Raw genomic sequence first — 57,671 nt, forward strand, 5'->3', positions numbered from 1 at the left:
ACCAGCTACATGCATCAAACGACGCAAATAATCATCTTTTTTACGTGCGGGAACACGTAAAAAGTAATGTTGCAGTCCCTTTCTTGACTCGTCTTCTTTGGAAACATCTACCACTTGAAGCTGTTTCCCACTAATCTCTTCAAACATTTCCAACAAACGATCTGCCGTAGCAGAAAAGAAAGCTAATTGATAATCAACTGGTGCTTGATGCAAGATTTGTTTCACTAATTGAACACTACTTTCATCAAATAACTGATCTGCTTCATCAAATACCATTGTTTGGATTTGGTGTGCTTTCAGTTTCTTCCCCTTCATCAATTCTAAAACGCGCCCGGGTGTTCCTACCAAGATTTCTGGTTTTTTCTTCAGCCCTTCGACTTGTCGTTTCACATTGGCACCGCCAAGTAACGATTGAACTTTTAAATCAACTAAAGCTGCCCATGTACGAGCAACTTCCGTTACTTGGATTGCCAGTTCCTGCGATGAAGTCAAAATCAGTAAACTGCTACCAGCTTGTGGTTGAACATTGAGTAGTAACGGCCAAAGATAGGCTAACGTTTTGCCAGAACCCGTTGGGGAGATTGCTACTAAGCTTTCTTTCTCACGTAATTTTTGAAAAACAGCTTGCTGAATCAAAGAAGGTTCTTCAAATCCTTGACTCGTCCATTTTTCTTGCCATTTTTCAGGAAATGTTTGTATAAATTCATTCATTAAATTTCTTCCTCATTATCTGCATCAAAAGTGATGCCTCCATTTTTTCTTAAATCGTAAACGACTTGGTTCACATTTCGTGCTAATTCGACCCATTCTTCATACAATAAGCCCCATGCACGATCTTCGCGATGATTGAGTACATTCGCAAAGTCTGCCGCTTCTTCCACCATTGGATTTTCTGCGACTTGGATTGCTAAATCCACGATTTCCTGTTGATTTCGATCATGGAACTCCGCCTTTTCAATCGCATTCACCCCATTTAAAACTAAGGTTCCTGAATCAAAATAAATTTCAGAAGGCATAAAGGAATCGCCAATTTTTCCGGGTTGAATTGCAACATCAAAGGAATCATAGCGTAAAATCCCCCAGCCAAGACCATCGACTCCAGTCGAAATTTTTCTTGAAAAATAGTGGACTTCTTTTGGCATACCAAACCAAGCAACTGCCGCATAAACTAAATAAACACCTAAATCCATCATTGCCCCACCAGAAAAATGAGGAGAGAAAATATTTGGTTCTTCACCATCTAGGACTTGGTCATATCGAGAAGAATACTTCATATAACTAAAGTTCGCACCAATGATTTCGTCTTTTGAAGGTAAGTGATCTGTAACTTTTTTAAAGCCTTTTTCATGAATATTACGAGCGGCTTCAAAGAAGTACACTTTTTGTTCATTCGCTAGATGAATGATTTCATCCATTTCTTTTGGTGTTGAGAATGCAGGTTTTTCAACGATTACATTCTTACCAGCTAAAATAGCTTGTTTTGCCTGTTCAAAATGAAGACTGTTTGGCGAAGCAATATAAACGGTATCCATATGGGCAATTCCAAAGAATGTTACTAAGTCTGTCGCAAACTCAATATCACCCGAGTATTTTTCGCCAAATGCTTGCGCTTTTTCCAATTTTCTTGAATAAACTGCTGTTAGTTCATATTTTTTTGTACTTAAAGCTGCTTCAACAAATTGATGTGTGATCCAATTTGTTCCAATAATACCTAAATGAATCATTTTCTCGTCCTCTTTTCTTTAATTATTTTCATTCACTGGATTTTTAAACGGTGCATCCAGATCAAAAGGAATTCTTTGCTTTAATCGTACACTATCCGCGTTCACCAAACAATTATACGTAAGAACTTGAACGCCTTCTGTTTGAGCTGCTCGAATAGCCAGTGCAAATTCTGGTTGCATCTCTTGATGAATCGTAGAGACTGTTAATTGTTCAAATTGAGCAATAAACAAAACATATGTCAAGTACCCTTCTTTGTGTGCGTCTACTAATTCCAAAATATGTTTTAGCCCTCGCGTCGTTGGCGCATCCGGAAATGCTCCGACAGCTAAATTTTCTAACGTCATTCCTTTGACTTCCACAAAAATTTTTTGATTCGTTGAAGTTTCCAAATAGATATCAAATTTTGAATGATGATACACAACTTCACGTTTCAAAAAAGTAATTTCCCCCATCAGCTCAGGCAACTGGATTTCCCCATTTAAAATTCCTTCAGCAGCTAACTGATTAGGCAATTGGCTATCAATGTTGAACCAAGCGTCTTTTTTCTTAACTGCAATTAAATCATAATCTGTTTTTCTTTTAGGACTTGGCGTGTAAGTCACTGCAACTTGCGCACCTGGAAGAAACACTTCTCTTCCGCGTCCTGTATTCTTGACATGAGCAGTGATGACCTCGCCATCTGTTTTTTGACAATAGGCAATAAAACGATTGGGTCGTTCAAGAAAAGAGACGACCTCGACTTGCTGATAATCCACTTGTTGTCACCTATCTTTCTATTTAGTATCCTATCATAATTTTACTAAAAACACTTGAAAAACCAGTCGAAAGTCTTAGAGAATTTTTATCCTTTTTTCGGTAGAATGAATGTAAGCATAAAAATGACTACGAACTTTCCCCGTTTAATTTAGTTAAGAAGGAGCGATTCGATGAAAAAAAGAATTTCGTATCTGATTGGCATGTCGTTATTGACCTTGCTCGGTGGGGTCGCTGTTCAAAAAAGGCAACAAAAAAAGCAAGAAAAAGCAAGTGATGTTAAAATTTATGTTCGCACTTGGTATTTTCAAGATCACCTTCAGCAAAAGCATCAACTAACTGTTCTTCCTGAATACACGTTAGTTTTAGATCAGCAACCAATCCAAGCAACCTTAATCGAATTAAATGCTCAAAAATTTGTTGTTCGTGATCAATATGGTTACCATCTCGTATTGACGAACCAATCGCCGATGACATTTTATGATGAAGCTGAAGATATCTCATATGTTTTGAGCAAAAAAGAGCAATAATTTATTTCAATTTTCTTGTCACAAAAATAACCTAGAAAATCACTTCAAACAATTCAATTGATTCAGGTAAATAATCCAGCTGACCAATTTGTGTCAGCTGTTTTTGTTTGTGAAGAGCGAACAAAAATTCCTCATTTTTTCATTTAGAAAAATAGTCATTTTCATTTTTTTTTGTTACACTTACTATTGATGGTTTTTACCATGAAAGGATGATCGAACATGACACCAAATCGAGAGGATTACTTAAAAATCATTTTAGAGTTGGGTGGCGATACAACCAAAGTTAACAATAAACAAATCGTATCCAGCCTGGATGTCTCGCCGGCGTCCGTTAGTGAAATGATTTCAAAACTTGTGAAAGAGCAATTAGTTGAACATTCACCCTACCAAGGCGTACAATTAACGACCGCGGGACTTTATAAAGCTAGTAGCTTGATTCGCAAACATCGTTTATGGGAAGTTTTTTTAGTTGAACATTTAGATTATCGTTGGAATGAAGTACATGATGACGCTGAAGTCTTAGAACATGTTACGTCAGAACAACTTGCAGATCGTTTAGAAAACTATTTGAATCATCCTAAGCATTGCCCTCACGGCGGCATTATCCCACAAAAAGAACAAGTTGTTCATGAAGAGCGCCGCCAAACATTAGAATCTTATCCACTTGGCACACACATTCGGATTGCTCGCGTACTAGATGAAAAAGAACTACTCGACTACCTTGTAACCATTGATCTAAATATTGATGAAGAATATGAAATCATTGATATCGCAGCTTACGAAGGCCCGATTACGATAAAGAACGAAACCAAACAAATTTCCGTCAGCTTCAAGGCGGCTAGTACCATTTTTGTTGATAAACTATAAAGGAGGACATCTGCATGTCAAATGAAAAAAATGTTTTATTTACGATTTTTGGCGGTACAGGCGATTTAGCACAACGCAAGCTGTACCCTTCCTTATTCCGCCTTTATAAAAAGGGGAATTTAAACGAACACTTTGCAGTGATTGGTACCGCGCGCCGTCCTTGGTCAGATGAACACTACCGTGAAGTAGTCAAAGAGACGATTCAATCATTGAACCCAACTGCTGAAGAAGCTGAACGCTTTGCTGACCATTTCTACTATCAGTCACATGACGTAAATGATTCTACGCATTACCAAACCCTTAAAGAATTAGCGGACGAATTGGATGAGAAATATCAAATCAGCGGGAATCGCGTGTACTATTTAGCAATGGCACCACAATTTTTTGGAACGATCGTTACACATTTGAAATCAGAAAAAATCGTTACCGAGACTGGTTTCAATCGTTTGATTATCGAAAAACCATTTGGCGCAGATTATCAATCTGCTTTTGACTTGAACCAACAAATTCGACAGGTTTTTCCTGAACAGGATATTTTTCGAATCGACCACTATCTAGGAAAAGAAATGATTCAAAATATTTCAGCTATTCGCTTTGCTAACAATATCTTTGAATCACAATGGAACAACCGTTACATTGACAATATCCAAATCACATTTGGTGAAAGCCTTGGTGTCGAAGATCGTGGTGGATATTACGATCACAGTGGTGCACTAAAAGATATGGTGCAAAACCACATTCTACAAGTTGTCGCTTTATTAGCGATGGAACCTCCTGTTGCCTTTTCTGAAAAAGAAATTCGTACAGAAAAAATCAAAGCCTTAAAAGCTGTTCGGATTTATAACGAAGATGAAGTCAAAGAAAACTTTGTTCGTGGACAATATGCAGCTGGAGAATTGGATGGACAACGTTTCAAGGCTTATCGTGATGAAGATAAAGTAGATGAACATTCTGAAACAGAAACATTTGTCGCTGGAAAATTCACTATCGATAATTTTCGATGGTCCGGTGTTCCCTTTTATATCCGAACTGGTAAGCGTTTGACGGAAAAAGGAACCCGAATCAACGTGGTCTTCAAACAAGTACCCGTCAATGTTTTTAAAACTTCTGTTGATGAAGCTTGCGAAGAAACAAACCTTCCACCAAATGTTTTGACCATCTACATTCAACCAACAGAAGGTTTTTCTCTTTCACTTAATGGGAAAGAAGTTGGACAAGGGTTTGATACTGAACCAATCAAGTTAGCCTTTCGAAATAGTGCTGAAATGGTTGAAAATAGTCCTGAAGCTTACGAAAAATTACTTTTAGATTCCTTAAATGGTGATGGAACAAACTTTTCACATTGGGAAGAAGTTGCTCAATCTTGGCATATCGTTGACGTAATTCGTAAAACGTGGGATCAAATCCAGCCAGATTTTCCCAATTATAAAGCTGGTTCAATGGGGCCTGATGAAGCATTCGAACTTCTAGAAAAAGATGGTTTTGAATGGATCTGGCAACCCGACCATTGGTACCGTGAACGTGGAAAATTAAATTAACAACTCTTTTGACTCAAAGAAGCACGTTTCTTATCCTCAACAGTTGATAAGAAACGTGCTTCTTTTTTGTCTAGTTAGTTTACATAAAAAAGAACTATCCAACTAAATGGATAGTTCTTTCTTTTGTTCTTTTCTTCTCTTGTTCTTTTCTTATTCGAATCCTTCTGCAACAGCTTCTGGATAGTTTTCTTCAACAATTTTGGCACAACGTCCGCATAAGTGTGGTAATTTTTCATCCACACCAACATCTTTACGGATTTGGCGACAACGATCACAAACTTCTCCGTCTGCTTTTTCAACTAAAATTGCTACATCTTCAAAATCAACTGCGTCAGCTGGAGCAACTTCTCCTGCAGAGGCAATTTCAAAATAGTCAGGAGAAATAATCAACAATTGTGGAATATCAGCATCCACTGCTGTCAATAATTCACGAACTTGCTCATTTGGATAAACCGTTACTTTTGCTTCTAAAGATTTACCAATCAATTTTGCGTTTCTTGCTTCTTCCAAAGCTTTCAACACTTTGTCACGGAAATCCATAAATGCTTCCCAAGTATCCATCAATTCAGCTTGATTTGAAAATTCTTCATAACCAGGCAATTCACTCAATTGTACATAGTCTTCTTCTTCTTTTAAGAATGACCAGATTTCCTCTGTTGTATGAGGAATGATTGGTGTTAATAATTTTGTTAATGCAACAGCAGTTTGGTAGAAGACAGTCTGCATACAACGACGTTGATAGTCATTTTCTGACTCGATATAAACAACGTCTTTGGCAAAATCTAAATAGAATGCAGATAAATCAACGGTTAAGAAATTCATCACTGTACGATAAATGTGCATAAAATTATATTTTTCATAGCCTTCATCACGGATTTCTTTAATCACTTGGTTCAAACGAACGGTCATATACTTATCAACTGAACGTAATTCATTGTAAGAAACCGCATCTTGTTTTGGATCAAAGTCTTCTGTATTAGCAATCAAGAAACGCATTGTATTTCTGATTTTGCGGTATACTTCTGCTACTTGACCTAAGATATCCATTGAAACACGAACGTCTGCTTCATAATCAACACTTGACACCCATAAACGAAGAATATCTGCACCGAATTGTTTGATTACTTTATCAGGAACAATCGTATTCCCTAAAGATTTACTCATCTTGCGTCCTTCACCATCAAGTGTGAAACCTTGAGAAAGAACTGAGCGATAAGGCGCTACACCATTGATTGCTACACTCGTTGTAATACTTGAGTTGAACCAGCCACGATATTGGTCAGAACCTTCCAAATACATATCTGCTGGGAATGATAATTCTGGTCGTTGACGTAAAACAGCTTCATGTGAAGAACCAGAGTCGAACCAAACATCCATGATATCAGTTTCTTTAGTAAATTCGCCATTTGGTGAGCCAGGATGTGTAAAGCCTTCTGGTAAAAGATCTTTCGCCTCTTTTTCAAACCAAATGATTGAGCCATGTTCTGCAAATAGTTTTGCCACGTGCTCGATTGTTTCTGGTGTAATGATTGCCTCACCGTTTTCCGCATAGAAAATTGGTAATGGTACACCCCATGCACGTTGGCGAGAGATAACCCAGTCCCCACGATCACGAATCATGTTGTACAAACGAGTTTTGCCCCATGGGATAATCCAATCTACATTTTCAACTTCATCTAAAATGTTTTGGCGGAAGTCATCAATTGATGCAAACCATTGTGGTGTTGCACGATAGATAACTGGTTTTTTTGTACGCCAGTCATGTGGATAGCTATGTGTAAAGAATTCAATTTTCAATAACGCGCCTTTTTCTTCAAGCAACTCTGTAATCATTGGATTTGCTTTATCATAAAAAATGCCTTCAAAGCCTGGTGCTTCATCAGTAAACACACCTTTAGAATCTACTGGTGAAACAACTGGTAATTTATATTTATTCCCAGCAATGTAGTCATCTTCCCCGTGTCCAGGAGCAGTGTGAACTAAACCAGTTCCTGCTTCTAATGTTACATGGTCACCTAAAATAACTACAGATTCACGATCATAAAAAGGATGTTGTGCTGTCATGAGTTCCATCTCTTTACCAGAGATTTCCTTCAGTACAGTAACATTTTCCCAACCAATTTCAGCTTGAACTTTTTCTAATAAATCTTTTGCTACAACAAACTTGCGTCCGTCTGCTTCAACTAGAACATAAACAAAGTTTTCGTTTACAGCGATTCCTTGGTTTGCTGGCAAAGTCCATGGCGTTGTTGTCCAAATAACAAATGACGTATCTTCATCTAAGATTCCTTTGCCATCTTTCACTTTAAAAGCAACAAAGATTGATGGTGATTTTACATCTTTATATTCAATTTCAGCTTCGGCAAGAGAAGATTCACTTGATGGAGACCAGTAAATTGGTTTTAATCCTTTATAGATATAACCTTTTTCTGCCATTTTTCCAAACACACGAATTTGTGCCGCTTCGTACGATGGATCTAATGTTACATAAGGATGTGCCCAATCTCCAGCAACACCTAAGCGTTTAAAATCTTCACGTTGCTTATCAACTTGAGAAAGCGCATATTCACGACATTTTTCTAAATACTCAGTGATTGGCATTTCTTTACGTTTGATACCTTTGTTTGCTAATACTTGTTCGATTGGCAATCCATGTGTATCCCAGCCTGGAACGTAAGGTGCACGGAATCCAGACATTGATTTTGAGCGAATGATAATATCTTTACTAATTTTATTCAAAGAGTGACCTAAATGAATATTACCGTTCGCATAGGGAGGTCCATCATGTAGAATAAAACTTGGTTTGCCTTCATTTAATTCTTGTCTTTTTTGGTAGATCCCTACTTCTTCCCATTCTTTTTGCCATTCACCTTCACGGTTGGGCAAATTTCCACGCATAGGAAATTTTGTTTTTCCTAATTGTAATGTCTCTTTCATTTTCATAAAAGAACTTCACTCCTTTGATTTTTTCTAAACGCAAAAAAGGCACGTGCATCCCAAAGGGACGAACATGCCGTGGTACCACCCAAATTTAAGTTACAAAAAACGTAACTTCTTCGAGACCAATAACGAGGTCAGCCGTTACTTCTTACTTTTATTTCAGAAATAATTGAGGTAGAGGATCTTTCACTTTGTAGGGTCTTGCCAAACTCACACTATCATTGGCTCGCTAAAAGAATTCAAAGTGCTTTTCTGTTCTACTCGTTTTCGTCAGCAATAACAGAGAGATCAATTTCTCTCGTATCAAATGTTTGAACTGCTGGAGACTCTAACGCTTCTGATTCTGAGTTTACAACAGGATTATTTTCATTGTCAAGCTGTTTTGCCAAAACTTCTTTAATCACTTCGTGGCTATCATTCACATAACTTGAGAATGGTTGTAAAATTTCATCCCACTCAGGACTCTTCACTTGTTCTAGTTGTGATTCTAACATCAAGCTGATACGTTGGTGGAAGACACGTGTCCGTTTTTTCAAGTCTTCCGTTTCTGTTGCAAGTTGTTTTGCTTTTTCAGTCGCATCTGTTAAGATTTGACGTGCTTTTTCTTCCGCATCAGTTGTTAGTTGGTGTGCGCGTTTTTCAGCATTAGCAACTAATTCATCCGCTTTATTTTGAGCAGATGTCACAATAACTTCTGATTCTTTGCTTGCACTTGTTTTCACTTTATCTGCTGTATCTTGTGCAACAATAATTGATTGGTTCAATGCATCTTTTAATTCATTGAAGTACTCTAATTTTTCTTCAGAATGTTTAATTGCTTTTTCTAATTCACGATTTTTAGTTGTTGCTTCCTCATAGTCACGAACAACTAAATCTAAAAAATCATCTACTTCATCTTGATTATACCCACGCATTTTTGTTGGGAATGTTTTATTTTGAATATCTAATGGAGTTAAAGCCATGAATAAACCACCTCTTTGTTTTATTTGCGTAATACACCAAATAATACCCTATATTTTTCTTTTTTCGTTTTTCCCTCAAGTTCTTGAATCTGGATTCGCCCATATCCACGAATCGAAACAATATCTAATAATTCAAGAATAAAATCTGGTCGTGTGTTTTCCGTCCAGTTCACTTTCACTTTACCAGATTCAATCAATTGTTTCGACCTTTGCCTAGAAATATTATAGATTTCTGAAATGACGCTATCAAGGCGCATCGAAGTCACTGTTCCTCTTTCTTGTGTCCAACTATCTTTTGGCAATAACATTTCTGTATAAGCAATTGGTTCTAATCGAGCCGTTACTTTACCAATTTTCGTTATTTGAGCAACAACAAAGTGTTCAATCTCTCTTGCAACAAAGATTTGCCATCGTTCACCATCTGAGATAATATCTCCAAAATAAGCACGCTTAATGCCAGTACCTACCAATGTACCTAATATTTTTCCATGACTTAAGCTAGCAAATTTACTAGGATAGTGTACCTCATACAAGCTCACTTCAAAATCGTCTTCAGTAGGTTCGTAATACTCCGGATAAATCAAGCATCGTTTTCTCTCCGCTTGTTCATATCCACCATAAAACGTAAAACGCAACTCACTGTCTTGGCGAATCAAAGTTTCCAAAATATAAGCTTGTCTTGGATCTAAGAAATCAGTTAAGTACGGTGCATATTGGCTTTGTACTTGGTCAATCCAATCGCCAACCGAATCAATAAACGTCCGTTCTTCCGTTCGGAAATGTTGGTAGATATTTTCATCCATACTACTCACCTCCTAAAACTATAAAAGTGAAACAATAATCATTGTTAATCCTTGGCTAGCTAGATTCAAAATAATAACTGCCACCATGATTGTAAGGTCGATTGGTCCAAAGCGTAAATTTAATCGATCAAACAAGCTAAGGTAAGGTTCACAGATTCTGGATAAAAATTTTCCAAAAGCTGATTGATACCCTCCAGGAAACCAGGACAACAATGCATAAATAACTAATAAAATAGTATATAGATAAACTGCATCATTAAGTAGATTAAGCAAACGATAAATTAAAATGGTCCTTCCTCCTCTTACAGATCAAAAATATTTGCATCTGCGAATGTTTGAGCAGTTGAACTATCAATTTCCATACCAGTTGGTGTACAAAGAAACATTTCATCGCCAACCCTTTTGATGTCTCCATCCAATGCGTAAACTGTTCCAGTTAAGAAATCAACAATGCGACGTGCTTGTTTTTCTTCCACTAAATGGAAGTTCACTAATGTCGCTTCACCAGCAATGATTTTTTTAGCAATCATCATTGCTTCTGAGTAGGCACGTGGTTCCATCACTGTGATTTTATTTGCCAAATTAGTTTTCGGTTCATAAGATTGACGAGCAGTCTTTTCTTCTTGTTTCACTGGTCGTGTTGGAGCTTGACGAAGCTCAATTACTTTCTTTTGCTCAACAGTCGGTTTTTCCTCACGTATCGCATAATGCGAAGTATTGGTAACTGTTTGAGTTGCCTCACGCGTTGGTTTATTAACTGTTGGTTTTACTGTTTTTTGTGTTTGTGACTGAGTCACCGTTTGTTTTTTTGTTTCAGGAAAATCTGGATATTCGTACTCTTCTTCATCGGCTAATCCGAAAAAATTAGCAATTGCTCCTCTATTTAAAAGTGGCATGACTCTTCCTCCCTTATTTGTCCTTGAATAGCGCTGTACCTACACGGATAAATGTTGCTCCTTCTTGTATCGCAATCGGAAAATCTTGACTCATTCCCATACTTAATTCTTCACACGGTGCATGAGCAAATCCTTGCTGATGGACAAGGTTACGTAAGTCTTCAAGTGTTCCAAATACTTTGTGGATTTGTTCAACAGAAGCATCTTTGGGGGCCATAGTCATCAAGCCAATTACCTTGATTTTTGAATAATCACCTAAAGATTCAACAAATGAAAGCAACTCATCTGGAGAAATTCCATGCTTGGATTCCTCACCTGATACATTTACTTCAATAAAGCAAGCCAATTCTTTCTCAGCCCTCTTTTGGATTTCTTCTGCTAATTTCAAACTATCCAGCGCATGAAAATAATCAATTTCATTTACAATCAATTTTACCTTCCTACGCTGTAAATTACCAATCAAATGCCATTTTATTTCAGGAAAATCAACTAAATCTTGCTTCTTCTGTAATAATTTGTCTACACGATTTTCTGCACAATGCAGAACACCCGCCTCAACAAGTTGTTTGGTCGTATCTGAATCAACTGATTTTGTTACAGCAACTAATTGAACTTCTTTCGGATTTCGATGAACAAGAGCACACGAATCCTGAATTTCTTGCTCAATTTCTTGCAAGTTGTCAGCAATCATGTGCTCTTTCCTCTCCTTATCGCTTGCGACGGAAAAACGGTGGCGTATTTAATTCGTCATCGTCATTCGCTTTTGTTTCTTCGCGGCTGAATGTATCAAAATCTTTTTTTTCAACATTATCAAAGTTTGATTCTTCAACTTTAGGACGTACATTTTGTTCACGTCTGATATCCCAGTCACCAAAGCTGTTTTCATCTTCAGTTGAAGTTGGTTTTGCTTGGTCCATATCTAAGATTGGTTTTTGAGCTTGTGATTGCATTTGTTGTCTAGCTGGACGGCTAGACTTACGCTCCTTTTTTGACTCATCAATACCTGTTGCAATAACCGTTACGCGGATTTCATCGCCCAATTCTTCGTTAATTGATGTACCTAAGATAATGTTTACATCACCTGTAGCAGCATTGGCAACAATATCAGACGCATCTTGTGCTTCAAATAATGTCATGTCTAGCCCACCAGTAATGTTCAACAATACTTGTTCTGCTCCATCGATTGATGTTTCAAGAAGTGGAGAAGAAATAGCTTTCTTCGTTGCTTCAATGACACGTTCTTCACCGCTGGCAACACCAATTCCCATTAATGCAGTTCCTTGATTTTCCATCACAGTTTTAACGTCAGCAAAGTCAAGATTCACATAACCTGGTGCAGTGATTAGATCAGAAATTCCTTGAACACCTTGTCGTAAAACATTATCTGCTTCACGGAATGCTTCAAGCATTGGTGTCTTCTTATCAACAACTTCAAGTAAACGATTGTTTGAAATAATCAATAATGTATCGACATTTTCTTTCAATCGAGCAATACCTTCAGCAGCGAAACGTCCACGTTTAGGACCTTCAAAAGTAAATGGTCGTGTAACAACTCCCACTGTCAAAGCACCTAATTCTTTTGCAATTCCTGCAACGATTGGTGCAGCACCGGTACCAGTACCTCCACCCATTCCAGCAGTGATAAAAATCATATCTGCGCCATCTAAAGCTTCACGCAATGATTGTTCACTTTCTTCAGCAGCTTTTTGGCCAACTTCTGGTTGAGAACCAGCACCAAGACCACGTGTATATTTAGGGCCTAATTGAATAACAGTTTCAGCCTTTGAATTTTTTAATGCTTGAACGTCTGTGTTGGCTGTGATGAATTCAACACCTTTAACGTTTTCTTCAATCATACGGTTTACAGCATTTCCACCGCCGCCACCGACACCGATGACTTTGATAACTGCGCCGTCATTGATATTATTATCAATTGAGAATTCCATGTTTTATTCCTCCCAGGATGAATTAATCAAAAATATTTGTAAAGAAACCTTTGATTTTACTTGTTACGTTTTCACCAGATTTTTTTTCTTCTGGTTCTTCATAAGTTACCTCTTCAGCTGATTCATAAGAGTCATAAGAAGGTGCTTCATGTTCAGTAACTGATACATGCTGAATAGCTGTTTCGCCAGTAACTGCTGATTTAGCAAGTTGATATACTTCACTTAAGTTTGCTGAATAATCAACAATACTAATGACGTTTGTAAAGACTGGATTTCTTAGTCCCATATGGTTAGGAACATACAGTTTTACATTAACACCAAAAATTTCTTGTGCTAGTTCAACTACGCCTGGCAAGCTAGCCGCACCACCTGTTAATATGACACCACCAGGTAATTCCAACGCTTCGATTTGATCCAAAGCATCTTTTGCTTTATTAAAGATTTGTTCCATACGAGCTGAAATTACTTCTGATAGATAACGTTCATCAACCTTGACAGGTTCTGATTGTCCAATTACATCCACAGGAAATTCTTCGTTTTCTGATGTTCTTTCTGGATACGCATCACCATAATTAATTTTTAATGCCTCTGCGTTGTTGAATGAAGTATTCAAAACGATTGAGATATCTTTAGTGACAAATTCGCCACCTTCTTGATCTGTGTTTGTAAATTTCAATTGTTTGTCATGCATAACAGCCGTTGTAGTTTGGCCACCACCCATGTCAATAACAATCGTTCCAAAATCTTTTTCTCCGTCAGAAAGAATCGTTTCCGTTAAAGCTAACGGTGTAATTACTAATTCATTGACAATTAAGCCAGCTTTTTCGACGCACTTTCTGATATTGTGAACAATCGTTTTTGGTCCAGTAAATAATAGACCAAACATTTCTAAGCGCACACCGATCATTCCTCGAGGATCTCTAATCCCTTCAAAACCATCTACAGTAAAGTCTTGTGGCAAAATTGACACGATCTGACGTTCAGGAGGAATTGAACGAACAAGGGCAGCTGAAGCCACATTTCTGACATCTTCATCGGTGATTTCTTTTGAATCCCCATTTACTGCAATCATTCCTTGGCAATTTTCGACTTCAAGCATATTTGCAGGTAATCCCACACTGACACCCTTAATTTGAATGCCGGCTTTTTCTTCTGCTTGTCGTACTGCACGTTGAATTGCTTGAACTGTTTTATCAATATCAACGATAATGCCGCGGTTAATCCCTTCTGATTTTGCGTTTCCTACTCCAATAATATTCATTTGGCTGTCGATATATTCAGCCACGACAACTTTGACAGATGTCGTTCCAATATCAAGGCCTACATACATTCCTGTTTTTGCCATGAATGGGATTCCCTCCTACTTACTATTCCATATACAAGCGAACAACTAACGTTCGTTTTTAAATATACTATATTATAGATATTCACTGCTTTCAATTCTACCATAAATTAATAGTTTTTAGAAAGTAGATTATCACTTTTTAAGGTTGTTTTATTGATTTTCGATTGAACTGCTTGAAGATGGCGTTGACTCATCAGCTTGTTGGTCTGCTTCAGTTGACTCACCAGACTCTATTTCTGTTGATGTGACAGCATTTTGATTTGTTTCTTCGTCAGCGGAAGTTTCGGTTTGCTCTTCTGTACTATTTGAGTAAGGATAAGAAAAAATTCCAACTTCCATGTCAATCACACCATTTTCTTGCATCTCTTTAGCAACTTGTGGGTAATATTTCATTTGACTAGCCAAATTCGTGATATTCACTAATACCTGATTACCATCGTTCATGTTCATCTGAAGTAAATTTTCATTACTTTCTGTGGGTGCATATTTAATTTCTGAAATGGCTTTTTGTAGCTCAGCAGAAAGTTGATTGTATTGTTTTACCAAGGCCTTAATTTTTGCATCACTTTTGAAGTCTTCAAGAATCGGTAAATTTTTCGTAGGGTTATCTACTTTTTGATCTAAAACAATGCCATTTTCAAGTACAGGATAATACTTGTTTTCAGTAGCAATTAACGCAATATCTTTATATTCCGTGATTGCTAGCTCAAATTGATTGATTGAATGAAAACTAATTTCTGCTGTCTTCACTCGAGGTTGTTCAGTTTTCAATTCTTTTACATGTTGATTTCTGTCCCAATATTGTGTCCACAAATTGTCACCAATTCTTAACTTTGATTCAGCGATCACTGTCTGATTAGAAATGAGCTCATTTCCAGTTACAGTAACTGCTTCTAGCTTACTATATGGTGAAATATAATAAATCAAAAATAACAACGGAATCCCTAAGATTGTTATAATTAATGACAGTCTACGCATCAAGACTTTGTTACGCTGATTTTTCAAATTAGGCAATCGATTTAAGAAAGAACCATTATATGGACCGGTCTGTTTGGTTGACTCTTCTGGTTCAGTCAGAAACGCTGGAAGTTCATCCCTTTCGTCTTCGTTGGACGAATCTTTTGACTGTTCTTCTTGGTTTGTAACAGTTTCGTCTGAATCTTCGTGAAGTTTCTCGTCTTTTTTATGATGCTCAGCTAAATACTTTTGGTTGGCCTTTTGCCACGGAGTTAATTCATCTTGGTTATCAGATGATTTGGGTAAATCATTTGGTTCTTTCTTTTTACTCACTAAGACCACCACCTTTTACTTTTTAATAACACTTTGAACCAATTCATATAAACGTTTAGATGCGTCTGGCATCCCTTGTTTTTTTGAAGCCTGTGACATTTGCTTTTGCACTTTTTCGTCTGTCATGATTTCATTGATTGCTCTTCCTAAAGTTTCACCTGTTAACTCGCCATCTGTGATCATTTTTGCAGCACCCGCATTCACTAAGCTTTGCGCATTTTTAGTTTGATGATCATTAGTAACATAAGGACTTGGGATCAAAATCGCTGGTAATCCTAATGCTGTAAATTCTGCAATGGACGTTGCACCTGCTCTTCCTACAAGCAAATCACTACTTGCCATCACTTCAGCCATCTGTCGAATATATGGTTGAATACTGACATTGCTTAGCTTGATAGCACCAACTTGACTTTTAATTTGTTCATAGTAGCGATCTCCTGAAGCGTATAATACTTGGTAACTATCATCATTAAAGCTTTCTAGGAAATTCATTACCGCTTCATTCAACTTCAACGCACCTTGGCTTCCACCAAAAATCAGAACTGTTTTTTTATCTGTTGCTAATCCGAAATTAGCTAAAATAGTCGATTTCGGTGTGTCAGCGACTTCCTGTGCGCGAGGATTACCAATCAGACTTGATTTTTCTTCTGGAAAAAATTGTGCTGCATCTTGGAAAGAAAGCGCAATATGGTCAACATAACGACTAAGAAACTTATTGGTAATTCCTGGAACACTATTTTGTTCATGAATGATTGTTGGAATATTCAACTTTGCCGCAGCGTATACAACAGCACCTGATACATATCCACCTGTTCCAATCACCACATCTGGCTGAAAATCTTTCAAGATTTTTTTTGCTTGGCGAATACTTTTCAAAAATAGTTGGACTGTTTTGACATTGTCAAATGACAATTTCCGTTTAAATCCTTGAATTTCTAAAGTATGAAAAGGAATACCAGTCTCTGGAACAATCTTATTTTCTAATCCTCGTTTTGCCCCGACATACATAAACTCAGCATCTTGATCTTGAGATTTCACATAATTAACAAAGGCTAATGCTGGATAGATATGACCACCTGTTCCGCCGCCTGTAACCAAAATTTTCATTTTTATCGCTCGTTTCTTTTCTATTTTAATTTATTGACAGCTTCCATGAAGCGCGTACCACGAATCTCGAAGTTAGGATATTGATCCCAGCTTGCATTAGCTGGAGATAACAAAATAACATCTTCTTCATCACTCAATGCTAATGCTAGTGGTACAGCTGTTTCAACATTGTCTGTTATTTCAATTACTTGAATACCGGCCTTTTGACCAGCTTCAACTAGTTTATGTTTCGTTTCGCCGAACGCAATCAACGCTTTCACATTTTGAAGAGATGGAACTAGTTCTTCAAAACTATTACCTCTGTCTAATCCACCAGCTAATAAAATCATTTTTTCTGGAGCAAAACCACTTAGTGCCATTTCCGTTGCTAAGATATTGGTTGCTTTAGAATCGTTATAAAATTTTCTTCCCTGAATTTCTCCTACATATTGAGTGCGGTGAGGAACGCCATGGAATAAATGCAGTGTTTGTTTAATTGCTTCCGTCGAGATATCGTATAATTTAGCAACCGTAATTGCCGCCAAAGCATTTTCAATATTGTGCGCACCAGGAACGCCTAAATCTGAAGCATCCATGATTTTTTCTTGATTATAGTAAATGATTCCCTCTACGCAATACGCACCTTTTTCCAATACTTCTGTTGTCGAGAAAGGTAAGACCTGTGCTTGCGTCGTTTGAGATAACATTCGTAGTTCTTCTTGGTTCCAATTCAAAATCAAATAATCTTCAGTTGTCATATTTTTTTGAATTTCCCATTTTGCTTTTACATACTCTTCACGTGTTCCATGATAGTCAATATGTGCTTCATAGATATTTGTGATAACTGCTACATTTGGATGAAAGTCTGTAATACCCATTAGTTGAAAACTTGACAACTCCATAACAATTTTATCGTCTGCTTGTGCTTCCTGAGCTACGCTACTTGCTGGATAACCAATATTTCCGGCTAAACGAGCCATTCCCTTGCTTTCTCCTGCATTTAACAGTAATCCCGTCATTGTTGTCGTTGTCGTTTTTCCATTCGTTCCAGTGATACCAATAATTGGACATTCCGCTACCTCGTAAGCTAACTCTACTTCCGTAATTACCGGAATACCCATTTCTTGTGCCTTCGCCACCAATGGATGGTTATAAGGAATACCAGGATTCTTTACCATTACAGAAAAATCTTCATCCAAAAGTTCAATTGGATGACTACCTGTAACTACTTTGATTCCTAAAGCTAATAAATCTTGGGCCTCAGGGTTCTCATCAAATGGTTTTCCGTCGTTAACGGTGACAAGTGCGCCCAATTCATGTAACAATTTGGCCGCACTAAATCCGCTTTTTGCAAGTCCTAAGACTAGGACTTTTTTATTTTCATATGTTGTTATTTTTTTCATTTCCTGTCATCTCCTACCAAACAAGCCATAATGTAATAAGTGAAGTTCCTAAGCTAACTAACCAAAAAACAATATCGATTTTCCATTCAGACCAGCCACTCATTTCAAAGTGATGATGAATTGGTGACATTTTGAAAATTCGTTTCCCAGTTAACTTAAATGAAGCTACTTGTAACATTACACTTGCCGTTTCCATAACATAAATCAAACCAACTAATAACAACGTCCATTCTTGATTTAGCATCATTGAGATTGCTGCTAACAAACCACCTAAAGCCAAAGAACCCACATCACCCATAAAAATTTTCGCAGGTTTGTGATTGTAAGAAAAGAAACCAATTAATCCACCAACGACACTTAAACAAATAATCAAAACATCTAGTTGATTTTGATGCCAAGCAATAAGGGCATAAGTTGCAAAAGAAATCGTTCCTAGTCCTGCAACTAAGCCATCGATTCCATCCGTCAAATTCACTGCATTTGAGAACCCAACCAACCAGAAAATGGCGAATAGCCCATAGAGAATTCCTAAGCTAATTTCTAATCCAAAAAAGTTAAGTACACCTGGGTAACCTTCTGAACGATAAACGAGATAAAAAGCTACTCCTCCAACAATTTGACCAATCAATTTTTGAATGGAATTTAATCCCATATTTCTTTTTTTAAAAACTTTAATGAAGTCATCTAAAAAACCAATGGCACCATATAACGCTAAAACAAATAACAAAATAAAGAGTATGGGTGTTAGCTGGTTTTGCCATGCTCCCACCCAGATGCCAGTTAAGATTGCTGCAATTAGGAACACTAAGCCACCCATCGTCGGAGTCCCGGCTTTGATGTTATGCCATTTAGGTCCTTCTTCACGAATCGCCTGTCCTTGTTTTTTCATTTGAAAGTAGCCAATAAACAATGGCATTACTGCAACTGTCATCGCAAAGCTACTCACAATGGGAATTAATGCTTGTGTCCATTCCATGCTTTTTTCTCTCCTATTTCTTTTCTTACTCTTTTAAAGTAAAGTGTAATTTTTTATCGGTAATTTTTTCATACGGCGCGAGACTTTGCTCGGTACAATAACCATCACCATCAAAAGTGACTTCAATGCCAAGAATTTTGCCTAACTTCATAATATCGGCTTTTGACCAGCCAGTAACATCAGGCATCAGTTCATCGCCACCCGTTTGTAGAATCAATTTTTCTCCCAGAATGAGTTTGTCGCCGTTGGAAGTTGATTGCTTGATAACTTTCTTTCCGTTACCAATCACTACTGGCTGTAAGCCGCTCTTTTGCGCATCAGCCGCAGCAATATCTGATTCTAAATTGCGGTAATCAGCAACCACTACTTTTTCTGTTTGATCCGTCGTTTCTTTGGTGTCGCCTTCTGTTTCTTTGAAGTCCATCGCACGTTTCATTAATGGATTTGCAATTTTTGCTAAAGCCATTCGATCATATGTTTTTGGATGTTTCATCGTTAGATAAAGAACATATTCAGGATCTTCTGAAGGAACCATTTCAACGATTGAATAAAGATAGGAAGTATCTCCAACTTGATAACCACCAGAGTCAGAAGCAATCTGTGCTGTACCAGTTTTTGCTGATACGTTATACCCTGGTACAGAATAAACACCATAAGCACTTCCGTAATTTTCACTTTCAACAACATCACGCATATATTCACGTACTTTTTCTGTCGTTTCTTTTGAATATGGTTGTCCTAATACTTCTGTCTGAGTTGTTCGTTCTTCTCCAGTTTGTGGATCAACGATTTTACTGATGAATCTAGGTTGAAGCATCGTTCCATTGTTAGCGATTGAAGAAAATGCCTTCATCATTTGAAAATTAGTTACACCAACTGCTTGACCATATGCACTCATTGCTCGGTCAACAATATTTTCTGTTGGCAATGTGCCTGCATTTTCGTCGTCTAGTCCAGAGTGAGTACTTTGACCAAAGCCAAGTTTTTGAAGGTAGTTGTACCAACGTCCACCTAGTCTTTGTTCTAAAATAACCATTCCCACGTTACTTGACCAAGATAGTGCTTGACGCATTGTCAATACACCTTTTTCACCAAAGTCATGGTCATTGATAGTTGCATCAGCCACAGCGATTTTACCAGAAACAAATGTTTCGTTTTCGTTGTACTCGCCTTCTTCGATAGCCGCAGCAGTCGTAAAGACTTTCATTGTCGAACCTGGTTCATACCGATCCTGTACTAAGAAATTACGCCAAACAGCATTTTCGTCATTTAGCCCCTCCATTGTTTCGGGGTTAAAGGTAGGGCGTTGACCCATTGCTACGATTTCACCAGTTTTAGCTTCCATTAAAACAGCAGTCAGCTCTTCAGGTTGATATTCTTGATTGACTTGATCCATCAAAGTTTCTAAATAACTTTGTAATCTACTATCTAGAGTGGTGTAGATATCCTGACCATCTTTAGAAGCAACTTCATCAGCAACCGTTCCTGGTAAAGGATTTTGATATTTATCTTTTTGATAAACAATCTTGCCATCTTTCCCAGTTAAAATATCATTATAAGCGGATTCTAATCCCAAACTACCGACTAGCCCATTGCCTTCCTTATTAGGAATTGCAAATCCAATAAAGTGGGAAGAAAATACACCATTTGGATACATGCGAGACTTGTGAGAATCAAAATAAAGACCAGCTAAACCAGCCTTTTTCATTTGTGACTCAATCGTCTGCTTTGTTTCCTGCGTGATATTCTGTCCGTAATTACCAAATTCAACTTGATATAACTCATTATCCGCTCCATTTTGCAAGATTTTTAGTGCGGCATTTTTCTTAATTGATAAATTATCACTTAAAATTGTTGCGATTTTACTAAAATCTTTCTCTTGAGCATAAAGTTTTTTATTTTCAGATGTATATGTTTTTGAAAGAATTGCTTTGATGGAATAAGAGGTCGCATCTTCAGCAATTGCAATACCATTTCGGTCATAGATTGTGCCTCGTTTCGCCTGCACAACTTCACTTCCTCGGTAAAGCTGCTCTGTTTTTTCAGATAACGAAGTACCAGCCACGTGACCACCTATTATAATGTACGAGAAACGGACGGCAAATAAAAAGAACAACCCAATACTCGTAGCAAATAAAATGATACCTACTTTTTTGCGATTGTTCATCGGATTTTGATTTTTCTTTTCCATAAACCGCCGAAATTTATTTTTAAGACTCATTTACTTCACTTTCCTTAAATTGTCGTCATTAATTGACAATCCTTTTTCTTCTGCGATTTGTTTTACGCGTTCTGTACGCGAAAGTTCATTCTTTTCTTGTTCCAAAGTTGTTTTTTCTGTTTTCTTTTCAGTAATATCCGTTTGGATCGAAGTAATTGCTTGTTCAGCACCACTAATGTTGGTTCTTAACATAATTGTCAAAACGGACAAAGAAATTAGCATAACAATTAAACCACTGATAACTAATTTTTCTAAATTAGAGATTCGTTTCAACCGTCTAGCAGGTGATTGAGGTAGAACAACTTCTTGACTAGAATCTGGCAGTTGTTCAGCTTGATCCACCATGTCGGGGAAATCATATGGATATTCATGTGCTCTTTTTAGTTCTGCCATTATTCTACTCCTCTGTCACTCGTATTTTTTCCGCAATTCGCAGTTTTGCACTACGTGAACGATTGTTTTCTGCTAATTCTTCTTCTGATGGAAGGATTGGCTTTCTAGTGATTACTTTTAATTCCGGTTGAAACTCCTCAGGAACAACTGGTAATCCTGGTGGTAGATCTCTAACTGTACTGTATTCTTTGAATAAACTTTTAACGATTCGATCTTCTAATGAATGGAACGTAATCGCACTGATTCGACCATTTAATTTCAATAATTTGATTGCTTGTTCTAAAGAAGTTTCTTCTGCTCCAAGTTCATCATTTACCGCAATTCGAACTGCTTGGAAAATTCTTTTTGCAGGATGACCACCTTTTCTCCTAGCTGGGGCTGGAATCACACGTTTGATGATTTCAACTAATTCGCCAGTTGTTTCGATTGGCTTTTCTTTTCGTACACGCTCAATTTCACGAGCGATTTGTTTCGAAAATTTTTCTTCGCCATAACGAAAGAAAATTTTTACCAGTTCTTGATAAGAATATTCATTGATAACATGAAAAGCAGAAATTGGTGCTGACTGATCCATCCGCATATCTAATGGTGCATCCTGGTGGTAACTAAACCCACGTTCGGCCTCATCTAATTGAGGTGAAGAAACACCTAAGTCATACAAAATCCCATCGACTTCTGTCACTTCTCGTTCAGCTAACTGAAGTTCTAACTCCCTAAAATTAGCCTTGATAAAAGTAACCATTCCTTTTTCAACATATGGCGCTAACCGTTGTTTTGCATGGTCAATTGCCTTTTGATCCTGATCAAAAGCATAAAGATGCCCATCGGTGTTCAATTGGCTTAGTAAATATTCACTATGTCCGGCACCGCCTAAAGTACAGTCTACATAAGTCCCGTTTGGTTTAATGTTTAAGCCATTTACGGTTTCCTTCAACATGACTGTATAGTGTTGAAATGTTTCAGTCATTGGTCAGCCTCTTCCTATTCTATAGTCCAAAATCAATCATATTTTCAGCAATTTCATCGAAGTTACTCTCAGCTTCATCAGAAAATGTTTGCCAACGTGATTCGTCCCAAATTTCGATTCGATTTGAAACACCAATCACTACGCATTCTTTTTCTAGACTTGCATGACTTCTCAAAGTGCTGGGAATGTTGATACGACCTTGTTTATCAAGTTCGCATTCAGTGGCAGCCGAATAAAAAAACCGCACAAAAGTACGTGCATCTTTTTTGGTTAACGGCATTTCGCTAAGCTTATCTTCTAAGTTTTCCCACTCGCTCATTGGATAGCCAAAAAGACAGCCATCTAAGCCACGAGTTAGTACGAACTTTTCACCAAGCTCATCACGAAGTTTTGAAGGCACGATCAAACGACCTTTTGTGTCAATATTATGCCGATATTCGCCCATAAACATTGAAACTACCCCCATTCCTCCACTAACTAAAATTAGTCTACCACAATCCCCCACTTTCTACCACCTTTTCTGGAAAATCTGAGACGAACTTTTTTTACATTAACTATTTTTTAAAAAATCAAGCTGCGAAAAATCTTTTAAAAGACTTTCCACAGCTTTTTTGACGTTATAAATAACTCACAATGTTGAACACAATGAGTACTAAATACAAAATGATTGTTAGCAAAAAAGTTAACCGCCACGTCATTTTCAGATAACGTGAATAAACAATTTCTTCATAATAGTATGCCTGAAAAACTGCAATACAAATTCCTAAAAGTAGTACAGAAATAATAAAAAAGGGTAAAACTGAAATTGTGCCCATATTTCTTGAGAGTTCATGCATTCCTCCCCACAGAAATGGGACAGATAAATCAGGAGCCTTTAAATTAAAGCGGCGATTCAATGCAAAGATTCGCACTAAAAATTGGCAGCCAAATAAAACGATTGCCGGAAAGATATACCAAAATAATACAATTGGTGTAAAAGTACCCATGTGATGAAAACTCCTTCTTTCTAATTGCTCTAAGTATACTGCAAATACTTTACACAACTATTTCATTTTATTTAATTTATTGTGATTATCATTTTCAGACCATCACTTTTGTTTCTTGTCTATTACAGTCAGATTATTTTTATAGTAGAAACTAGTAAATAACTTGACAGCTGTTACTAATTAGACAACATCTAAAAAAGAGCTTATCATAATTTTCATCTGTGAACCACCGTTTTAAAAAGTCATTCTTAAATATTTTATTTTTAACAACGAAAAATTTACTTCGTAACTTGAACAAAAACACAAAAGGTTGTACACTATTGCTAATGAATCTAACTTAAGGATGAACGCGATGAATAATAAAAAGCAAACAAGTACTTTTTCTAAAGTAACAAAAGTAGTGATTTGGACAATGCTGATTTTAACTGTTGGCTCAGTTGTACTAACTGCTGTAATGAGCGTATTATAAAAAAAGAAGCACCAGCTATTCTCTTGCTTTCAAGAGAGAGCTGGTGCTCTTTTTTATTTATTATGATTTTTTTTTGCCATTTTCAATAACTCTTTGGCATGCTCAATCGTCAATGGCGTAATTTCACTTCCAGCTAGCATCCGAGCAATTTCTTCAATTCTTTGTGGTTCAGCAAGTTCTGAAACTGAAGTTTGTGTTCGACCTGCAACAACATCTTTCACAATATAGTATTGGTAATCAGCAACCGCTGCAACTTGCGGAAGATGCGTGATACACAAAACTTGAGAATATTTTGAAATCTGCGCAATTTTGTCTGCGATTGCTTGCGCCACTCGACCACTTACCCCAGTATCTACCTCATCAAAAATAATACTTGTCACGCCTTGTTCCGAAGAAAAAATCGTTTTTAACGCTAATAACATTCGAGATAATTCTCCTCCAGAAGCAACTTTCACTAAAGGTTTTAATGGTTCACCAGGATTTGTCGTTATGTAAAATTCAACTTGGTCAAATCCATTTTGATCAAAGGTTGTTTCTTGTTTAGCAAAACGAACTTCAAACTCTGTATTTTCCATGTACAACCCTTTTAGTTCTTGTAAAATTGACGTCTCAAGTTCCTTAGCAATTTTTTGTCGTTGCTCACGCAAAATCATCGCTTGCTGATGAAGTTCTGTTGCCTTTTCTTCGAGTTCTTTTTTCATTTTCTCTAACTGACCCTCAGAAAAATCAGAGTCACCTAACTCTTTGGTGATATCCTCATAGTAAGTTAAGATTGCTTCAATTGACTCGCCATATTTTCGTTTCAATTGACGGATTACTTCTAATCGCTGATTTACCTCTTCCAAGCGATTATCATCAAGTTCCAAATGATCAATTTGACGACTCATATCTCCAACTGCATCTTGTAACAAGTAGTACGCATTTTGAATGTTCTCAAAAATCGCTTCATACTCTGGATCTAAATGTGCAATCCCCTGCATTTCTGAAACCGCTCGTCCAATTCCATCCACGCTACTCTGCTCACCATTATCCAGCGCGCCATATCCAGCATTCAAGCTATCCACGATTTTCTGATAATTACTTAATTTATCGCGTTCCTCAACTAATCGTTCTTCTTCACCTAGTTGAAGCTTCGCAGCCGCAATCTCTTCTTGCTGAAAATGAAGCATATCCATACGCTGAACAAAAGACTTCTCATTTTGCTGAACTTTTCGCACTTTAGCTTCTAACGTTCGATAATGTCCGTATAATTTTTGATACATTTTTTTCTTCTGTTGGAAGGCTGTATCACCGAATCGATCTAGTAAGATTAAATGTGATTCAGGCTGTAATAGTTCTTGATGTTCATTTTGTCCTTGAATATCAACTAAAAAAGCGCCAATTCGTCGTAAATTTGCCAAAGTCACAATGTGTCCATTGACGCGACAAATATTTTTACCTGTCAAAGCCATATCTCGTCGAACGATTAGGTTATCTTCATCTGATTCAATTCCTAATTCTTCCATTAAATCAGAAAATCCCGGCTGTTTAGGCAACTCAAAAAGGCCTTCAAGAATACACTTATCTGCACCTTGACGAATATAATCACTTGAGCCGCGACCACCTGCTAGTAATCCCAAAGCATCAATGATGATTGATTTCCCAGCTCCAGTTTCGCCAGTTAGTGCCGTCATCCCTTCGTGAAAAGACAATTGCAACTCGGGAATAATCGCAAAGTTGGTAATACTAATTTCTTGTAACACAGCAATCACCCCTTAATTACAAGTAATGTAAGAAATCTTTTTTTAATGACACTGCATCTTCTTCTGTGCGTGTAATCATCAAAACATTATCGTCATCATTAATGATCGAAAATAGTTCTTTCTTGTAGCACTTATCGATTAGGTTCGCCGCTGCAGAAGCATTCCCAGGTAATGTTTTCAAAATGACAAATTTTTCCATTTGATCCACTGCAACAAAAGCATCTTTTAAAATTTTTTCTAGCTTTGTTTGAACATCTTCACTTGTTTCTGCCGGCAAACTATAACGATAACCACCATCAGAAGCGGGAACTTTAATCAACTTTAGTTCTTTAATATCCCGAGAAATAGTGGCTTGAGTTACAGAAATTCCTTTGTTTTTCAAAATTTCGACAAACTCTTCTTGTTTCCGGATATCACGTTCGCTCAATAATCGAGTAATCAAACGGTGTCGATCTTTTTTTCTCATTGCTTTTCGCTCCTTAGCTCATTCTTCTTGTTAATGATAGCTTATTTTTTCGGCTTAAGAAAGAAGAAATCTGCAAACCGCTTACTTTTGTTCAAATTGTTCATGTGCCTTAGTGACAACTGCTGAAATATCAATTGTCGGACTCATTGTTCCTTTACCAGAAACTTTTTGGAGATGTGCCAAGAATTCGATGTTTCCTTCGCCACCTGTAATTGGTGAGAAACTCAGTTCTAAGACATCGTAACCACTCGCCATTGCAAAAACTAATGTGTCTTCGATTACTTTTTGGTGCGTTTGAGCATTTCGAACAATTCCATTTTTCCCGACGGCTTCTCTGCCAGCTTCAAATTGAGGCTTAATCAGCGTAACGACTTCTCCCTGATCGGCCAGAATTGCATGTAGAGGCGGTAACATTAATTTCAGTGAAATAAAAGAAACATCAATCACTGCTACTTCTGGTACGCCCTGTTCAAAATCTTCTGGTTTTGAGTAACGAAAGTTGACGCGCTCCATCACGACTACTCGTGGATCTTGACGAATTTTCCAAGCAAGTTGGTTGTACCCAACATCTAAGGCGTAGCTCATTTTTGCACCATTTTGTAATGCCGCGTCTGTGAATCCTCCAGTAGAAGCGCCAATATCTAATAAAATTTTATCTTGAACAGTTAGATCAAAAGCATTTAAAGCTTTTTCTAGTTTAAGACCACCACGAGAAACATACGGTAATTTTTTCCCTTTGATTTTCAATTCATTCGTTACAGGAATCTTTTCACCCGGTTTATCAAAGCGTTCATTCTTTTCGTTATAAATTAACCCAGCCATGACAGAGCGTTTTGCTTGTTCTCTTGTTTCAAAAAGTCCTTGTTTAACGGCCAAAACGTCTACACGTTCTTTTTCCATTTTTTTCCTCATTTCTCCATATCAAATTGTCTGATTAATTGACGTAGCAACTCGCCATCAAATACTAAAACATCTTTTTCTAACTGTGTAACCAATTCATTGGCTTGTTGGATTTCATTTGCTAAAGCTGCATACGTTTTTTCAATTCCTAGTAAACGCGGATACGTATTTTTTCCTTCTTGCGCATCTTTACCAGCTGTCTTACCTAATTTTTCGGTTGTACTCACCACATCTAATAGATCATCCCGAATTTGAAAAGCAAGTCCGAGATGTCCAGCCAATTTTTGTAAACACATCAAAACTTCTTCAGGCTGATTAGCTAAAACACCACCTGCTAACAACGCATAGCGAATCAAGCGACCCGTTTTTCGTTCATGGACAAAGGCAAGTTCTTCTATAGTCAATTCTTGTTTTTCACCTAAAATATCTGCCGTTTGCCCGGCTACCATTCCTTGAGCCCCACTATTACTTGCCAATTGTTGGATAAGCAATAACTTTTTTAAGGGTTCTATTTGTGTCAAACTAATTAATTGAAACGCCCCTGTCAACAGGCCATCTCCAGCCAAAATAGCAATTGCTTCACCAAAAACTTTATGGTTTGTCGGTTTTCCTCTACGTAAATCATCATTGTCCATTGCAGGTAGATCATCATGGATTAATGAGTACGTATGAACCATTTCAAGAGCCCCTGCTACTTGATATATGGGAGTAGATAATGTTTCACCAAAGGAACTTGCTGTCGCTAAAAGTAGTAATGGTCTAATTCGTTTTCCACCAGCATTAATCGAATAAAGCATACTCTCCTTCAATGCTTCATCAGTTGTATATTCCATTAAAAATTGGGTGATTTCTTGTTCAACCATTGGTAAATTGGTTGCTGAAAATTCGGTTAATTGCATCAAGCTTCCTCGCTCTCACCAAAAGCAACTTCTTCATTTGTTTCAGTCATCATCTTAGTCAAGGTTTCTTCTGCTTTTGTCAGTGTATCTTGACATTGTTTACTTAGTTCCATTCCGCGTTTAAATGCGTCTAATGCTTTTTCCAAAGGTACATCGCCTTGCTCTAATTGCACAACGATTTTTTCTAATTCTTGCAATGATTCTTCAAATGTTGGATTTTCCATCGGTTATTCTCCTTCTTCGATTTCTTGGACTTTTGTAATAACTTGCCCATCTTGGTAGTGAACAGTCAGTAGTTCTCCTTGTTGGATTTCTGTCACACTTTTAGCTACTTGATTATTAGGTAATGTCGTATAGCTGTAACCTCGGCCCATGATTTTCAACGGGCTTAGTAAATCAAGGGATTGAACAGCTGTTTGAAAATGGCTTTTTTGTTGTTGCATATATTGTTCCATTTTTTCTTTCAAACGCTGTTGTAGATAATCGGTTTCTTGCTTAGCTGTTTTTACACGATAATCAGGAGCTACTTGTTCGAGCTGATGTTTAAGAGAAATAACTTGCTTTTCCTTTTCATAATAAACTTGTTGCGCGGCTTGTTGTAAACGTTGCTTGAAGTGATCTAATTTGATTGTTTGTCCTTCATACAGGCGTTCTGGTTGTCTGAAAACATACGACTGTCTCGAATGTTCAAAACGCTGTTGTTTCGTTTGAATTTGACGCGAAAAAGCTTGCTCTAATCGGGCTTGTCGTTCTTTGATTTTCAACAATACTTCTGATAAAACCGGCACCGCTAATTCAGCTGCTGCCGTTGGGGTTGCAGCCCGCACATCTGCAACTAAATCAGCAATCGTTGTATCTGTTTCATGCCCGACAGAAGAGATAATCGGCGTATTTGCCGCATAAATCGCCCTGGCTACCCGTTCTTCATTAAAAGGCCAAAGATCTTCAATTGATCCCCCACCGCGACCAATTATCATCGTATCAAAATTGCCTAGCGCTTCCACTCGTTCAATATTTTTCACAACATCGTCTGCCGCCTGATTGCCCTGAACTACAGTCGGAAACAATACTAACTGCGCAATTGGATAACGTCTTTTCACCGTCGTAATAATATCCCGAATAACTGCACCGCTAGGACTAGTTAGGACAGCAATTCGCTTAGGAAAACGAGGTAGCGGTTTTTTAGGTCCTTGAAACAGACCTTCTTTCATCAATTTTTCTTTTCTTTCTTCTAGCGCTTGATACAGCGCACCGACACCATCTGGTTCCATATGCTCCACATAGATTTGGTAAGAACCACCAGCTTCATAAAGTGAAATTCGACCGACGACTAAAACCTTCATTCCCTCTTTTGGTTGGAATTTAAGTTTTTGAAACGCGCCTTTAAACATAATTGCCGAGATTTTTGCATGATCGTCTTTCAAGCTGAAATATTGATGCGCGTTTGCCCGCAGGCGAAAGTTAGAAATTTCTCCAGTCAAATACACTCGTTCCAAATAAGGATCTAAATCAAATTTTCTTTTTAGATATTTAGTCAACGACGTTACTGTTAAATATTCTTGCGTCATTTACTCACCTGCTCCAAAAGCTTCAGCAGACTTAACTGTTTGATACATCAACATTGTAATGGTCATTGGCCCAACACCTCGAGGTACTGGCGTGATATAGCTTGCTAATGGCTCGACTTCATCAAACTTGACATCCCCAATTAGTTTGCCTTCTTCATTTCGATTCATTCCCACATCAATTACTACTGCACCTGGTTTGATAAATTCTTTTGTTACAAAATGACCGCGTCCAATCGCAACAACTAAAATATCTGCCTCACGCGCAAGTGCTGGTAAGTCTTTTGTTTTTGAATGTGCAATGGTAACTGTCGCATCTGCCATCAATAATAACTGTCCCATTGGCTTACCAACGATATTACTACGCCCAATTACAACGGCTCGCTTCCCAGCAGGATCAATCGAGTAAGCTTCAAACATTTTCATAATTCCATATGGTGTACAAGGAATCATGTCTGGATCACCAGCAAATAAACGACCAAGATTCATTGGGTGGAATCCATCGACATCTTTTTCAGGTCGGATTGCCAATAATACTTGTTCTTCGTTGATATGTTTTGGTAGAGGTAATTGTACTAAGATTCCATGGAATAATGGATCTTGATTATATTTTTCAATTTCTAAAAGTAATTCTTCTTCAGAAATAGTTTCTGGATAACGTTCTACTTTTGAGTGGATACCAATTTCTTTTGCAACTCGTTCTTTATTTCGAACATAAACTTGACTTGCTTGGTTTTCTCCTACTAATAAAACAACTAGACCAGGATGGATACCAACTTCATTGAGTTCATGCACTTTTTCAGCAATTTCTGTTTGCATTTTTTCTGCTAATTCTTTTCCATTGATTGTGACTGCCATAGAACCACTCCCTGAACTTTTTGTCTTTTTATTCTACCATAGAATTTGATTACCCAATAACAATGATTTTTATTTCTCAAAAAAAAGCTAGGGCCTATGCCCCAGCTTCCATTTCATTTAAAATATTGGATAATACGCCGTTCACAAATTTGCGTGAACGATCATCACTAAATGTTTTCGTTAACTCGATTGCTTCATTTAAAGCAACTGGAGCTGGAACATCGGTCACATATTTCATTTCAAAGATTGCAATGCGCAAGATAACTAAATCCATTTTTGAAATTCGATTGATACGCCAATTATTTTTTAAATGTTTTTCAATCATTTGATCTAATTCATCTTTTTTCGCACACACACCACCAACTAGTGTGTCCAGATAAACCGGAACAAATTCTGATTCTTCCTCATTAATCAATTCACGCTGATCTAACTCAATTGCATGCATGATTGCATCTTCTTTTGTTAAATCTGCATTGAAATCTAGTGGAAATAGTGCTTGCAACGCCATTTCACGAATCTTATGTCTTGATATTTCTTTATTCATTTTCGTCCTCATCGTCTTCAAAAAGTTCTTCCAGTGCGGGTTGTTCTAATTTTTCAGGTACCACTGCTACCACGTGAATATTCACTTCAGCTAAAGCCACGTCTGTCATAAATAAAACTTGTTGGACAACACGTTCTTGCATCTCCATTGCCACTTTGGGAACCGATACTCCGTATTCTAAATAGCAATAAATATCTACTTTTAAGCCATCTTCTTCATTCGCAAGATAGACACCTTTACCATGAGCTGCGCGACCCAATAGTTCAGTTACATTGCTAGCAAAAGTACCACGCATGCCATATACACCTTCTACTTTAGAAGCTGCAATTCCAATAATTACTTCAATAACTTCAGGAGCAATAACAATTTCTCCTAAATCTTGATTTGCGTTTAAGACAAGATTTTTTTCTTCTGCCATTTTTCTTCCTCCTTTTACCTAAGCACGAGATACATATGAACCGTCTCCGGTATTAACAATCAGTTTATCTCCTTGGTTCACAAAGAAAGGTACATTAACCGTTAACCCAGTTTCCATAATTGCTGGTTTCGTTCCGCCAGAAGATGTATCTCCTTTGATGTTCGGATCCGTTTCAGCAACCTCGAGAATAACTGTATTGGGTAACTCAAGACCTAAAATTTCTGTGTCATACATGATAATGTTAACTTCCATGTTTTCTAAAATATACTTCAATTCATCTTTAATCTGTTCTTCAGGAATTTCAATTTGTTCATAGGTTTCTAAATCCATGAAAACATGGCTTCCTGCACTTTCATAAAGATATTGCATTTTTCGATTACTGATTTGAGCTTTTGCTACTTTTTCTCCAGCACGAAAAGTTTTTTCCTGTACGCCGCCTGTACGCAAGTTTTTTAATTTTGAACGAACAAATGCAGCACCTTTTCCTGGCTTAACATGTTGGAATTCAATCACTCGCCAAATCCCGCCATCCACTTCAATTGTTAGTCCTGTTTTGAAATCATTTACAGAAATCATAAATAGCCTCCTAATTCTTTACGGAGAAAAACTCCCAGCTCTGCTATCTTCTACATGCGTAAAAGTCCTTCTATAGTGTATCACTAAATCTAGCTATTTTCTATAACAAAAGTCGGTGTGCCAAGTAGGAAAAGAAATTTTTAAACATCGGGTGAAACTATAGAATAATTAATTCTTTTGGTGAGTGAGTCAGCACACGATTTCCATCTTTTGTAATTAATAAATCATCTTCAATTCGAACGCCACCAATTCCTGGCAAGTAAATTCCAGGCTCATCAGTGATAACATTTCCAGGAACAAATTGTTTTTCTGCACGAGAAGAAACATTTGGACCTTCATGAATTTCTAACCCGATACCATGTCCAGTCGAATGACCGAACGCTTCACCGTACCCATATTTTGTAATATAGTCACGTGCTACCGCATCTAGTTGGATACCTGTAAGTCCAGGTTTTGCTGCATCTAAGACAGCAAGCTGTGCATCTAACACGATTTGATAGATTTCTTTTAACTTTTCACCAGGATCACCAATAGCAAACGTCCGAGTCATATCAGAAACATATCCTTGATAATAACAACCAAAGTCCAACGTAATCAAGTCACCTTGCTCGATTACTTTTTCACTCGCTACACCATGAGGCATGGCTGAACGTAACCCACTGGCAACAATCGTATCAAACGAAACGCTCGTTGCACCTAACGAACGCATGTAGAAATCAACCTGATTTGCTACTTCGATTTCAGTCATTCCTGGTCGAATCATTTTTAGAATATGGTCATAAGCCATATCAGCAATGCTACATGCTTTTTCAATAATCGCGATCTCTTCTTCGTCTTTTACTTCGCGTAACTCTTCAATCATTCCACTAACTGGGATCAATTCTGCATTGATAATTTCTTCTAACACAGAATATTCTAAGAAGGATACCGTTGTTTCTTCGAACGCTAAAGCATTTAAGTTTTCTCTTTTCACTAAATCAGCTACTTCATCAAAAATCGGGCCAACGTTTTTAATAATTTCAAAACCTTGTGCTTGATTAGCAGCTTGTTCTGTGTAACGGAAATCTGTAATAAAGAATGCTTTGTCCAACGTGATAACTGCTAAACCAGTAGTACCTGTGAAATTGGTCAAGTAACGAAGGTTATAGGGACTTGTAACTAAAAATGAATCCAAATTTTCTTCTTGCATTTTTTTGCGTAGTTTTTCAACACGTACCATCATCAATAAAATCCTTCTTTCTTTACTTTCTTTTTTCTATTATAGCAAATTATTGTTGTTTCTCGTATGAATATGAATGAAAAAAATTTGTTAACTTTCTTTCCTCAGCAAAAAGAAAAAAGAATTTGTTCAGCAAACGCCAAACAAATTCTTTTCCAACAAAAAACAATCGAATCATTGCTTTTTCTATTTAAAAACTTATGCTTTTTTCCCAAAGAAAAATGAAACAACTGCAACTAAAATAACTGCGCCTAAAATTGAAGGCACAATCGCCATGCCTGCAGCACTTGGTCCCCAGTCGCCAAAAATCGCTTGACCAATACTTGAACCAATCAATCCTGCGATGATATTTGTAATGCAGCCCATTGAATTTCCTCTGTTTGTGATGGCGCCAGCAATTGCTCCAATAATTGCGCCAACGATTAGTGTCCATAACCAACCCATAATCTAACCCCCTTCTTTACAAGATAATTTTATCATAATGATTTTCTTACGAGCAAATGATTGAATTTTACTCCAAGAACAAAACAGAAAAAGAACGAGTAACTTTTCCTAACAGAAAAATCACTCGTTCTTTTTTATTTACGTTTAAAGATATTGCGAACGCCTCTCTTAACAACATCAAAGAGACTCAAAGATTTGACCATGTGATCAGGATCAACATAATTACGGACTGCTCTTAAAACGACTTTTGGTTTTTTTGATGAAAAAGAGTACGTACCATTTCTTTTTGTTTGAATAGCATACCGAGGTATCCATTTACCCTTAAACATTACAGAAGCAATCACGTAATCAACTTCTTCCCAAGGGATTTGAACAAACTTACGTGCATCTCTTTCATTATAAAATTCAAACCCTTTATCACCAATCATGATTTTCCCATATTCAGTAATTCCTAAATAAGAAGTAGCATTGACTGTTAAATCGACTTTTGTATTGATTGATTGTACCATGCTAATATTAACTCCATTCAAGTTATTCTCTGTTCCAACAGAACAAAATGCTCGTCAGTATCATTACAATTATAGACATTTCTAAAAAATAAAGCAATGCAGGATGAAATCACTTAACTTGTCAATTTTTCGAGAAAAATTTAGCGAAATTATCTAAAAATTCACTGATTTCTTTTTCCGTTACTAGTTGAAAGGATGGTTGGTCAGGACTTACACTTGCGACACAAATACACCCTTTATGAAAAGAATACTGATGAAGATAGACTTCACTACTAACTGCATCTTTTAATTCACCATTAGCGTTGTAGATTAATTCGGTTGATGGCGAAGAGTACCAGTCTTCATTATACAGTTTACTGATTGCCTCTTTAGCAGTCCAGAAAACTACTTTTAGAAAATCATTCTTCATCACTTGTGTCTTTTCGCTTATTGAAAAAACTTCATTGACGATCACATCGTTAATATTTGATTCCATCTCACAATCAATTCCAATGTTTTCATTCGAAATTCCGATGCTAACTAATTTATTTGTATGAGAAATTGAAATATGACAATTCATTTCTTCCAGATAAGGCTTTCCATTAGCCCCTATCTTAATTTCTCCAACTAATTTTTCAGTTGCTAAACAAAGTAATACATAGGCTAAAGCCGAGTTATATTGATCCTCTTTTCTATAAAAATTACCTACATAATCATATCGGCTTCGCGAAGCGCCTCTCACAAACGTCATCACTTCTTCAAATAACAGCGTATCAATCGGAGCAATCAATACTCTTTTCATTTTTCAGAACCTCCTGCAGGTATAAGTTGAAGAAGTTTTTTGATTATCAGAGCAGTCTCTTCCTCAACAAATAAATAATCATGTCTTGAAAATACATCAATTATTCGATTATTACTAAACAACCTACAGATTTGTTGGTTGCTTAACGGACGTTCTTCCACCATACTTCGGACAAAAATAGTTGGTACCGCCAGCGTCTTAGGTTCGTAGTCAATTAAATCTTGAAAAACATCATGATTATTTTTAATCAATCGTTCTGTTGTAATATTTTTCTGATCTCTATTTTTAAAAATATGTGTTTCTTCGAAATATTTTCGATAATAACCATTTTTTTCTCTTGTTTGTGCCAATTTTACGTCTTCTAGATTTAAATAAAACGGAGAATCTAGAATGATTAGTTCTGTAACTTCCTTATACTTTCTATTTGCCATTAACTGATGGCAAATTTCACTAGCAACTACTCCACCATAACTCCAACCCATTAGTTTAATCTGATCGTTCTCTTTTTCTGGAACAAAATTCTCAATAAGTTCGCTGTAATACTTTGCAATATTTTCAATTCCATCAATTCGTTTTCCTGATGTAAGTAAGTTATGAGGCTCAATAACATAGATAGGAAATTCTGGCGTAATGATTTTTTCAAACAAGGGGCGATAAACATCACTGCCAGTATTTCCTGAATGGACAATGAATAGACCTGGATTTCCCTTCATTTTGGCTGTCCTAGCTACAAAAGTATAAATCGACTGAAAATTGTTTTCTTCTAACAACAACATAGCCATATCACAAAGCTTACTTTGTTTGTGCAGTTCTACAAAATTAACTTTTTGATTTCTATCTTGTAAAATTTTCACACCTAATTCCATTATTTGTAGGGAACTGGCACCTAATTTTTTAAAATCACTATCAAAAGTGATTTTTTCTTCATTAATATTTAAAATTTGCGCCCAAGCTGTCGTTAGATACGCTTCTATCTTTTCTTGCTTTTTACTGATGTGACGCTGATCCACCACTTTCACTTGTTCTGACAGCTCAGCGAAAAGCTGGCTTTCATCCGTTTTTCCATTGCCATTAAGTGGTAGTGATTCTATCTGACTGATTCTGGTAGGGATCATTACATCTGGTAAATAGTGATTTAGTTGTTTCAGAATTAGCTTCTCATTCTCAATTTCTTTGCTACTAATCCAACAGTAAATACGATTTTCTCTGACAGCCACATAGCTTTGCTGTAGCTGAGAAATAACACGTTGTAATGCTTCTTCAATTTCTGCTAAATCAATTCTCACACCGTTTATCTTGTATTGTCGATCACGTCTCCCAAGATATTCAATTTCACCTGATGCTAGTATCCGTGCAAAGTCCCCAGTACGATATCCCCTAATTTTCTGCTTATTATTTGTGTCTTTCACAGTTATAAACGTTTTTGATGTAGCTTCAGGATTAAAGTAATACCCTAGCGCTACTTGTGGACCATAAATAAAAAGCTCACCAACCTCATTTTCAGCAAGAATCTCATTTTGCTCACCAAGTATGAATGCATTCATTCGATATACTGGCTCACCAATAGTAATTTTTTTATCGGTATTCTTAATTTCTTTAATTGTTGCAGCCCCGCATTCAGTGTTTCCATAAACATTGAAAATTTTATATGATACCTTACTTAAATCGATATTAGGAAATCTTTGACCTGAAAAAGTTAATATTCTCAAACTAGGAATCTTCATGCACCTAACTATTTGTTCCCCAATCACTGCTGTAGTATTCATAAAGGTAATTGAATGTTTGATTAAATACTCTTCCAATAAATTTAAATCATGGCGAATTAATTCGTTAACTGTATAAAGTGTCGCACCAGAGTAAAGAGTTGAAAAAAGTTCAATATAACTGATTGCAAATGAATAAGGTGTATATGCTGCTACTTTATCTTTCACACTAATTTCAAATTTATTTTTTTCCCATATGACCGTATTCATCACATTTTCTCTAGGAATCTCTACAGCTTTGGGCTTTCCTGTAGAACCAGAAGTAAAATAAATTGCCCACGCATCTGTACGTTTACTTTTTTCTTGTGCAACTTTTTGGAACTGATAATTTCCATCTTTTACAGAAATAATTACTGTCGCTTGAGCCGTCTCAACCATTTGGGTAAGTCTTTCCTTTGGCTGAGTAACATCTTGTGGAATAAAGGTGACAGACAATCTTGTTAGCGCAAGAACCATAATTGGAAAGTAAACACTTCTTGGTATCTGAAGAGCCACACACTGATTATCAAGTTGATATTTTTTTACTAATCTAATCGTCTCATCTATTTTTTCTTTCATTTCAAGATAGGTTAATTCATTTTCATCATCAACTAAAGCTAGTTGATTAGGTATTGTATTTGCATAATCAAAAATTTGTTCTAAAAAATCTTTTGATTCGACCATTGCCTACTCCTCCTGCTCATTCCTCTTCAACAAAATCATTTTGGATATTTGTGTCACTATTTGATTACTCTTTAGCGTTCAATATTGTTTCTAAAATACGAGGATTTTTTACAGCAAATTCATTTTTAGCAAAATAATAATTAATTTGTGCAGCTAGATTAGGTGCGTTGGGATCTAATTGAAGAGCGGAAGCAACTTTTATTTTTTCGTTTTCAAAAATCGTATTGCTTGCATTCATTAAAGCTGCTGCAATAAAAGCTTCATCTGTATCAATATTATTGCTTTTGACTAAGTTTAAAGAATTCTCTGTCCTTTCAAATATTTTTTCATATTCACGAATAATTTCATTTAGAAAATATTTTTTTCTTATTTCTGACGTAATTTCAGTTGTTTTCTCGTTCATTAACAAGTTTTTTTGTAAAGATGGGAATGTTTGATTTCGAATATAATATCCATAACTTCTTCTCAAAAATGGATGTACCACATATAAATCTGATTTCCATAGCCATTCTAGGAAATACTTGCAGCCTTCATCCAGTGACTGTTCGAGTGCTTTTAGCAATCCATTTAGGTACGGTGGTTCGCCATTTCGATCCCAATGTATTTTGTCAGCAATAAAGACAATTTTTACGAATGAAGAAGCATTATCAATACAAGTCGTATGGTAAAGGATTGCATTTAATATTTCTGTATCTTCGATTTCAAACAAATTTCTGGCAAAAAATTCCCCTTGTTTTGCATGAACAAGCATTGGAATCTTTTTTTCTTCTTCAAAAAGCGGGATGCTATAAAGCTGTGCTACTTCAACTCTATCGCTATCGGGAATGGCTCCCCCTAGATCATGAAGAACACCTGCTACAAATGCACGCTTGGGATCAACATCAAATTTTTTTGCTAACTCATAGGAAACTTTCCCCACGCCAATTGCGTGGAGAAAGTTTTCTGTTACTGGGTTTAAAAAATTTCTTTCTTTCATTTTTATTTTAGCTCCTCTGTTAGTAACCCATACTTTTCGTATCTAACTTTCCGCTGAACTTTATTCGCTTCATCAACCAAAACAACATACGGTTTGTTATCTGTTACCTCACTAATTTTTAACTGACAGTAGCTCATGATAATTATTTTATCTCCCACAGAGACGCATCTAGCTGCTGCCCCATTCAAACAAATCATCCCTGAGTCTCTTGGTCCTGCAATAACATATGTTTCAAACCTTTCACCATTATCAACATCGGCAATCTGTACTTTTTCATATTCAAAAATATGACTTGCTTCCATCAAAGCTTCATCAATCGTGATACTTCCTACATAATCAAGTTCTGCTTCGGTGACCGTTGCTCGGTGAATTTTTCCTTTTAACATTTCAACTAACATTTAATTTTCCTCCTGAAAAATAGCTTTTATTTGAATCATTGGATTTTCAATTATTAAGTGAACGATTCTTTGATAAACAGCTATGAATAATTTTATTTGATCTGGTTGGAACAAATCTTTAGCATAATTGAAATCCAATGTTTGTCCCCAAACAAAGAGTGTTAAATCGCTGAAAGCATCTTTTTGGACTTGTTGATTCATTTCTTTTATGCCTTCAAACAAATTAGAATGACTCAATGCTTCTCCCTTAAATCCTTGAATTCCAAAATATAGCGTATTTCCGCTTAATTGAATCTTGTTTTCCTCTAGCACTTGTTCAAGTGGAACATCCTGATTACTTTGCGCTGAAACAACTTTTTCATTTAGTTTGTTTACAAATGTTATAAACGTATCTGTTTCATTTATCTCGATCTGCAACAATAACTGATTGACAAACAATCCAATCAACTTATCCACTCCAGCAACATTTCGATTGAGCGTAGGGATGGCAATAGCAATTTTTGATTGCTTCGTGATTTTTGCACTCATTAAATAGAAAATACTTAATAAAATGTTATGCATGGTCAAATCATTTTTCTTAATTAACTGTTGAAGTTTTTCGTATTGTTTGTCGTCAATATGGAAATATTCATCTCCGCCAGCCATTTGCTGATTTTTAGAAGTAATCTTGTCAGCTAAATAAACACCTTTAAAGTTCCCTAATTCTTTTTTCCAATACTTCAATTGCTGTTGTTTGCGGTCACTGTTCAAGAAGCTATATTGGCAAGCTGAATAATCCTTGTATTGATAAGGCAATTGTTCTAATTCTTTTTTGTCATAAAATGCTTCAATTTCTTTTAAGAATAGTGAAGTAGACCAGCCATCAAAAGCAATATGATCAATCACACAACAGAATTCATCGTTGGTTATATTTACTTTAATTGGAATTTCCTTGCTCAAATCAAATTCATGATTAAAATATCTTTCAGTATCAATTTCATCTGAAGTAACTACTAGTTTTTGCTCATCTACGACTTGGTAATCTTCATAAATTTTGGTTCTAAGAACTTCATGTCGATCAACTACTGCCACTACGGCTGCTGCTACTCGTGCTGGAACAATGGTTTCTTTTAGTTTAAATCTAATTTTGATGTTTCTATAAGAGTTCTTTGGTGCTCTTTGGTATAGTTGCTGAGCATATGCTAATTTTTGTTCTTTGACATCATTAAAGTGTTGCTTAGTTACTTCTAGATGGTCGTTGCTTCGTACTTGATTGTGTTTGTTTTCATCAATAATTTGTGCTATTTTTTCAATCGTTTTATTTTTAAATACTTGACTGATTGTCAGCTTGTATCCCAACTTAGCTTTAACCAAACTAATCAACTTAATTACTTTAATAGAATCACCACCAATACTAAAGAAACTTTCTAGTATTGAAATATTCGTTTTTTCTAATTCAAGAACTTCGCAAACGATATCTAGCATTGTGTCTTCTACTTCATTTCTCGGTGTTATAAATCTTATTTGATTATCATAGGAAATTTTTGGTAAAGCTCGTCGATCTATTTTTCCATTAATTGTTAAAGGAAATTCTTTTACATATTGATAACCAGACGGCATCATATAGTCTGTTAAATACTTCGCAAGGACATCTTCAATGGTTTTACGTTCGATTTCTTGTTCTCCTTGATAATAAACGCCAAGATATTTACTATCTGATTTTCCTAAAGCTAAAGCGAGTACCTGCTTAATCCCAGGAACTTTCAACATTGCAGCTTCAATCTCACCCAATTCTATACGAAATCCTCTTATCTTCACTTGGAAATCATTACGGCCGATTAATTCATATTCTTGATTCAATAATCTTCGAACGACATCCCCCGTTTTATAGATTCTGGTGTATTCTGGTGAATTAAAAGAATTATAAGGATTTTCGATAAAGCTAGCTTTTGTTAAGCTTTCTTGTCCATAATATCCTGCTGAAAGTTGTGGTCCACCAACATATAATTCTCCAGGTGCTCCATCTGGTAACAACCTCAACTGTTCATCTAAGATATAATGGGCATAATGTGGAAATGGCGTACCTATATTTGAATAATTGTCTTTTACTTTTTTCATTGAAGTCCATACCGTTCCCTCTGTTGGACCATAGATGTTAATCAAATTGATTGTTTTGAAACGATCAGCAAATGAGGCATTCATTTTTTCGCCACCTACTAAAATAGTTGTTAGCGCACTTTCTAAAATCTTTGCATCATTTTCTTGGAATAAATAACTAATCTTTCCTGGTGTAGATTGTAAAGTTGTTATTCGATTGTTTTTCATAAATATAGGGAAATCTTCTGGCTGTCCCGTAAATAAATGAATTGATTTCCCTCTCAATACTTGTCCAAACACCTCTGTTCCAAAAATATCAAACACAGGTTCAGCAATGCAACCAAATTCAATATCAGTTGTCCCAGTTCTCTCAATTGAAGCAATCATATTAGCCAAATAACAAATGAAATTACGATGTTCAACCATTACACCTTTGGGATTTCCAGTAGTTCCTGAAGTAAAAATAATATAGGCTAAATCTTGTGGCAGAATCCCTACATTAGGATTGCTATCATTTAAAGAGAACTCTTGTTGCATGAATTCTTCAGTAATTGTCAATTTTGCCTTGACTTGCTTTTGAATATAAGCAATTCGTTCACTAGGGTAGGACGTGGCCATTGGCACATAGACAGCTCCTGCTTTTAAAATGCCAAGCATCGCAATTATTATTTTTTCAGACTTAGGCAACAATAACGGAATCTTATCCCCCGCTTTGATACCATATTTTTCAATTAGTGTATGCGCCAAACGATTGGCTTGTATATTTATTTCATCAAACAAGTAAATGTGTTGATCAAATTCAATTGCTATATTTTTCGGCGTTTCTACAACCTGCTTTTCAAAAATTTCTACAATTGTTTGCTTAGGGTACTCAGCAAAACCAAATGTTGGTACGTTCTTAACATACTTCAGTTGATTTGGTTCATTCATAATTTGTTCAATTAAGTAATGCATCAAATGAAACAGTGCATCAATTGTTCTATCAGCAAATAATTCAGCTGCATATTTTATACGTATATTCAACTCATTTTCTGTCTCATAAGCGACAATTGTCAGAGGATAGTCTAGTTTCTCTACGCCACTTGTTTTCGTAATACGAAGATGATTATCCTCACCACTTCCTTCTGGTACTGGGTAGTTTTCATAAATAAAGAGTGTGTCAAATAGTCGATCACCATTTTGTTGTAGCTCTGAGAGATTGACGTACCCGTTCGTCATTCCTTCATTATTGAGATCCTGAAGTTCATGTAACTGATTGATAATGTTTTCTTCCGAATGCTTCAATTGAATTGGTAAGGTTTGGATGTAAAGACCGACGCTGTTTTCTACATTAGCTATAGGTAAGTTTCTCCCAGCATTAACTACGCCAACTGTCGTCTCTTTCACCCCACCGTAAATACTCAATACTTTATGCCATACATATTGCATAATAATGTTGGTTGTTATTTCATGTTTCTTTAGAAAACCACTTAGCTTTTCATGTTCATTCTTGGACAACTTAAAGATCTTATCCTTGGGATCTTTAATCCGATTAAAGTTTTCAATCTTGGTATCTCTCATCTCATCTTTGAATAGGCCAGAAAGATCTGGGTGTAAAACTTCGTTAAGCTGGATTTTCCAGTATTCTTTATCTTCATTCGTATGTTCTACTAAATAAGCTTGTGATTCAATATAAGCTTTGTCTTTTACTATCCGAACTGGTTGATTATTAACTAAGTCATGATAAATAGCATGAACCGTATTTAACAAGATTGGATTAGACCAACCATCAAGTATTGCATGGTGATTCGTTAGCACGCAGACAAAATGAGTTGAACTCAATTTTATTAGTCTGACTCTAAACAAATTACCTTCTTGTAAGGAAAAAGGAATTTGTCTTTCTCTTTTGACAACCTCTTCAACTGTAACGTTTTCTAGATAGTCAAAATCAACTTGTCCGCGTTTCGCAATGACTTGTAAAATCTCACCGTATTCCGCATTTAATGATAGACGTAGAGTAGGATATTTTTGTTGCGCATAAGCCCAAGCTCTCTGATAATTAACCACATCAATCGCTTGTTCATATTCGAAAATAAATGAACAAACGTAGGCGTCATCATTCGTTAAATTATTTAAACTTTGGTAGACAAAACCTTTTTGTAAAGAATTAGCTAGCAAGACCGTTTCAAGTTCCTGCGTGGCTTGGAGTATATCCAGATTTTTTTGAGTAGTAACTTCTTGAACATCCTCAACGGTCAAGTAAGTACGATTCATTTGCTCTAGGTCAGCTATCAATTTTTTTAGTTCTTTTTCATATTCTGAAGCAAGTTCCGTTAATCCCTCAATAACTCCACTAAACTCTAATGTCAACATCTCTTGATAAATTGCACTATTGATTGTTAGAACTTCAGTAAATGCTACATTCGTGGGATTCCCTAATTCTGCTTGGACAATGGACCAATCATTATCTTTTCCAGTAGCTACTTGTCCTAAATAATTAAACATGATTGACGGAAGTTTTTTTGAATGGATTCCCTTATTTGCAACATAATTTATCCCATAGTCTTTCACTTCTCGTCCAAAGGTTTTTGTTTCAAGTAGATTGGTCGAAATCAATTGCGGATATATTGTGGTAAACCACCCGACTGTTCTTTGAATATTCAAGTTAGGGTCTATTTCTCCACGTCCATGAGATTCTACTTTTACACTGGTGATATCTTTTTGATTTACTTTTTTTAATGTTCTAGCTAAAGCCGTCAATAAAAGATCATTCATATTTGTATTAAAGACTTGATTTACTTTTTGTAGTAATTTTTTCGTTTCATTGGAATTAATAGTTAGCTTTGTACTACGGTACGTATCTCCACATCTATATCTTTCAATAGGTAGGTTATCCGCTTCAAAAGTGAAGTTTTTTTGTTTAATTGAATTGACTGCTTCGCTCCATTGACGATAACTAGTCTGTTTCTTCAATAAGTTCTTTCCTTCATAAAGTTCTTTTAAATCAGATGCAATAATTTGCCAAGATACACTATCAATTATTAAGTGATGACAGATAATAATCAGCATATTTTCTTTTATTGAAAAACGATACAATTTATCATCAAGTTGAAAACTTTCCTGTATTTTATTGAGATCATCCGTGCTATTCACTAATGAAATGTCAACTGTTGAAATTGATGGACCATAAGTCTGAACACCATCTTTGAATGTTAAACGTAAAGCATCATGATAATTAACCAATTTGACAAGGGCATCCTTCAATTTATCCATGGCTACTTCTTCTGGTAATTGAATGGCAAATGCTTGGTTAAAATGAGCTGAATGATATTCTTCAAAGAACCATTCTTGAATAGGGAGCATTTTGACTTTCCCAGTTAATTCCCCTTCTTCAGAACTCATTTGAACTTCACCAAGTTCATCAATCAGTAACGCTATTTCTTTAATTGTTTTCGCATCAAAAATTTGTTTAATTGAGACAGTTTTGTCCATTTTTTGTTTCAGACGATTGCTCAATTGGATTGCTTTGATTGAGTCTCCGCCCAAATTAAAAAAGTTATCTAATATGCTAATTTTTGCTTGCTCATGTCCCAACAGTTCAGAGAAGATTGACCGTATTTCTAACTCAGTCTCATTTCTAGGTTCTAGAAATTCTTCAAGGATCAATTCAGAAGTTGGTAAAGAACTACGATCCAGTTTTCCGTTGATTGTTAATGGAAAATGTTCCATATACATATAGATTTTAGGAACCATATAATCAGGGAGTTTTGTTTTTAACATCTCTCTCAAATAATCTGGTGAGAATTTTTCTGAACTCAAATAATAAGCAATAAGTTGCTCATCTTTGTTTACCACGATTGCTTGCTGAATACCATTTATTTCTGCTAGTTGTTTCTCTATTTCACCAAGTTCAATTCTCAACCCGTGAATTTTTACCTGAAAATCATTTCGACCTAAATAATCGATTTCTCCTTGATTATTGACTCGGACAAGATCACCTGTGAGATAAATCCTTCCAACTTTTGGATGGTTGAAGAACTTTTCGTTCGTTAGTTCTGCTTGATTTAAATAACCTCGTGCTAATTGAACACCACCAATAGCTAACTCACCAATTGCGCCTGCTGGCAATAGCTGGTTATTTGTTCCCAGCACATAGCAATTCGTATTAGCTACAGGTTTTCCTATAAGAATTTTATTGATATTGACAGGATTACAATCATAGGCTGTGACGTCAATACTTGCTTCTGTCGGACCATACAAGTTGTATAAATTTGCGTTGGGAATCATTTTTTTAAATCGTTGAACACTTGCTAAACTTAGTGCCTCACCAGAGCAAAAAACATATTTTAGTGAAGACATATCCACTTGATTAGCCACAATATTATAGGTTTCTAAGGTATCTAAGAATACATCCAACATACTAGGAACGAAATGCATAACAGTAATCTGTTTCTTTTTAATTTCACTTGCAAGGTATAATGGATCCTTATGCCCATTTTCCTTTGCAAAAACGATTCTTGCTCCCGTCAAAACTGCCCAGATTTGTTCCCACACGGATACATCAAAAACATAATTCGTCTTTTGATAAACCTTATCTTCTTTGCCTATTGGGTACACTTCGTTCATCCATTGAATACGATTGCTCAATCCTGCATGTTCAATCATCACGCCTTTAGGTTTACCTGTGGTTCCTGAAGTGAAAATGATATAAGCTAACTCATTGAGAGTTGGTCTCATTTTTATCGAAGATTGACTTCCAGTTAAAAATCCCTCAAAGGATTGTGTTACCACTAACGTACAATTTAATTGATTAAGAATATATTCTTTTCTTTCTTCAGGAAATTCGGGAGAAATTGGGACATAAGCACAGCCTGCCTTTAGTACTCCCCAAATAGCAATTGCCATTTTTTCATTCCGTTCTAGAATGAGTGGCACCTTATCCCCTCTCTTGACACCATTACTCAATAAATAGTTAGCAAATTGATTAGTCAATAAATCAAACTCTGCGTAAGTTATTCGTTTCTCTTGGTATTCAATTGCAATTGCTTTTGGTGTTCTGATAACTTGTTCAGCCAAAAGATCAACAACTGTCTTTTGAGGATATTCTTTTTTTACTCCTAGTGACATTTTTTCCGGCAAGTAAAGATTAGCTATCTTTGTTGAATCATTTTCGATTACTTGTCTAATCAATGCTGTATAGCTATCAAGCATTGATTGAATTGTGTCCTCACTATAGATATCCGTACAATAGTTAAAGTTGATAAAACCATTCTCTACCAATACAGATAAGTCATATTTTGCAGTTTTTAAACTTAATTCCTCATTACAGTTTATAAACACATCATTCTTTATCAAATTGGTTGGAGCAAAATCTTGAACACTAAATAGAACTTGAAAAATTGGATTTCTTGAAGTGTCCTGTGGAACATTCAACATCTTGACAATTTGTTCAAATGGAATGTCTTGATTATTTTGAATCTCTAGCACGGCTTCATTATTTTGGATAAATAATTCACCTAGGCTCAAGTTATTTGTAATTTTGGTCCTAATAGGTAATGTATTGATAAAAAATCCAATTAAATCTTCAGTACCCGCGACATGACGATTGGCAAACGGTGTTCCTACAACTACTTCTTGTTGATAGCTGTATTGTGAGAGTACAATATCCAGTAAAGTTAACATAATCGTATAAAGACTTGTCCCATGTTTTTTAGCTAAGTCTTCCAAAGAATTTTGCCATTCTTTCTTGAATACACTTCTGACATCCGCTCCAACATACGAAAATTCTTTTGGCCGTTTAAAATCTGCTGGCAGATTTAACGGTTGATAAGCTGCCAAATATTCTTTCCAGTATTCTTTCTGCTTATCTAGTTGTCTATCAGTTAAAAATTCTCTTTGCCAATAAGCATAGTCCTTATATTGATTTTGTAATGGTGGTAATTCATTGTCATGATACAAATCATTTAATTCTTTTAGTAAGATCTCCGTTGACCATCCATCAAAAGCAATATGATGGATACTAATCATTAATTGATTCTTATAAATATTGACTTTGATTGGAATTTCTTTTTCTAAATTAAATCGTTGCTCTACAAATTCTTCTGCAGTTATTTCTTGGTGTGAAATTTTAAGTTTTTCTGATTGAATGACTTGATAACCATCGACAATCAACGTTCGCAACACTTCATGTCTATCAACTATTTGGATTAGGGCTTCTTCTATTTTCTTCCTAACTGTGTTTGTTCTTAAAGTTAAAATAATTGGAACATTATAAGCACTACTATCATCTTCAAACTGATCAATAAACCACAATCTCTCTTGCGCAAATGATAACTCAATTTTTTCTTTCCTTTTTACTTGATAGTTCTGTAGTTGTTTTTGTCTTGGTTTCATTTTTGCCATGGAAAAAATTGTTTTTGCTTGCATGATTTGTTTCACTTGTAGATTTATTTTGTTAGATAGTTTTAACGCTAAAATAGAATTACCACCTAGTTTATAAAAATCATCCATGATAGAAACTTTTTCTATATTCAGTAACTCACAAACAGCATTGGCTATTTCTCTTTCTCTTTTAGTTTGTGGGGATACAAATTTTTGCTGATCAAAAATAGGCTCAGGTAATTGCTTTCTATCTACTTTTCCATTGATCGTTAATGGAATCGTTTCTAATTTTATATATTTATTTGGTACCATATAAGCCGGTAAAACATTTTCTAAAGAAGAATGAAATTCACCCGTGTAATAAACGATAATATTGGCGCCTTTAACTACAGCCACACATTGTTTAACAGATGCTATTTCTAGCATACGAGATTCTATCTCTTTTAATTCAATTCGGTAACCTCGTATTTTAACTTGAAAGTCATTTCGGCCAATGTATAATAACTCTCCGGTTGGTAACTGTTTAACTAAATCCCCCGTTTTATATAGTCTTCCTTTTTCTGGGTGTGAAATAAAAGCTTGTTTTGTTTTTTCATCGTCTTTAAAATAGCCTCTAGCTAAACCATTTCCTCCAATATATAATTCGCCTATTGCGTTATATGGAAGTTGTCTTAATCCTTCATCAAGTACCCACGCAGTAACATTTTTTAAAGGTTTCCCAATGTTTCTAGTATCCATACCTGGCTCATAAAATTTTGTAGTTGCACAAATAGTTGTTTCAGTTGGACCATACGCATTTGCTATGGTTGTACCTTTTTTATTATAAGCTTCATAAATTTCTTTTGGTGTCGTTTCTCCAGCAACAATCAATGTTTTTAGATTTAATAAATCATCTCTATTCAAAATTGCTGGTGGTAATGTAGCTAAATCAATTCCATTTGTAACTATAAATTGTTTCAAATTTTGATAGTCAATTCTAGTGTCCTGATCCAATAAATAAGTCGTAGCTCCTGCTAATAACGTGTAAAATAATTCAAAAACAGATGCATCAAACACAAAGTCTGCAAAATGAATCGCTTTTGTTTCTTTAGTTATTTTGTATAGTTCAATTTGATTGTAAATTGTGTTGATGACATTTTGATGTTCAATCATTACACCTTTGGGAAGCCCAGTTGTGCCCGAAGTAAATATCAAATAAGCAAGATTACTATTTTCTAATTGAACATCTGGGTTTTCTACTTTGTGTGAAGAAACCCTAAACTCTTCTGTAATCACAAATGGTGCATTTGTTTTTTTAATAATGTAATTGATCCGTTCCTGAGGATACTCTGTGCTTAGCGGCACGTAACAAGCTCCAGCTTTTAAAATCCCTAGTATTGCAACTACATATTTTTCCGATCGATCCATGAGTATTGGTATACAAGTTTCTGGGTTTATTCCATACTGGTCAATTAACGTATGAGCAAATTTATTTGCTTCCTCGTTCAGTTCGGCATAGGTTAATCGTTTCTTCTTGTATACAATTGCTAGGCCATTTGAATTTGTTTCAGCTTGTTTTTCAAATAACTGGTGAATCAGCTTATGTGGATATTCTTTTTCTATTTTTTTCACACTATTTTCCGTTAACGTAAGTTCAGCAATTAATTGGCCTGGCTCATCAACGATTTCTTGTAGAATTCGTTCATACGTTTTGGCAATATCTGCAATTGTTTCCTGTCTAAATAAACTTGTAGCGTACGTAAAATCGATTGCGTTTTCTCTATGCATCATTGAAAAATCAAATTTAGTACTATCCAAATCTAACGCTTCATTGATTTCAAGATACACATCTTTATAGGACAATACGTCAGAGACATCTTGGAAACCGAACATAATTTGAAAAATTGGATTTTTTGATAAATCTGTTGAAATATTCAACTCATTTACTATATTTTCAAATGGTAGATCTTGATATTTTTGTGCATTAATTACTTGTTCACTATTCAAACGAATGAATTCATTAATTGTCAATTCAGGGGCTACATTTGCGCTCAAAGCTAGCGTGTTAACAAAAAAACCAATCAACTCTTCCGTACCTTTTATATGGCGGTTGGCAATTGGTGTACCAACAACTACATTTTTTTGATTGCTATATGTTGAGAGTAAGATCATAAATGCACTTAAAGTTACAGAAAATAAACTTGTTTTTTCCGTTTGAGCAAGTTCTTTTAATTTAGTAATTAGTGCTTCGTCTAGCTCATACGTGTATTCTTTCCCTTTATAGTCAAATTCTCTAGGCCGAGCAAAATCAGTAGGAAAATCTAATTCTTCATAATCAGCTAACTGATCGATCCAATAAGCTTTTTGTTCTTTTAATGTTTCATTCGTTTGCACTTTCCGTTGCCAAGTTGCAAAATCTTTATATTGTAAGTCCATATCTGGTAATTTTTCGCCATGATATAACTTAGCTATCTCACCTAATAATAGATTAGTAGACCAGCCATCAAAAGCGATATGATGAATATTAAAAGTTAGAACATGTTGATAGATATTCACTCTTATTGGTATTTCTCTATCTAACTCAAATTCATACGAAAAATAGTCGCTATTTTTAATTGGTTGATGCGTAATTTCGACTTGTGTGTTAAGTACTTTTTGATGAAAATCAACAATAACTGTTCTCAAAATTTCATGTCGTTGAACTACTTCCTGAATAGCTTTTTCTAACTTTTTCAAATCTACCTTTGGATTTAAAACAATAACTATCGGCACATTATAAGCTTGCGTGCCTTCTTCTAATTGATCAATATAAAAAAGTCGTTCCTGCGCATAAGATAACAGTTGGGCTTCTTCATTAGGAAAATTCTGTTTCTCAATTTTTAGGCTTTTAGCTGTAACTCTCGAAAGGTTACGAATCGTCTTCTGTTCAAAAATTTCTTTCACAGGTAAATCAATTAAGTTCGCTAATGAAATAGCTGCAATCGAATTCCCGCCCATTCTAAAAAAGTCAGTACATACGGAAGCTCTTGGTATCTCTAATACTTCACAAAACGCTTGAGCAATCTCGGCTTCTCTGGCTGTCTTAGGTTCAATATATTCTTCTTCATACTTTGGAACTGGTAGTTTACTACTATCTATTTTTCCATTAATTGTTAAAGGTATGTCAGAAATTCGAATATAAGCTGCCGGTACCATATAATCTGGAAGCTTTTCACTAACTTTTCTTCTCAACAGCATTGCGTCCAATACTTCATCAGCAGTATAGTAAGCAATCAAATTATCTTTGCTTACTACTATTGCAACTTGTTTGATTTTTTTTACTTCTTTTAGCTGCTTTTCAATTTCTGGCAACTCAATTCTGAATCCTCTAATCTTGATTTGTTGGTCTTTTCTACCATAGTATTGATATGACCCATCTTCCAATTGACGAACAAGGTCTCCAGTATTATATAAAATTCCTGTTCCAAAAGGATTCATAATATATCGCTGATTCGTTTCGTCTAATTGATTAATGTAGCCTCTAGTTACCTGATTTCCCCCTATATAGAGATTACCTACAGCACCAGCTGGAAGTAGTTTTTGATTATCATCTAATACATAAGGTTTTACCCCGCCTATCGGCTTACCAATAGAAAGGTCCTTTGTATCATTATTTACAAAACTCAAAACAGTCGTTTCCGTTGGTCCATAACAATTATTTATTTGTATGCCTGTTTTGGCATACTTTTCAATCACTTCTAAGGTAATGGACTCACCACCACAATGAATAACTTTCATACTTGGAACTAAATTAAGATCAATCTTGCCAGCTAACGATGGTGTCATACCGATTGCCTCTACATGATAATGATTCAAGGTTTTAATAAAGCGATCAATATCATAAATTAGATTCGTATCAAGCATCACGACACTTTCACCCATTGTAAATGGACGTATCAAATCATGAATAGATGCATCAAACACATATTCAAAGAAAGCGCCATTAATCATTCCTGATTTCATTCCTGAATGTTCCATTTTTGGAACTTCTACCACAAAATTACTTAGGTTTCCATGTTCGACCATTACTCCTTTAGGCTTTCCTGTAGTTCCAGAGGTAAAAATAATATAAGCTAAATCATTTGCATTTATACGTTGATTTGGACGAGCTGTGTTATTAGGAAAGTCTTGATGCATAAATTGATCATCAATAATGAAGCTTGATTTACAGGTTTCAATAATGTAATCAATCCGCTCTTGTGGATATTTTGGACTAATTGGAACATAAGCAGCTCCTGTTTTTAAAACAGCTAAAATAGCAATAATCATTTTTTCAGATCGTTGAAGCAATAAAGGAATTTTTTGCTCCGAACCAACTTGATACTCACTGAGCAAGTAGTTCGCTACTCGGTTCACTTCATTATCTAATTCTAGATAGGTCAATGATTTGTTCTCAAACCGCAGTCCAATACTATCTGGATGGATATCGACTTGTTCTTCTATCAAATGAATGACATTTGGTTTAGGCGAAACCTGGGTATGTTGAATTAGTTTTTCTTGCTCTTCTTTGGAAACAAGAGTCACATCTTTTAATCGTTTATTTTCAGAATGTAAGTACGATTCTAATAATCTGAAAAATTGATTACCTAATCTAGCAATCGTAGATTTCTTGAAAAGAGAAGTATCGTAATTCAAGTATAAAGACATTGCCGATCCATAATCTTCTACTTCAAAAGTTAAATGAAATTTAGGCGCTGAAGTTTTGTATGGATTTCTTTTGGCTTCACCAGAAAAATATTCTTGAGAATCTCTTTGCTGGTAAACGTACATACAGTCAAAAAATGGATTTCTCCCATCAGTTGCTACATTTAAATCTTTCGCAATTTCTTCAAATTGATAATTTTGATTCGAAACTGCAGACAAAATATTTTCATTCATCTTTTGTAAAAATTCAACTGTACTTTGATTCTGATCAATACTTACTCTAATTGGTAACGTATTAACAAACATTCCTAACATATCTTCTGTTTTCTCATGCACTCTGCCATTAGCAACTGTGCCTAGAATAAAGTCTTTTGAATAATATATTTTAGATAGTAAGAAGCAAATAGTCGTAAATAAAACAACATATTCACTTACTTTATTTTTTTTCGAGAATGCTCTCAATTCACTCAATAATTTTTCATCAAATGTAAATATTTCTGTTTGTCCAATTGATAAGAGATTCTTCTGGTATTGATAATCAGTTGCCAACTCTAATCTTTGATATCCTTCTAAATAGTTTCTCCACCATTCAGCTTCGTTGACTACATCTTGTTGATTAAACCAATTACTGTAATCTTTATAATGATATGCAGGCATTGATAGGCTTTCATTTTCATAAGCTTCTGATAATTCTTTATAAAAAATTTCTTCACTGGTTCCATCTGTAATAATATGATGCTTATCTATAAATAAAGAATCATTGTTATCTCCTCTTAATAAGCGAACACGCATCGTATGTCCTTCTTCTAAGTTGAAAGGTATAACCAATGACTCGAAATCCGAGACAAAAGGAATAATTTTAAAATCAAGTATCCCTTCTTGCATAATTTCTTGGATATACTTTCCATCTTTTGTAAGAAATCGAGTTCTTAGTGTTTCATGCTTATCCATTAATAAAGATAGCGCTTTCTTTAATTTGTTAATGTTTACATATCCATTAAAATCTAAAATTGTTTGTTCATTATACTTCGTTTGTTTTTTATTTAGTTGATAGAAAACAAACATCCTTCTTTGAGCTGGGCTCATGAATGTTTCTGTAGTATTAATTTGTACTAGTGGGATTTCTTTCACTGAATTTTGAGCAGCAATAGTAGCCGCTAACTCTTGAATACTATCCGTACTTAAAATTAATTTTGTAGATATTTTTTTATTTGTTTGATTCATTAGTTGATTAGACAACTTGATTGCTTGCAATGAAGTACCACCAAGCTCAAAAAAGTTATCTAATACACTGACTTTTTCAACTTTTAATAATTTTTCAATTAAGCTAACTAAGATTTTTTCATGCTGACTTATTGGCGCTACAAAATTTTTTCTGGCAATAGTTACTTCCGGTAATTTTTTCCTATCTAGTTTTCCATTATCATTTAAAGGTAGCTTTTCAAGCCAGACATAAGCATGAGGTTGCATATATTCAGGTACACCCATATTAACGACTTTTTTTATTTGTTGTTCATCAATTCGTTCATCACTTACATAATAGGCAAGAATAAATTGGTTTTTATAACCTACTACTACCGAATTACTGATTCCTTCTACTTTATTGATTTGAGCTTCGATTTCCCCCGGTTCAGTTCTAATTCCATTAATATTTAATTGAAAATCATTTCTCCCCACAAATTCATATTCATGGTTAGTCAATTTTTTCACTAAATCACCAGTTTTACACAATCTTCCTTCACCAAACGGATTCACTACAAAATGCTTTTTCGTTTCTTCATTTAAATTTAAATATTCTTTGGCTAATTGATCACCTGCAACACAAATTTCACCAATTTCGCCAACTTCTACTTCGTTAAACGACTCATCTAATACATAAGTAGTCATATTCGTTAACGTAGCGCCAATATTATTGATGTCTTTTAGCGAATCAATAACCTTAGCAGTCACAGAATGAAATTCTGATTGCCCGTATACATTAATAAGCTTCACTTTATTTATTTTCGCGTTTTTGACAAGACTGGGTGGTAGTTTTTCGCCTGCCACGGCTACAGCTTTTAGTTGAGATAATTTTGAAAAGTCTAAGCTATCTGCGAGTGATGGTGTACTTTGAAAATAATTAATTCTTTTTTTCTCAATATATTGTGAAAATGTATCGATATCTTCCAAACAGTTTGGCTCAGAGATAACCAGTTTATGTCCATTGAACAATGCTGTATAAATCTGAGTTGTTGCAACGGAAAAAACATAGTTAACCAAAAAGAGCATATTAAGTGGTGCAGCAGTTTTGATAGCTAAAAACTCAGCATACGCCTTGATATGATTTAAAACACTCTTATGCGTGTGAACTACTCCTTTTGGATTTCCTGTAGTTCCTGAAGTATAAACCAAATACGCTTTTTCATTTTCATTGACTAGAATATCCAGATTAGTTGAATTTTGTTCAAATTTTTGATTCATAAATTCATCATCAATCAGCAGTTTGGCCTTCGTTTGTTTTCGTACAAAATCAATTCTAGCTTCTGGATACTGTTTAGATAGTGCTGTGTATGCTGCACCCGCTTTCAAAACTGCTAACATTGCGACAATAATATTCTCATTTCTTTCCAACAATAAAGGAATAATGTCGCCAACTTTGATCTTTTTTTCTGTCACTAAGTAATGAGCTACAATATTTGCTTTCTCATTTAACTCTTTGTAGCTCATTGATTCATTCTTAAATTCAACAGCTATTGCATTCGGACTTTTCACAACTTGTTTTTCAAACATTTTAACTAAACTATCGGTCATAATAACGCTACCTCCCTAAAAAAAATAGTCTGAAGCTCAAAATGAGCTCAGACTATCTGATTATAATTTTTACATCAATCCGATTAAGTGGAAGACAATACCAACCACGAATAATCCAAGGATAATGATGATAGGTGATACTTTTTTCTTAAGTAACCACATACAGAACAATGTTAAACATAGTGCAGCAAGACCAGGGATCAAGCTGTCTAAGTTGTCTTGTAATGTAGTAACTTTAGAAGAAGTTAAAGATAAACCTGCTGCTTGTTGTTCCAAAGCAGATTTAATTCCTTCAGCACCAGCAGGTAATTTGTCCCACTCGATGTATGCACCTTTATCAAGTTTCACTGTAGATACTGTAGGCGCAAAGCTGATTGATACCCAACGGTTAACTAATGAACCCAAGATAAACATCCCCAGAATTGAAGCACCTTTAGTGATGTCTTGTAGTAATCCACCAGATAAATCTTCCGTGATTTTTGAACCAGCTTTGTAGCCGAATTCCTGTGTGTACCACATGAAAGCCATACGAATAATATTCCAACCTAAGAAATAGATGATTGGACCTAAGATATTACCGCTCATTGCAAGAGAAGCTGCTAATGCGCCAAGGATTGGTTTCACTGTGAACCAGAAAACTGGATCTCCGATACCAGCTAAAGGTCCCATCATACCAACCTTAACCCCTTGAATTGTTACATCGTCAACAGGTGCACCATTTGCACGTTCTTCTTCAAGTGCCAATGTAACCCCTAGAATTGGTGAAGCTACATATGGGTGAGTATTAAAGAACTCCAAGTGACGTTCTAGTGCAGCTGCACGGTCTTCTTTTGTTTTATATAATTTTTTGATTGCTGGAATCATTGAGAAAGCCCAGCCACCATTTTGCATACGTTCGTAGTTCCATGATCCTTGGATGAAAGTTGAACGCCACCAAACAGAAATACGATCTTTTTTCGATAATTGAATTCTTTCTTCTGCCATTTTCGTGTACGCCTCCTTTAGTAGTTATCTATGATATCGCCTAGTGGGTCACCAGTATTTGAGCCACCGCCGTTACCTGAACCGCCGCCTTGTTTAGAAAGGGCTAAGTAGATAAGAGCAAGAGCTACACCGATTGCACCAAGTCCGATAAGAGTAATTTCAGAAACAGTTGCCAATACGAAACCAATTGCAAAGAATGGCCATACTTCTTTTGTAGCCATCATGTTGATAACCATTGCATAACCTACAGCTACAACCATACCACCACCGATTGCTAAACCGTCTGTTAACCAAACTGGCATAGATTCAAGTAAGCCTTTCACAGGGCCTTCACCGATTGCCAAGATCAAAGCAGCTGGAATCGCAATACGAATACCTTGCATACAAATTGCTACAATATGCCATAATTCAACTTTTCTGAAGTTACCTTCTTTAGCAGCAGCATCCATCAAGTGAACGAAAGCCGTTGCGATTGTACGACAGATAATTGTTAATAATAGACCAGCTACAGCTAGAGGTACAGCGATCGCGATAGCTGAAGAAACCCCAGCTCTTCCTTGACCACCTAATACTAAAATAATTGCAGATGCAACAGATGCTAAAGCAGCATCGGGAGCTACAGCAGCGCCGATATTTGCCCAACCAAGAGCGATCATTTGTAAAGTACCACCTAAAATAAGGCAAGGTATTAAGTTCCCAGTAACTAAGCCGATTAACGTACATGCGATTACTGGTTGATGGAAATGAAATTCATCAAGAATTCCTTCCATACCAGCCAAAAATGCTACGATAACGACTAATATCATTTGAATAAAGTTTAATTCCATGATGTTAAGCCTCCATTTTTCTCTGATAGTTAAAACTATGCTTGTTTATTATTTTTTGTTTAGTTCTTCTTGTGCTTTTTTCAAGATTTCATCCATGTTTCCTTTTGAATCATTTGGTACTTTACGTACATCAAATTTGACGCCAGCGTCTTCAAGTTTACGGAAAGTATCAATATCATCTTGACTAAATGCCAATACTTTATTTGGTTGCACTTTACCTGGTGAATGAGCCATAGAACCAACGTTAACTGTTTCTAATGGTACGCCACCTTCAACCGCTCTTAAAACATCTTGTGGGTTTTCGAATAAAAGTAAAGCACGTTGTCCACCAAAGTGTTGGTCATCTTTAGCTAACTTGATCATTTGTTCAATTGGAACAACATGAGCTTTTACACCTGGAGGAGCAGCTTGTTGAATCAATTTTTTACGAAGTTCGTCTTTAGCTACTGCATCAGAAACAACAATAATACGAGTTGGGTTTGTTGTCTTTGTCCAAGCTGTTGCAACTTGTCCATGAAGTAAACGTGAATCAACACGAGCTAAAACATAACTAAACTTACCTGGAGTTCCAGATGCAGATTGCTGTACTTCAGCTTTTGGTGCTTCTTCTGGTTCCAACTCTTCAGGTTTAACCTTCACACCTTCTTTTGCAGTTTCAATGATATGTGCTGCAATTTCTTGCGCAGATTCCATTGAAAAACGAGAAGCATATGCTTCAATTAACATTGGCAAGTTCAAACCACTGACGATTGCCCATTTGTCTTTGTGTTCTTCAAACAATGTATTTGCTTGATTGAATGGAGTACCACCCCATAAATCAACTAAGAATAACACTTCGTCTTGATTGTCAAAAGAAGCAACAGCCTCTTCTAACTTGGCTCTCAAGTCATCTGGACCTTCGCTTGGTTTCAAAATAACTGCTTTAACGTTTTCTTGTTCGCCAAAGATCATTGAACCAGACTGTAAGATTCCTTCAGCAAACTGTCCGTGACTTGCTAGGATAATTCCTACCATACTTATACCTCCTATTTCTTTTTGTTGTAACAAAAATCAAAATTAAAAATAATTGCTAACCATTACAACAGATTGTTTGACTGACCACAACATCCAACTATGCCTTTTTTGCTTTTGCTAGTAGCTCCATCAAAAGAACTT

General features: G+C 35.8%; 45 protein-coding genes and 2 pseudogenes (2 of these 47 running past the window's edge). 4 read left to right on the forward strand and 43 right to left on the reverse strand.

The features are described 5' to 3' along the window. The 3 genes in view from IGJ66_RS08605 to sfsA are tightly spaced (at most 18 nt apart) and all read right to left on the reverse strand, a layout consistent with a single transcriptional unit that may run on beyond the window. Positions 1–711, reverse strand: partial view of a DEAD/DEAH box helicase gene (locus tag IGJ66_RS08605; protein WP_067480596.1) — the 5' portion only. It extends 570 nt beyond the left edge of the window; the window shows 711 of its 1,281 coding nt (coding positions 1–711); it begins with the start codon at positions 709–711; its stop codon lies beyond the left edge, outside the window. Next, entirely contained in the window at positions 711–1,724 is a 1,014-nt protein-coding gene (locus IGJ66_RS08610; RefSeq protein ID WP_067480593.1) for a Gfo/Idh/MocA family protein, read from the reverse strand. Before IGJ66_RS08610 ends, IGJ66_RS08605 begins: the two co-directional genes overlap by 1 nt. Before the next feature lie 18 nt (positions 1,725–1,742). Then, positions 1,743–2,480 carry a DNA/RNA nuclease SfsA gene (sfsA, locus tag IGJ66_RS08615; RefSeq protein WP_430616504.1) on the reverse strand — a complete coding sequence of 246 codons (738 nt, stop codon included), beginning with the start codon at positions 2,478–2,480 and terminating at the stop codon, positions 1,743–1,745. Between the two features lie 171 nt (positions 2,481–2,651). Between sfsA and IGJ66_RS08620 the strand changes: the two genes are divergently transcribed. The 3 genes from IGJ66_RS08620 (at position 2,652) to zwf (ending at position 5,413) form a co-directional block, all read left to right on the forward strand. After that, a complete protein-coding gene (locus tag IGJ66_RS08620) occupies positions 2,652–3,008 on the forward strand; it encodes a DUF4828 domain-containing protein (protein ID WP_430604785.1) in 357 nt (118 codons plus the stop codon). A 219-nt stretch (positions 3,009–3,227) separates the two neighbouring features. Beyond that, entirely contained in the window at positions 3,228–3,875 is a 648-nt protein-coding gene (locus IGJ66_RS08625; RefSeq protein ID WP_067480584.1) for a metal-dependent transcriptional regulator, read from the forward strand. A gap of 14 nt (positions 3,876–3,889) precedes the next feature. Next, positions 3,890–5,413 carry a glucose-6-phosphate dehydrogenase gene (zwf, locus tag IGJ66_RS08630; RefSeq protein ID WP_067480580.1) on the forward strand — a complete coding sequence of 508 codons (1,524 nt, stop codon included), beginning with the start codon at positions 3,890–3,892 and terminating at the stop codon, positions 5,411–5,413. A gap of 150 nt (positions 5,414–5,563) precedes the next feature. Here zwf and ileS read toward each other — a convergent pair whose 3' ends face one another. The 18 genes and pseudogenes from ileS to IGJ66_RS08720 form a co-directional block, all read right to left on the reverse strand. After that, positions 5,564–8,356 (reverse strand): isoleucine--tRNA ligase, encoded by a 2,793-nt coding sequence (gene ileS, locus IGJ66_RS08635; protein WP_067480578.1) that lies wholly within the window; start codon positions 8,354–8,356, stop codon positions 5,564–5,566. A 254-nt stretch (positions 8,357–8,610) separates the two neighbouring features. After that, on the reverse strand, positions 8,611–9,315 hold the full coding sequence (locus IGJ66_RS08640) for a DivIVA domain-containing protein (RefSeq protein WP_430616505.1): 705 nt from the start codon (positions 9,313–9,315) through the stop codon (positions 8,611–8,613). 20 nt (positions 9,316–9,335) lie between these two features. Next, positions 9,336–10,118 carry an RNA-binding protein gene (locus tag IGJ66_RS08645; RefSeq protein ID WP_430616506.1) on the reverse strand — a complete coding sequence of 261 codons (783 nt, stop codon included), beginning with the start codon at positions 10,116–10,118 and terminating at the stop codon, positions 9,336–9,338. A gap of 18 nt (positions 10,119–10,136) precedes the next feature. Beyond that, on the reverse strand, positions 10,137–10,400 hold the full coding sequence (locus tag IGJ66_RS08650; RefSeq protein WP_075491582.1) for a YggT family protein: 264 nt from the start codon (positions 10,398–10,400) through the stop codon (positions 10,137–10,139). Positions 10,401–10,420: 20 nt separating this feature from the next. Further along, positions 10,421–10,795 (reverse strand): annotated as a pseudogene (locus IGJ66_RS08655) (cell division protein SepF); the annotation flags it as partial. 122 nt (positions 10,796–10,917) lie between these two features. Next, positions 10,918–11,014, reverse strand: a pseudogene (locus tag IGJ66_RS08660) (cell division protein SepF); the annotation flags it as partial. A 13-nt stretch (positions 11,015–11,027) separates the two neighbouring features. After that, positions 11,028–11,705 carry a YggS family pyridoxal phosphate-dependent enzyme gene (locus tag IGJ66_RS08665; protein WP_067480565.1) on the reverse strand — a complete coding sequence of 226 codons (678 nt, stop codon included), beginning with the start codon at positions 11,703–11,705 and terminating at the stop codon, positions 11,028–11,030. 16 nt (positions 11,706–11,721) lie between these two features. Then, on the reverse strand, positions 11,722–12,960 hold the full coding sequence (gene ftsZ, locus IGJ66_RS08670) for a cell division protein FtsZ (protein WP_067480562.1): 1,239 nt from the start codon (positions 12,958–12,960) through the stop codon (positions 11,722–11,724). Between the two features lie 22 nt (positions 12,961–12,982). Beyond that, on the reverse strand, positions 12,983–14,305 hold the full coding sequence (ftsA, locus tag IGJ66_RS08675) for a cell division protein FtsA (protein ID WP_067480559.1): 1,323 nt from the start codon (positions 14,303–14,305) through the stop codon (positions 12,983–12,985). Between the two features lie 150 nt (positions 14,306–14,455). Further along, positions 14,456–15,595, reverse strand: a complete 1,140-nt coding sequence (locus IGJ66_RS08680; RefSeq protein WP_368026931.1) for a cell division protein FtsQ/DivIB — start codon at positions 15,593–15,595, stop codon at positions 14,456–14,458. A 15-nt stretch (positions 15,596–15,610) separates the two neighbouring features. Next, positions 15,611–16,702, reverse strand: a complete 1,092-nt coding sequence (gene murG, locus IGJ66_RS08685) for an undecaprenyldiphospho-muramoylpentapeptide beta-N-acetylglucosaminyltransferase (protein ID WP_430616507.1) — start codon at positions 16,700–16,702, stop codon at positions 15,611–15,613. Positions 16,703–16,722: 20 nt separating this feature from the next. Continuing rightward, the gene (gene murD / locus IGJ66_RS08690; RefSeq protein WP_430616508.1) at positions 16,723–18,084 is read right to left on the reverse strand and encodes a UDP-N-acetylmuramoyl-L-alanine--D-glutamate ligase; all 1,362 of its coding nucleotides are present in this window, start codon (positions 18,082–18,084) and stop codon (positions 16,723–16,725) included. Between the two features lie 13 nt (positions 18,085–18,097). Then, on the reverse strand, positions 18,098–19,060 hold the full coding sequence (gene mraY, locus IGJ66_RS08695; RefSeq protein WP_067480547.1) for a phospho-N-acetylmuramoyl-pentapeptide-transferase: 963 nt from the start codon (positions 19,058–19,060) through the stop codon (positions 18,098–18,100). Between the two features lie 25 nt (positions 19,061–19,085). Then, the gene (locus IGJ66_RS08700) at positions 19,086–21,281 is read right to left on the reverse strand and encodes a penicillin-binding transpeptidase domain-containing protein (RefSeq protein WP_067480544.1); all 2,196 of its coding nucleotides are present in this window, start codon (positions 21,279–21,281) and stop codon (positions 19,086–19,088) included. Beyond that, entirely contained in the window at positions 21,282–21,674 is a 393-nt protein-coding gene (gene ftsL / locus IGJ66_RS08705) for a cell division protein FtsL (protein ID WP_067480541.1), read from the reverse strand. It lies immediately after the preceding gene. Between the two features lie 4 nt (positions 21,675–21,678). Then, complete coding sequence (gene rsmH, locus IGJ66_RS08710) at positions 21,679–22,641, reverse strand: 16S rRNA (cytosine(1402)-N(4))-methyltransferase RsmH (RefSeq protein WP_067480538.1); 963 nt, start codon at positions 22,639–22,641, stop codon at positions 21,679–21,681. A gap of 19 nt (positions 22,642–22,660) precedes the next feature. After that, on the reverse strand, positions 22,661–23,092 hold the full coding sequence (gene mraZ, locus IGJ66_RS08715; RefSeq protein ID WP_067481326.1) for a division/cell wall cluster transcriptional repressor MraZ: 432 nt from the start codon (positions 23,090–23,092) through the stop codon (positions 22,661–22,663). Between the two features lie 166 nt (positions 23,093–23,258). Continuing rightward, positions 23,259–23,627 (reverse strand): DUF3397 domain-containing protein, encoded by a 369-nt coding sequence (locus tag IGJ66_RS08720; RefSeq protein WP_067480535.1) that lies wholly within the window; start codon positions 23,625–23,627, stop codon positions 23,259–23,261. Between the two features lie 352 nt (positions 23,628–23,979). Between IGJ66_RS08720 and IGJ66_RS08725 the strand changes: the two genes are divergently transcribed. Further along, positions 23,980–24,096 carry a DUF4044 domain-containing protein gene (locus IGJ66_RS08725; RefSeq protein WP_067480532.1) on the forward strand — a complete coding sequence of 39 codons (117 nt, stop codon included), beginning with the start codon at positions 23,980–23,982 and terminating at the stop codon, positions 24,094–24,096. A gap of 53 nt (positions 24,097–24,149) precedes the next feature. On the opposite strand, the gene recN is transcribed toward IGJ66_RS08725, so the two are convergent. The 22 genes from recN to IGJ66_RS08835 form a co-directional block, all read right to left on the reverse strand. Further along, positions 24,150–25,838 (reverse strand): DNA repair protein RecN, encoded by a 1,689-nt coding sequence (gene recN, locus IGJ66_RS08730; protein ID WP_067480529.1) that lies wholly within the window; start codon positions 25,836–25,838, stop codon positions 24,150–24,152. A 16-nt stretch (positions 25,839–25,854) separates the two neighbouring features. After that, on the reverse strand, positions 25,855–26,304 hold the full coding sequence (argR, locus tag IGJ66_RS08735) for an arginine repressor (protein WP_067480526.1): 450 nt from the start codon (positions 26,302–26,304) through the stop codon (positions 25,855–25,857). Positions 26,305–26,385: 81 nt separating this feature from the next. Beyond that, complete coding sequence (locus tag IGJ66_RS08740; RefSeq protein ID WP_430616509.1) at positions 26,386–27,204, reverse strand: TlyA family RNA methyltransferase; 819 nt, start codon at positions 27,202–27,204, stop codon at positions 26,386–26,388. A gap of 8 nt (positions 27,205–27,212) precedes the next feature. Beyond that, entirely contained in the window at positions 27,213–28,103 is an 891-nt protein-coding gene (locus tag IGJ66_RS08745; protein ID WP_430616510.1) for a polyprenyl synthetase family protein, read from the reverse strand. Continuing rightward, the gene (locus IGJ66_RS08750; protein ID WP_067480516.1) at positions 28,103–28,327 is read right to left on the reverse strand and encodes an exodeoxyribonuclease VII small subunit; all 225 of its coding nucleotides are present in this window, start codon (positions 28,325–28,327) and stop codon (positions 28,103–28,105) included. The genes IGJ66_RS08745 and IGJ66_RS08750 overlap by 1 nt, the downstream gene beginning before the upstream one ends. A 3-nt stretch (positions 28,328–28,330) precedes the next feature. Continuing rightward, positions 28,331–29,671, reverse strand: a complete 1,341-nt coding sequence (xseA, locus tag IGJ66_RS08755; protein WP_067480513.1) for an exodeoxyribonuclease VII large subunit — start codon at positions 29,669–29,671, stop codon at positions 28,331–28,333. Beyond that, positions 29,672–30,526 (reverse strand): bifunctional methylenetetrahydrofolate dehydrogenase/methenyltetrahydrofolate cyclohydrolase, encoded by an 855-nt coding sequence (locus IGJ66_RS08760; RefSeq protein ID WP_071868206.1) that lies wholly within the window; start codon positions 30,524–30,526, stop codon positions 29,672–29,674. 94 nt (positions 30,527–30,620) lie between these two features. Beyond that, positions 30,621–31,070, reverse strand: a complete 450-nt coding sequence (gene nusB, locus IGJ66_RS08765) for a transcription antitermination factor NusB (protein ID WP_071868205.1) — start codon at positions 31,068–31,070, stop codon at positions 30,621–30,623. Next, positions 31,063–31,488: an Asp23/Gls24 family envelope stress response protein gene (locus IGJ66_RS08770; RefSeq protein WP_071868204.1), complete on the reverse strand. Its 426-nt coding sequence runs from the start codon at positions 31,486–31,488 to the stop codon at positions 31,063–31,065. The genes nusB and IGJ66_RS08770 overlap by 8 nt, the downstream gene beginning before the upstream one ends. Positions 31,489–31,506: 18 nt before the next feature. Continuing rightward, a complete protein-coding gene (gene efp, locus IGJ66_RS08775; protein WP_067480502.1) occupies positions 31,507–32,064 on the reverse strand; it encodes an elongation factor P in 558 nt (185 codons plus the stop codon). Between the two features lie 157 nt (positions 32,065–32,221). Continuing rightward, positions 32,222–33,286 carry a M24 family metallopeptidase gene (locus tag IGJ66_RS08780; protein WP_067480499.1) on the reverse strand — a complete coding sequence of 355 codons (1,065 nt, stop codon included), beginning with the start codon at positions 33,284–33,286 and terminating at the stop codon, positions 32,222–32,224. 195 nt (positions 33,287–33,481) lie between these two features. Continuing rightward, complete coding sequence (locus IGJ66_RS08785; RefSeq protein WP_067480496.1) at positions 33,482–33,727, reverse strand: GlsB/YeaQ/YmgE family stress response membrane protein; 246 nt, start codon at positions 33,725–33,727, stop codon at positions 33,482–33,484. A 134-nt stretch (positions 33,728–33,861) separates the two neighbouring features. Beyond that, complete coding sequence (locus IGJ66_RS08790) at positions 33,862–34,236, reverse strand: DUF956 family protein (RefSeq protein ID WP_067480493.1); 375 nt, start codon at positions 34,234–34,236, stop codon at positions 33,862–33,864. A 121-nt stretch (positions 34,237–34,357) separates the two neighbouring features. Then, on the reverse strand, positions 34,358–35,017 hold the full coding sequence (locus IGJ66_RS08795; RefSeq protein WP_430616511.1) for a 4'-phosphopantetheinyl transferase family protein: 660 nt from the start codon (positions 35,015–35,017) through the stop codon (positions 34,358–34,360). Further along, positions 35,014–37,443: a non-ribosomal peptide synthetase gene (locus tag IGJ66_RS08800; RefSeq protein WP_430616512.1), complete on the reverse strand. Its 2,430-nt coding sequence runs from the start codon at positions 37,441–37,443 to the stop codon at positions 35,014–35,016. The genes IGJ66_RS08795 and IGJ66_RS08800 overlap by 4 nt, the downstream gene beginning before the upstream one ends. 64 nt (positions 37,444–37,507) lie before the next feature. Continuing rightward, positions 37,508–38,419, reverse strand: coding sequence for a bis(5'-nucleosyl)-tetraphosphatase (symmetrical) YqeK (gene yqeK / locus IGJ66_RS08805; protein WP_430616513.1), 912 nt, complete (start codon positions 38,417–38,419; stop codon positions 37,508–37,510). Positions 38,420–38,421: 2 nt separating this feature from the next. Next, entirely contained in the window at positions 38,422–38,817 is a 396-nt protein-coding gene (gene panD / locus IGJ66_RS08810; protein ID WP_071868199.1) for an aspartate 1-decarboxylase, read from the reverse strand. Next, positions 38,818–54,705, reverse strand: a complete 15,888-nt coding sequence (locus tag IGJ66_RS08815) for an amino acid adenylation domain-containing protein (RefSeq protein ID WP_430616514.1) — start codon at positions 54,703–54,705, stop codon at positions 38,818–38,820. A 69-nt stretch (positions 54,706–54,774) separates the two neighbouring features. Then, positions 54,775–55,689: a PTS system mannose/fructose/sorbose family transporter subunit IID gene (locus IGJ66_RS08820; protein ID WP_067480490.1), complete on the reverse strand. Its 915-nt coding sequence runs from the start codon at positions 55,687–55,689 to the stop codon at positions 54,775–54,777. A 17-nt stretch (positions 55,690–55,706) separates the two neighbouring features. After that, a complete protein-coding gene (locus tag IGJ66_RS08825; RefSeq protein WP_067480487.1) occupies positions 55,707–56,516 on the reverse strand; it encodes a PTS mannose/fructose/sorbose transporter subunit IIC in 810 nt (269 codons plus the stop codon). Positions 56,517–56,564: 48 nt separating this feature from the next. After that, positions 56,565–57,530 carry a mannose/fructose/sorbose PTS transporter subunit IIA gene (locus IGJ66_RS08830; protein WP_067480484.1) on the reverse strand — a complete coding sequence of 322 codons (966 nt, stop codon included), beginning with the start codon at positions 57,528–57,530 and terminating at the stop codon, positions 56,565–56,567. Between the two features lie 97 nt (positions 57,531–57,627). Beyond that, positions 57,628–57,671: the 3' end of a mannose/fructose/sorbose PTS transporter subunit IIB gene (locus IGJ66_RS08835; RefSeq protein WP_067480482.1), read on the reverse strand. The gene runs 448 nt beyond the window's last position; only the last 44 of its 492 coding nucleotides appear in the window; the start codon falls outside the window, past its right edge — the gene reads right to left on this strand; it ends in the stop codon at positions 57,628–57,630.

The sequence above is a fragment of the Enterococcus sp. DIV0176 genome (genome assembly GCF_050528535.1).
Lineage (GTDB): Bacteria > Bacillota > Bacilli > Lactobacillales > Enterococcaceae > Enterococcus_B > Enterococcus_B thailandicus.

Excerpts from the sequence above, each read along its gene's own strand:
- IGJ66_RS08610 (WP_067480593.1), bottom strand. The coding sequence starts at position 1,724 with ATGATTCATTTAGGTATTATTGGAACAAATTGGATCACACATCAATTT.
- IGJ66_RS08620 (WP_430604785.1), top strand. The coding sequence starts at position 2,652 with ATGAAAAAAAGAATTTCGTATCTGATTGGCATGTCGTTATTGACCTTG.
- IGJ66_RS08625 (WP_067480584.1), top strand. The coding sequence starts at position 3,228 with ATGACACCAAATCGAGAGGATTACTTAAAAATCATTTTAGAGTTGGGT.
- zwf (WP_067480580.1), top strand. The coding sequence starts at position 3,890 with ATGTCAAATGAAAAAAATGTTTTATTTACGATTTTTGGCGGTACAGGC.
- ileS (WP_067480578.1), bottom strand. The coding sequence starts at position 8,356 with ATGAAAATGAAAGAGACATTACAATTAGGAAAAACAAAATTTCCTATG.
- IGJ66_RS08640 (WP_430616505.1), bottom strand. The coding sequence starts at position 9,315 with ATGGCTTTAACTCCATTAGATATTCAAAATAAAACATTCCCAACAAAA.
- IGJ66_RS08645 (WP_430616506.1), bottom strand. The coding sequence starts at position 10,118 with ATGGATGAAAATATCTACCAACATTTCCGAACGGAAGAACGGACGTTT.
- IGJ66_RS08665 (WP_067480565.1), bottom strand. The coding sequence starts at position 11,705 with ATGATTGCTGACAACTTGCAAGAAATTGAGCAAGAAATTCAGGATTCG.
- ftsZ (WP_067480562.1), bottom strand. The coding sequence starts at position 12,960 with ATGGAATTCTCAATTGATAATAATATCAATGACGGCGCAGTTATCAAA.
- ftsA (WP_067480559.1), bottom strand. The coding sequence starts at position 14,305 with ATGGCAAAAACAGGAATGTATGTAGGCCTTGATATTGGAACGACATCT.
- murG (WP_430616507.1), bottom strand. The coding sequence starts at position 16,702 with ATGAAAATTTTGGTTACAGGCGGCGGAACAGGTGGTCATATCTATCCA.
- murD (WP_430616508.1), bottom strand. The coding sequence starts at position 18,084 with ATGAAAAAAATAACAACATATGAAAATAAAAAAGTCCTAGTCTTAGGA.
- mraY (WP_067480547.1), bottom strand. The coding sequence starts at position 19,060 with ATGGAATGGACACAAGCATTAATTCCCATTGTGAGTAGCTTTGCGATG.
- IGJ66_RS08700 (WP_067480544.1), bottom strand. The coding sequence starts at position 21,281 with ATGAGTCTTAAAAATAAATTTCGGCGGTTTATGGAAAAGAAAAATCAA.
- ftsL (WP_067480541.1), bottom strand. The coding sequence starts at position 21,674 with ATGGCAGAACTAAAAAGAGCACATGAATATCCATATGATTTCCCCGAC.
- rsmH (WP_067480538.1), bottom strand. The coding sequence starts at position 22,641 with ATGACTGAAACATTTCAACACTATACAGTCATGTTGAAGGAAACCGTA.
- mraZ (WP_067481326.1), bottom strand. The coding sequence starts at position 23,092 with ATGTTTATGGGCGAATATCGGCATAATATTGACACAAAAGGTCGTTTG.
- IGJ66_RS08720 (WP_067480535.1), bottom strand. The coding sequence starts at position 23,627 with ATGGGTACTTTTACACCAATTGTATTATTTTGGTATATCTTTCCGGCA.
- IGJ66_RS08725 (WP_067480532.1), top strand. The coding sequence starts at position 23,980 with ATGAATAATAAAAAGCAAACAAGTACTTTTTCTAAAGTAACAAAAGTA.
- argR (WP_067480526.1), bottom strand. The coding sequence starts at position 26,304 with ATGAGAAAAAAAGATCGACACCGTTTGATTACTCGATTATTGAGCGAA.
- IGJ66_RS08740 (WP_430616509.1), bottom strand. The coding sequence starts at position 27,204 with ATGGAAAAAGAACGTGTAGACGTTTTGGCCGTTAAACAAGGACTTTTT.
- IGJ66_RS08745 (WP_430616510.1), bottom strand. The coding sequence starts at position 28,103 with ATGCAATTAACCGAATTTTCAGCAACCAATTTACCAATGGTTGAACAA.
- IGJ66_RS08750 (WP_067480516.1), bottom strand. The coding sequence starts at position 28,327 with ATGGAAAATCCAACATTTGAAGAATCATTGCAAGAATTAGAAAAAATC.
- xseA (WP_067480513.1), bottom strand. The coding sequence starts at position 29,671 with ATGACGCAAGAATATTTAACAGTAACGTCGTTGACTAAATATCTAAAA.
- IGJ66_RS08760 (WP_071868206.1), bottom strand. The coding sequence starts at position 30,526 with ATGGCAGTCACAATCAATGGAAAAGAATTAGCAGAAAAAATGCAAACA.
- nusB (WP_071868205.1), bottom strand. The coding sequence starts at position 31,070 with ATGAATAAAGAAATATCAAGACATAAGATTCGTGAAATGGCGTTGCAA.
- IGJ66_RS08770 (WP_071868204.1), bottom strand. The coding sequence starts at position 31,488 with ATGGCAGAAGAAAAAAATCTTGTCTTAAACGCAAATCAAGATTTAGGA.
- efp (WP_067480502.1), bottom strand. The coding sequence starts at position 32,064 with ATGATTTCTGTAAATGATTTCAAAACAGGACTAACAATTGAAGTGGAT.
- IGJ66_RS08780 (WP_067480499.1), bottom strand. The coding sequence starts at position 33,286 with ATGATGGTACGTGTTGAAAAACTACGCAAAAAAATGCAAGAAGAAAAT.
- IGJ66_RS08785 (WP_067480496.1), bottom strand. The coding sequence starts at position 33,727 with ATGGGTTGGTTATGGACACTAATCGTTGGCGCAATTATTGGAGCAATT.
- IGJ66_RS08790 (WP_067480493.1), bottom strand. The coding sequence starts at position 34,236 with ATGGTACAATCAATCAATACAAAAGTCGATTTAACAGTCAATGCTACT.
- IGJ66_RS08795 (WP_430616511.1), bottom strand. The coding sequence starts at position 35,017 with ATGAAAAGAGTATTGATTGCTCCGATTGATACGCTGTTATTTGAAGAA.
- IGJ66_RS08800 (WP_430616512.1), bottom strand. The coding sequence starts at position 37,443 with ATGGTCGAATCAAAAGATTTTTTAGAACAAATTTTTGATTATGCAAAT.
- yqeK (WP_430616513.1), bottom strand. The coding sequence starts at position 38,419 with ATGAAAGAAAGAAATTTTTTAAACCCAGTAACAGAAAACTTTCTCCAC.
- panD (WP_071868199.1), bottom strand. The coding sequence starts at position 38,817 with ATGTTAGTTGAAATGTTAAAAGGAAAAATTCACCGAGCAACGGTCACC.
- IGJ66_RS08815 (WP_430616514.1), bottom strand. The coding sequence starts at position 54,705 with ATGACCGATAGTTTAGTTAAAATGTTTGAAAAACAAGTTGTGAAAAGT.
- IGJ66_RS08820 (WP_067480490.1), bottom strand. The coding sequence starts at position 55,689 with ATGGCAGAAGAAAGAATTCAATTATCGAAAAAAGATCGTATTTCTGTT.
- IGJ66_RS08825 (WP_067480487.1), bottom strand. The coding sequence starts at position 56,516 with ATGGAATTAAACTTTATTCAAATGATATTAGTCGTTATCGTAGCATTT.
- IGJ66_RS08830 (WP_067480484.1), bottom strand. The coding sequence starts at position 57,530 with ATGGTAGGAATTATCCTAGCAAGTCACGGACAGTTTGCTGAAGGAATC.